Source organism: Chryseobacterium defluvii (genome assembly GCF_003634775.1).
GTDB lineage: Bacteria > Bacteroidota > Bacteroidia > Flavobacteriales > Weeksellaceae > Chryseobacterium > Chryseobacterium defluvii.
Map to the genome: position 1 here is coordinate 288357 of NZ_RBXB01000003.1, position 57671 is coordinate 346027.

The window sequence follows — 57671 nt, forward strand, 5'->3', positions numbered from 1 at the left end:
AGTTGGCATTACCAAAAGTAAATTAATAGAACTTGCCACCGGTGATATCTGTGGATTTGTGGATCCTGATGATGCCATCACACCGGATGCATTGCAATCAAGTATTGAAGTTTTCAAAAAAAATAAAGGGGTGGTACTTACGTATTCCAAATTCGTAAAGTGTGATGAAAACCTTAATCCGGTTGAAGTTTCTACCGCAGCGATGCAGGTTTTGAGCAATTCCCCTTATTTCTTCAACTGCCCTGTTCATATAGTCCATTTTGTTGCTTTCAGAAAAAACATTTATGAGCAAACCGCTAAAATGGATTCTTCCCTGCGGATTGCAGAAGATCAGGACCTGTATCTGAAAATGTATGAGAAAGGAAAAGTACAATTCATTAATGAAGCAAATTATCTCTATAGAATACATTCCGGCGGAATATCCCAACATGATAATAAGCCGAAATCACGTGAATATTTTGCGAAGGTGATTTTTAATGCCATGAAACGCAGAAATTTAAAAACAATCAATGGCAAGCCGGTTCCGGAAACCTATGATCACCCGAAGGAAATATATGACTTGTTGGAATACCAAAATAGCATTACCTTTAGAATAAAGAAAAAAATCCTGATCTCTTTTCAAAAACTTTTCGGATAATGGCAGGACTCAATAAAACAAAGGTTCTTTTCAGACATCGCTCCATGGAAATGGGCGGGGTGGAAAAGGTTATTTTAAGCATGCTCAATCATCTCAACAAAGATAAGTTTGATATGACGATATGCTTAAACATGAATCAGGGTGAACTTCGCAATGAGATTCCGGGATATGTAAGAAAGGTTTTCCTTACGGACGGAAGAGAAGATTTTTCCAAAAATCCAATCATTCAAAAAATTCAATTGGCCAAAAGAAGAATAGGACTTCAAAAAGCCCTGAAAAACCCTAAGATTACAGATAAACTGTTGAATGATGAGTATGATGTGGAAATAGCCCCTACTTATGCGGCATTTGATTCTGTTTTGAACTCTTCCAATAAAAAATCAAAGAAAATAGGGTGGTTTCACTCAGATATTACCTTACCTAAACTTCAACCTTTGGTTCCTGATATTTTAAAGCAAATCCCACAGTTCGACTATTTTATTTTCGGATCACAACAAACCAAAGACATTCTGATCGAAACCTATCCTGAACTCAAAATTCCGGAAAATCAGGTGGTCTTGAATGCCATTCCGATAGAAGAATTGAAACAGAAAGCCTTAGATTTCACTCCTGAATTCCCTCAGAAACCTGTCTTTGTATCTGTGGCCAGACTGCACAGCAGAAAAGGATTTCATAAGCTTATGGATGCACATGCCCGTTTACTCAAAGACGGATTTGATCATCATATCATGATTATCGGTGATGGAGAAGAAAAAGAAAATCTAAAAAAACAGGCGGAAACATTAGGTGTTACCGGCAGTTTCGAATTTCTGGGCTCTTTAATGAATCCTTATCCTTATGTGAAAAATGCTGACTTTTTTATTCTTCCTTCCGAATCTGAAAGCTGGCCCCTCATTATTGCGGATTCCCTCATTCTTCAAAAACCGATCATCTCTACCAATGTGGGTGGAATCCCGGAAATGATTACCCATGGCAAAACCGGTTACCTCATCAATTATGAAGTGGAGGAAATGTATGCCTCCATGAAAAAATTTTTAACCGATCCTGAACTGATCGCCGAGATAAAAAACAATCTGACGGATATTGAAAAACAATTCGACAATCAAAAGATATTTGATACTGTTGAAAATATCATCATTAACTTAGTAAAAAAATAACATGCTTTTCCTATACCGCGTTATCCTGAAAATTCATACCATATATCACCTCATGATCCAGAAGATCTACTTGAAAATTGCCCTGTCAAAAGGATTAAAAGTAGGTAAAAATGTACGTTTCGTAGAAGTTCCGCAATTCGGAACCGAACCTTTTTTAATTGAGATCGGAGACGAAACCACATTCTCTAATAATGTAAGATTCATCAATCATGACGGAGGACAAAATGCCTTGCACTTTTTTGAAAAGTATAAGGATGTAAGAACTTTCGGAAGAATAAAAATTGGTAACCAGTGCCTTATAGGAGCTGATACTATTATTATGCTGGGAGTAGAAATGGGTGATAATTGCATTTTGGGAGCAGGTTCCATATTAACCAGCTCTATGCCAAGCGGAACAGTTTATGCAGGTGTTCCGGCGAAATATATATGCACTATTGAAGAATATGGAGACAAGCTGCTAGCCAATAACGTAATGTATCCCCGTGAATTAGAGCCCGACCGTCCTAAGTTGGAGGCTTATATAAAGAAGCACCTACCCCACACCTATAAACCCGTGAAAAAATAAATGGCTGAAAAAAAGAAAATACTTATCCGTATCGGCTCCTTGCGACATGGAGGTGCTGAAAAAGTATTGGCAACTTTTTTGAAAAACATCCCTCCGCATCAATACGAAATTGACCTGCTCTTAAACTTGTATTCCGGGAAATACCTCTCCGAGATTCCGGATTGGATCAATATTATCTATCTCCATAAGGGAGAAATGATCACAACAAACCGCCCACAAGATATTCCCCGAAAGGCGGCAAGGGTAATTCATGAAAAAATATTGAAAAAATTCCCCGGTCTTCTTTATAAAGGTAAGTTGAAAAGTAAGCAATATGATATAGAGTTTGCCGCCATTCATGGGATGAGGGACGAGATTCTGGGATCTCCTCTCCATTCTTCTAAAAAAGCAGTATGGATTCACAATGATCTGTCTGAAGTGAAGGGCTATACTCATCAGGAAATCAGAAAATTTTTCGGTTTCGATAAAATAATGGTGATTTCCGAAAAGATTGAACAGCTATTTCAAAGCTTAGCTATTAATGATGCTGAAAAACAGAAAATCGTCAGAATTTATAATCCACTCGATACAGAAGAATTTTTGGACAAAGCCAAACAACCTGTAATCAAATATCAATTCGACTCATCTGTCCCCACTTTTGTTTCTGTTGGAACCGTGTTTCCGCAAAAAGGTTTCGACAGGCTTTTAAAAGTCCATAAAAGATTATTGAATGAAGGTTTAAGGCATAAAATTCTCATTATTGGTGACGGGTACGACTTCGAAAATATCAAAAAATTAAAAACGGAGTTGGGTGTTGATGAAACGGCAACCATGTTAGGATTTACGGACAATCCTTATCCCTACTTTAAAAATGCGGATTTTTATATATTAAGCTCCAGATATGAAGGTTTTCCGACTGTTTTATTTGAAGCAATTACCTTAAAAAAGAAAATTATTTCCACCGAAGTTTCCGGAGCACGGGAGATGCTTAATAACGGAGAGCTCGGACTTATCGTAGACAATTCGGAGGAAGGTATTTATCAGGGAATGAAACAGGCTCTCTCTGAGCCTGACACATTCATTACATATGAAAACAGATTAAAGGAATATGAAATGCCTTTCAATCTGAAAAATTCTGTGAACAAGATCACTTCTATTCTTGACGGTTTGTAATCTCAATATAAGATAGGTTTCAGCCTGACTCCGTCAGGCTGAAACCTATCTGTAAGAATATTTCCATTTTCAATAATCTTCTACCCAGGTCTACAAAGACCACGATAAGCGTCACACTTACTGTATCAACTTCTACACTTATTAAATCTGACTTTTTTTCCATCACCACATATCCCACATTTGTGAATAAATCACAAATTTTCTTTTCCTTATAAAATGGTTGGAATTAACCCAGAAAAGCAACCTTAAAAAGAAGTAAGGGATCACCAAAATCTAAAAGCTATGAGAAAAATTGTCTTATCATTAGTAACTGTCGGAGCCATTCTTTCTTCATGTCACAATGAATCCGGCCTACCTACAACAGAAGATCAGAAAACGAATCCATCTGCAATGATGAAAGCAGGCCTTTCCAGCATGCCTATTGAAGATAAAAGAATTTATCTGGAATCTATTATGATGAATTCAGCTAAATACATTGTTTTTGAAGCTCAAAGAAGCGCCGAATCGAGAAACACTATCTATTCTGAATTGGAAAAAAACATAGACGGTGATGATAATGCTTTAGTTGAGATTTTCTACAAAAATATACCTGCCTTATTCAATAATGTGGATTTTAAAAACAGTCTTGCCTCTTTTGATGACTTAGAGGGCAGTAAATATTTTCCTCAAATTTTCATTTACAATTATAAAAATTTAAAATCTGCAGGTCAGATCGGTACCTCAAACCCTATTTTAACTGTTTTTTATACAGGTGATGAAACACAGACATCTGCAAAAGCATATAAGCTTAATGCCTCAGGAAATTGGGAATTTGTAAAAATGGTAGATGAACAGACCCTTAATAATGAAGAAATATGGGTAGTTTCCTTAAATGAAACTTTTGTGAATGCTATTGATCTGTCTGTTCTTCCAAAAGATGCCGTCCCTCCGGTACTGAAAGGGCCTTCCGGTCCACCGCCGCCACCGGATGATCGTTGCGAGGATGGAACTAACTATTGGCCATACTTCGAGTATATGACCATAAGAAAGCATAATGAATCATTCTTTGCCGGGAAAAGTGATATTTGGACCAAAACGTATACCGCCTGGAATACTCCCAACAGTGTAAATCCGTGTAATTCCACTCTTCCCCGCATTATGTGGACCAATAATTCCAGTGGAGAAATTTTCATCAGAAAATTCATGAGATATATGATTCCTAATACATCTTTATATGTCGTATGCGGCTATGCGGGATCATGGGATCCGGGGCCATTCAATGCCGGAGGCTGGCAAGGGGATGCATTTAACTATGTTATTTTTGAAAAAGACTCATGGCCGACAGGTATAAGATTCACCGATATCAATAATAATGGATTCAATGGATCTTATCAATACCGTTCTGCTGACAATTACTATGACAAAGGTATTATTTTGCATTGGAGCAGTACCGGACCGCATATGAACGGCTATTCAAGAGACATCAGCGGACAGATTAAGTTTAATTCAAGATTGTAATCGTTTTATCCTATTCCAAGGCTGCTATAATGGCAGCCTTTTTTATTATGAATTAATCTTTTTGTTTCCTTCCGGAAAATGATACTCTACCTCTGCTTACATTTTAATTTTCTCTGATTACTTCTGAAGTTTTTTTTATAAATTGCCGTTTTAAAACAGGTCCAAACTTTGTGATATGTCAGAAAAACACTCCCTTATTCAGAAAGATTTTTATCGCGAAAGCGGAAAGTGGCTTTCCAAATTTGAGATCTGGGCTAAATGCATCAATCCGAATCTTCATTTCATTTATATTCTAAGAAAAAACCAGCAGTACAAAAAGAATTCCCTACTGGGTGCATTCTGGAGACTGGTTTTGAGGCATCATCAGATTAAATACGGGTTTCAGATATATCCTGAAACTGAAATTGGAGAGGGTTTTTATTTAGGACATTGGGGAGCATTGGTGATCAATCCTAAAGCTAAAATCGGTAAAAACTGCAATATTGCCCAAGGCGTTACTATCGGCCAGCAAAACCGTGGAAAATATGAAGGCTTCCCTACAATAGGTGATGAAGTCTGGATAGGAACCAATGCCGTTGTCGTAGGCGGGATCACAATAGGCAATAATGTTTTAATAGCTCCTAATGCGTATGTGAATTTTGACATCCCTTCCGACTCCATCGTAGTAGGCAATCCTGCCAAAGTGTATCCTAAAGAAAACGCAACAGAAGGATATATCAACCATAAAATCTAAATTTTGCGAAGGATTGAATTTAATAATATTTTAATGTCTCTTTCTTTTATTCTGATTTTTAGTTTGTAATTTTATCTTTTAAAGTGGCTTTGAGATATTTTTTAATAAAACTATTTTACAGTCAATATGATTTTACGCATATCCCCATATTAAACTTTGTTAAAAATGGTTGGTTTTTCAGCGAAAATTATATTTTTGCATGATTATTGATTTGGTCTATTGATTTTAAAAATAATTTTAACGAAATAAATAATTATAAACCCTAACATTTAAATTATGTCACAATCGTACAAGGTTATTTTTGAAAACAACAGAAAATGGGTAGAGTCTAAACTTGCACAAGATCCGGAATTCTTCCATGAATTAGCTAAAACCCAGCATCCTGATTATTTATATATCGGATGTTCAGACAGCAGAGCTACTGCGGAAGAACTTATGGGTGCTAAACCGGGGGAAGTTTTTGTCCACAGAAATATTGCTAATGTAGTCAATACTTTGGATATGAGTTCAACAGCCGTTATTCAGTATGCTGTAGAACACCTGAAAGTAAAGCACATTATTGTTTGCGGACATTACAACTGCGGTGGTGTAAAGGCAGCGATGACACCTCAGGATTTGGGATTATTGAACCCATGGTTGAGAAACATCCGTGATGTCTATAGATTACACCAGGCTGAATTAGACGCTATCGAAGATGAGGGTAAACGTTATGACAGGCTTGTAGAATTGAATGTTCAGGAGCAGTGCATCAACGTAATTAAAATGGCTTGTGTACAGGAAAGATATATTTTAGAAGAATTTCCTATTGTTCACGGCTGGGTGTTCGACCTTAGAACCGGAAAGATTATTGATCTGGAAATTGATTTCGAAAAATTATTGAAAGACATCCAGAAGATCTACAATCTTACGGAATCCGACTGGGTGATGAGCAAAAAGAAGTAATTCTTAACATGTGATTTGGAATGAAATTTTGGAGTATTATTACATTACTGATTTTTTTCAACTTTACGGCACTACCGAGTATTGCTGTAGTTGCGGGTTGGGATCTGCTTCAGACCAATGTGATAGTGAATGAAGAAGAGCCCCATTCCCACCCTACCTCTTTTACGGTTTATGAAAAGACACTTCCTAAAACTTTAAATGTTTATGACTATCTTAAGTTTTTCATGCCTGATTGGGAAGGCAGGTCTTTTATGCTGGTAGATGATTCCTTTCATCTTTCCCCATTACTCACTATATTTTCTCCGCCTCCGGAAGCTTAATTTTATTATTCTTTATTTACAACATTCATATCAAATCTGATATCGGATACTTGTGTTTTTAAAATTAAATTTCCAATCTTTTATAATTGATGATAAGGTTTCTTTATCCATCATTTATAATCATAGTATTTTTCAAAAAAATCATGAAAAAAACATCATTAATAGGAGGAATTAAAGAAAATTTCCCTTCAGGACTCGTTGTATTTTTAGTGGCACTTCCTTTATGTTTAGGAATTGCCTTAGCATCGGGAGCTCCGCCGTTATCCGGAATCATTGCGGGTATTGTAGGCGGTTTGGTAATAGGAACGATCAGTAATTCAAACATTTCAGTTTCAGGGCCTGCAGCAGGTTTAACGGCTATTGTTCTTACAGCTATTACAGACTTAGGTGCATTTGAATTATTCCTTTGTGCAGGGATCGTTGCAGGGCTGATTCAATTGGTTTTAGGCTTTATCAAAGCCGGAAGTATTTCTAATTACTTCCCCAATAATGTGATCGAAGGAATGCTTGCCGGAATTGGAATCATCATCATTCTAAAGCAAATTCCACATGCCCTGGGCTTCGATAAAGATTATGAAGGACATGAATCTATATTCGATAAAGGCTTAAATTTTAATTATTTTACAGAATTATTCGGAGCTATTCATCCGGGCGCTATTTTAGTGACTGTGGTTTCTATTGCCATACTTTTAGCCTGGGATAAAGTTCCTGTGCTAAAAAGACTGAAAATGCTTCCGGGAGCTTTGGTAGCTGTAGTCACCGGAATTATTTTAAATGAAATCTTTAAAATGACAGGGAGTAGTTTGGCGATAGGTTCTGAGCATCTTGTTCCTCTTCCTGTTCCCAAATCTGCAGATGACTTGAAAAACCTTATTACTTTTCCAGATTTTTCAGGGCTTGCCGACTATAAAATATGGTTAACTGGTGCAACTATAGCGATTGTGGCTTCAGTTGAAACCTTACTCTGTATCGAAGCTTCCGACAAGCTTGACAGACAAAGAAGAATAACAGATACCAATCTTGAGCTTAAAGCACAGGGAATCGGAAACCTGGTAAGTTCGTTTATCGGAGGACTGCCAATGACATCAGTAGTGGTACGAAGCTCAGCAAATGCAAATGCGGGAGCAACCTCTAAAATTTCCACGATCATTCACGGTTTACTTTTATTGATCTGTGTATTATCTATTCCCGCAATCTTAAATTTAATCCCTCTTGCAACGCTTGCTGCGGTATTAATTTTGGTAGGATATAAATTGGCAAAACCGGCAACATTCAAGCATTTCTGGCATTTAGGCAAATTCCAGTTTATTCCTTTCATTGCAACGGTAGTAGCTGTAGTTGCTACAGATTTACTGAAAGGAGTCGGAATTGGTTTGGCAATTTCCGTGTTCTATATTCTTCAGGGAAATATGAAGCGAGCTTATTATCTGAGCCGGGAAAACCTGGATGATGCGGATGAAATCAACATTAAACTTGCCGAAGAAGTTTCTTTCTTAAACAAGGCGGCCATCAAAAAAACACTGAAAAACATCAAACCCAATTCTACGGTAACCATTGATGCAAGAGGAACTTCCTATATTGCCACGGATGTATTGGAAATGATACAGGACTTTGCCAATATCCGGGCAAAAGAAGAAGACATTGAAGTAGAACTTTTAGGATTCAAAACTTCATACAGAGATTATGAAGAGGATGAAGATTCCCATATCCTGGTTACCCACAGAAGAGCCATGTAAACCATCGTTAAAAAACCTTATTTATTAAAAAATAAACAAATTATATGAAAGCCCATACACACGAAACTCAATTGACAATTACTCCTGAAAAAGCATTGAACTTTTTGAAGGAAGGAAACCAAAGATTTGTAAATAACTTAAAAGCCAACAGAGACCTTTTGGAACAGGTAAATGCTACCCGTGAAGGACAATGGCCTTTTGCTGTTATTTTGAGTTGTATAGACAGCCGTACTTCTGCAGAACTTATCTTTGATCAGGGACTGGGAGATATTTTCAGTATCAGAATTGCGGGAAATTTTGTCAATCAGGATATTTTAGGTTCAATGGAATTTGGCTGTAATGTTGCAGGTTCCAAACTTGTTGTCGTTTTAGGACACACGAAATGTGGCGCCCTAAAAGGCGGACTTGATGCAGCACAAATCGAAGGAATGGGAATGGATAACCTTAACCATCTTGTCAATCATTTTGATTCAACGATCAAAGAAATCATAGAAGAAGGGGAGGAACGTTCATCAAAAAACAGCTCGCTTTTAGAGAGGCTCAATCAGCAAAATATAAAAAAGGCCATTGAGGACATACGTAAAGAAAGCTCAACACTTAAAAAGCTTGAAGAAGAAGGTAAAATAAAAATAGTTGGTGCTAATTATGATGTTGAAACAGGCGTTGTAACCTGGTTGTAACAATCATCATTATATAGATCGGAAAATTAATTTTAGATACAACAGCAAAGACCACCAGATTTGGGTGGTCTTTTGTTTTATTTGAGGTATTCTATTGTTGTAAATTATCGATTATTTCCCGTTAAAAGCAGACATTGTATTCTGAATTCCTGCAAATACGAATGACAGGCATGCTTTAGAAAACTTATCAATTCTTTCCTGAAGCTTTTCTTTCTCTTCTTCACTCCAGGTTCCCAATACATAATCTACCTGTCTTCCTTCGGAAAAATCTGCCGAAATCCCGAACCGCAACCTTGCATAATTTTGGGTCTGCAAGACTTCCTGAATGTTTTTAAGACCATTATGACCGGCATCAGAACCTTTCATTTTCATTCTTAGAGTTCCGAAAGGAAGAGCGAGGTCATCTGTAATGATCATAACATTTTCCAACGGAATATTTTCTTTTTGCATCCAGTATTTCACTGCATTTCCGGAGAGGTTCATATACGTATCGGGTTTTAAAACCAATACTTTTCTTCCTTTGTATTTTCCTTCTGCCATCCAACCAAAATTAGTGGTCTGAAAAGGAGTTTCCAGTGTTTCTGCTATTTTCTCAGCTACTTTAAATCCTATATTGTGACGGGTATTTTCGTACTCAGCTCCTTTATTTCCCAGTCCGACAATTAAATATTTCATGTAGAAATTTTTTGTAAAATTAAGGCATAATAAATAAAAAAACTCAATCCTGAGAAGAATTGAGTTTATCTATTTTTAAAATTATTTTTACATTGGCTTATAGAAATAATATACTCCAAATCCTCTTGTCATATAAGTCTGAGGATCATAGTTAAAGTTTGTACTATACACAACAGGAGTTGGAATCGGTACCATAAGATCTGTTATTGTAAATCTCTTCGGGTTATTCGGAGATAAAATCAAGCTTCTCATATCATTTTCTTCTGTTGATAACAATACGGAAATCTTATATGCTGTTGGAAGCAAAGAATATGGGCTGATTCTGTTGTCGTAATTAAAATAGTCGTAAGAATACTTTTTAGTAACCGTTGTTGTGATTACTCCATTGTTCATAGGTCCGTATTCTCTTACCACTTTAGATACGTTGTCTCCTAAATAAGTATACACTGTTTTAGAATAATCGGTATAAACGAATGGCGTAGCCGGAGCTTCAGGACCATTAATCATCACAATAGATTCTAATTTATTTGTTGTTGCATTATAGCCAAGAGTATATAAAGATTTTGTTTTTCTGAAAAGTACCATTGGACCGACAGTAGCCGGTGGAACCGGAGGGTTTCTTCTATATACCCATCGGTTTTCTGAAATCGTGGTTAATCTTCCGTTATTTCCATAAGTGAATAACTGAGAATATGAAATACTGTCCTTATCTAAGGTTCCGTCATGATCCAGATCAAGAAAACCATTAAAATCAATTTTGCTTACTTTGTCACCGCTGTACATTACGTCAGTAACCGAAGCACTGTCTGTAATTACTTTAGATAAAAGAAGTCCGCTGTAATGATATTCCGCAATGGTATCAGCGTCCGTAACTTCTCTATATAATGCTCTAGCGCCAATCAGACCGCCATTTCCATTCAGATCAATAAGGGGATTGCCATCTTCATCCACCATATCTTTACAAGAATAGATAGAGGAAAAACCTGCTAATAATAAAATAAAGTAGAAAAGTCGTTTCATTTCCGGGTGATTGTTTATTTTTCCACAAATATAATTTTTTTTTGAATAAAAAGCATATTTTTATTTATATTCTCGAAAAACTAATAATTGTTTTTTTATTTATCAAGCTTCAAACATAAGCTTACTATATCTGAATACAGATGTATTATTTATCTTTAAAATCCCTACCATTAATATGGCTGCAAAACAGAAGTCGTTAAAACGGATTGTGACATTTCCGCATTCAGGTACGCGCCATTAGCTACTGCCCCAATTCCTAAAGTTCCGGAATTCAGGTTTCTCTTCGTACAGGCAACTTTTACGGTATAATTATTTTTAGGAATCAAATTAGTAAGCGTAGCATTAAGATTAAAAATTTTATTGGTCCCGTCTGTTCCCAATAAAACATCAGTCCGTACTGCTTTCAACTTATCATCAACAAAAATACCACATGCAAATCCTGATGAAGAATTTCCATTACCATTCTTCTGCGCAGTCGTTTGAAAAGTAAAAACCACTTTATTCGTCATGTTGGTAATGGAAAAAGTATCCATTGTTCCGGGAAGAACAGTCCATTCACTGCTGATTGCAGCATCCTCATTATAAGGTGAAGTAGAGCCATTGGTACCGCTGAAAGCAGCTCCCGCCTGATCCGAAACCGTATTAATGGAAAACAAAGACATGCTTCCCTGCCCATCTGCAATTTTTATACTCTTCCAGTCATTGGAAGTAAATTCTGAACTATTATGAAATATAGTTCCAGCAACTCCCGGAGAACCCTTTACGGTATTGGTTCCGCCCATTCTTATCTCCTTTCTCACATTCAAATCGGCATTGATATCCAGTGTATTCACAGGGGTTGTGGTCTTTATTCCTACTTGAGAGCTGTACAACACTACCGTAAACATTGATAGTATATAGAATATTTTTTTCATCGTTTTTAATTAATAATTGGGTTAAATACTTGGGGAACTTCGTAAACATCCACTTTAAGAGAAGACTGTGAGATAAAATCATTAATGTTTGTAGCGGCATTGATTCCTATAGCCAATGTAATCCCACTGGTCGTATTATAGGATTTTAACCTTGAGCACGCTACACTTACGGTATGCTGCCCTTTGGATAAATTCTGCGCCATTCCGATCTGATTATGGGTAATGAATGTATTGGACGCACTACTCGCCTTCAAATTTCTTTGTCTCAGATTCACCAGCTTATCGTCCACAAAAATTCCGCAGGCATAATCTATTGATGTATCCGTGCTTCCGTTTGCCGGAAAATTGGCCTGAACTACGGTTTCAAACTGAAAATAGGTTTTACTCTCCGTACTGTACACATGAATGGTTTGCGATAACCCTGATATTTTTTTGAATCCTGAAAAACCACTAAAGTCGTTGTTTTTTGTAAAGGTCGCTGATCTTGACACAATGGTAGATTCGTCGGAACTATTGAATGTAACCCCGGCCCTGTCAGAGAAAGAATTGTTGTATATAAGGTAAAATTTATTAGGCTCATATTCAGGAATCCTTAATGTTTTCCAGATTGGAGGATATCCTTCTCCCTGAGAAACCAGAACCTGGTCATGAGTTCCTTCTGATAGACTATTCTCGGTAGCATTCAATACGACTAATTTACCTCTTAGGTTATAATCTCCATTGACATCTAATCCGGCTTTAGGTTGCTGTGTATTTATTCCCATCTGGGCATAGAAAGGAAGCCCTGCTGTAACCAGCAGAGTAAGAAACATTTTTTTCATTCTTAATTCAGTTAGTTTTTATAGGTTACATATTCCACGACATCTATTTTGATCATAGACTCTAAAGTAAATGCATTGGAAATCGTATTTGCATTGGAAACATTACGCCCAATAGTGAACTCAGTGTTGGCATTGGAAGTATCAATTTTTCTGCACGCCACCTCAACTTTCTGATTTCCTACAGGAACATTTTGCTCTGTATAATTAAGAGTAAAAATGTAATCCTGGATTCCTGCCTTTTCAGAATTATTATTGGAAGAAATCTTATCGGGACGTACTGCTACAAGCTTCCCATTCCTGAAAACCCCGCAGGTAAAGCTGATGTTTTGAGAGGTTGTTGCGGAAGGAGCCTTCATTTCCACACCGGTCTGAAACTGGTAGGTAAGACGGTTTTTACCATTTTTGATCACAAAATTGTTTTCAAGTCCGGTAATCTTATTCCATGTTCCTTTGCTGGTATCTGAAATATTGTCGCCGACATTGTTTTTATAAACATTATCGCCGGCAGTTCCGCTTGAAAGTGTTGCAATACCTGTCTGATCAGATGACAGATAAGAATTAATCAGTTTGTATTGTCCTTCCTCCATGAAAGAAACATTCAGGGATTTCCATACAGGAGGAAGACCCTCTCCCTGAGAAACCAAAACCTGTCCGTTAAGGCCGGCATTCCCAGTCTGGGACGAAGTCCCTCCTACTCTAAGTTCTTTTCTTAAGGTGGTCTTTCCATTGACATCAAGGGTTGCATTTGGAGCATTTGTGCCAATACCCACCTGAGCGTGAGCATAGGCAGAGAATAGCCCAATCACGCAAAAGTGCATCGTGTTTTTCATATAAGGCTGCAAAGATAAATATTTTTTCAATCAAAAACCTTATTTACGATGATTAATTCAATAGAAATAAATGAATTATGTCATATAATTCATTTATAAAAAAAGTAGACTTATTCTAAAATTAAACAAGCTGTTTAGTGAGAAGCAAGAATAGACCGCAGTAAAATATTCACCTCATCTACATTTTTCACCTTCTCTTTTCTCATCATCAGCTGATTGCCTTCTTTACCAATTTTCTCCTTCAGCTGGGCTTCGGCAGGATTTTGAGTCAGATAATTGATGATATGCTTGAATTTTTCAGTCTGGTAAAACTTATCTTGTGGGTTACCCGGAAAATATCCCAGAAAAACTCCATTTTTCATTACAATTTTTTCAAATCCTATTTCCGCAGCCAGCCATTTTAACGAAACACTTTTTAATAAGTTAATAGCTTCTTTTGGCAGTTCTCCGAAACGGTCTATCAATTCCAGCTCAAACTTCTGTAAATCCTTTTCATTATCAATTTCTGCAATTTTCTGGTACAGAAGCAATCTTTCTTCCGTATTGGAAATGTAAGAATCCGGCAGCATGAGTTCCAGATCTGTATCGATATTCACTTCTTTTACGGATTTGAATAATTTTTGTCTTTCTTCTTCATTTTCAAACAAGTTTCCGAAGCTTTCATCATCTTTTAATTCTTCCAATGCTTCCTGCATTAATTTTTGATAGGTTTCAAAGCCCATTTCATTAATGAAGCCGCTCTGCTCCGCACCTAATAGATCTCCGGCTCCACGGATCTCCAAATCTTTCATCGCGATCTGGAAACCGCTTCCCAGATCCGAAAACTGCTCAATTGCCTCCAGTCTTTTTCTCGCATCGGAAGTCATCATATCAAACGGTGGAGTGATGAGATAACAAAAAGCTTTTCTGTTACTTCGTCCCACCCTTCCTCTCATCTGGTGAAGATCTGCCATTCCGAAACGCTGCGCATCATTAATGAATATAGTATTGGCGTTGGGAACATCCACTCCACTTTCAACAATTGTGGTAGAAACAAGAACATCATATTTCCCTTCCATAAAATCCAGGACATTTTTCTCCAGTTGCTTTCCATCCATTTGTCCGTGACCTGTAATTACCTTGGCATCAGGGACCAGTCTTTGAATAAGCCCGGCAATATCTTTCAGATTTTCAATCCTGTTATTGATAAAATAAACCTGCCCGTCTCTTTGCAGTTCATAAGAAACCGCATCCCGGATGATTTCTTCATTGAATCCGACAATCTGAGTATCTACAGGCTGTCTGTTTGGAGGCGGTGTTTTAATAACGGATAAATCTCTTGCTGCCATGAGCGAAAACTGTAAGGTCCTTGGAATAGGTGTAGCCGTTAAAGTAAGCGTATCCACATTACTTTTCAGTGTTTTCAATTTATCTTTTACCGAAACTCCGAACTTATGCTCTTCATCTATGATGAGCAATCCCAAATCTTTAAACTTAACGCCACTCCCCACCAACTGATGCGTTCCTATGATAATATCCAGTTGCCCATTTTTGAGGGCTTCAAGGGTTTCCGATTTTTGCTTAGCCGTTCTGAATCTGTTTAAGTATGAAACATTGACCGGAAAATCCTTCAGTCTTTCTTTAAAGCTTCTATAATGCTGGAAAGCCAGAATGGTTGTAGGAACCAAAACAGCTACCTGCTTGCCATCAGTCGCCGCTTTGAATGCAGCACGGATAGCCACTTCGGTTTTACCGAATCCTACATCTCCGCAAACCAACCTATCCATTACCGTAACAGCCTCCATATCTTTTTTCACATCAATAGTTGCTTTTTCCTGATCCGGAGTATCTTCATAGATAAAGCTGGCTTCCAGCTCATTTTGCAGATAAGAATCCGGAGAATATGCAAAACCTTGTGCCGTTTTTCTTTGCGCATAGAGCTTGATGAGATCAAAAGCAATCTGTTTTACCTTTGTTTTTGTTTTTTGCTTTAAAGACTTCCAGGCCGGAGACCCCAGTTTGCTAAGAACAATCTCTTTCCCATCCGGGCCATTATATTTTGAAATTTTATGAAGTGAGTGAATACTTACATATAATAAGTCCCCATTTTTATAAGTCAGTTTAAAACATTCCTGGATTTTCCCGTCATTATTCACCTTAACCAATCCCATGAATTTTCCGATTCCATGGTCTATATGGGCAATATAATCCCCTACTTTCAGGGACATCAGGTCTTTCAGGGTAAGCTGTTCAGATTTTGCAAAAGTATTTTTAGTCTTATATCTTTGATAACGGTCAAAAATCTGGTGATCCGTATACACTAAGATCTTATGGTTATTATCTACAAACCCTTCATGAAGCTCAGATTTAAAACTCTTAAACAGAACCTCATGTTCCAGCTCTTCAAAAATAGATTCCAGTCTCTCTTTTTGCTTTTCCGTTGAAAAGGAGATCCATGTTTCAAACCCCTCGTGTTGTTTTTCTTCCAGGTCTTCAATCAGCAGCTCAAAATTTTTATGGAAAGCAGGTTGTGCCGTCTGTTCAATTTTAATTTCAGCGGTTGAAAAACCTTCAATGGCAACACTACTAAAATCAATTGTTGTATATTTTTTGTAATCAAATAAAAATTCCTGGTCAGAAATAAATAGCTCCTGCGGTGATCTGTGGGCAATATCCTTATTCAGTCCTTCAAATTTCTCCAGGGATTTTTCATAAAATCCTTTAATCTTCTGAAGACCTACCATTGCATTCTTGAACACTACTATACTATCTTTTGGTAAAAGCTGTAGCAGGGATACTTTAGATCCTGTTACCGAAAAGTTCATATTGGAAACCAATTGGAATTCTTTCACCTTACCTACGGAAAGCTGAGTTTCAATATCAAAAGTCTTGATACTTTCAATTTCATTCCCAAAAAAAGTAATACGGTAGGGTTTTTCGTATGAATAGGAAAAAACGTCTACAATTCCCCCTCTTACCGAAAATTCCCCAGGTTCGGATACGAAATCTGCCTGCTGAAAGTTATAATGATGAAGCAACTCGTCTACGAAATCGAAATCAAGCTGATCGCCGACCTTTATATGATGGGAAATTGCTTTAAAATCTTCTTTCTTCAAGACTTTTTCTGATAAAGCTCCGGCATAGGCTACAATAACCTTCGGAGATTTCCCCGAATTGATTTTATTTAAAACTTCCGTTCTTAAAACCAGATTTGCGTTTTGTGTTTTCTCAACCTGATAAGGTTCCAGATGGGTAGCAGGAAAATAAAGAACTTTCTCTTTTCCCAGCAGGTCTTCCATTTCCGTGTTGATGTAGAGAGCATCTTCCTTATCATCTACCAGATACAGAATATTTTTCTTACGGGTTAAGAAAAGTTCGGCAACGAAAACTGAAACAGAAGAACCGGCACTTCCTTTTACAGAAATATGCTGACTGTTTTCCAACTGAGTAAAAATTTCTTTTCCAAATTCTTTCTGAAGTAATTCCGGAAGAAATTTTTCGGTAATGGTCTTTAACTGCATAAATAGTAATGATATCAACGACAAAAGCGATTTCGGGTATTTCCGAAACCGTTTGTTTTTACAAAGATACAAATAATAAATCAGGAAAATCCCCATCCCAAAAACAGGTAAAACCCTTACGTTGAGATATTTCATGTGCTGTACTTTTGTAAAAGAAATACGGCGGAATCCGAAAAGCCAAAGAGTAGGAAACAGAAAAACTAACCCCATGAAAAGAATAATTTTAGGTCTATTTTTCATTGGACTTACCTTAATGAGCTGTTGTAAACCAGAGATCATAGGTAACGTTTCCAATACGTTAAGACCACAAGAAACCAACAACTGGTGTTGGGCTGCAACCACTCAAATGTTAGCTCAGCATTTTCAGATCAATGTCACTCAATGTGCATTAGCCAACCACAGATTTGGAGTCAACAACTGCTGTACTCCCCAAACCGCAGGTACTCCTTGCCCCAAAAATGCAGACTGTAACCGTCCAGGTTGGCTGGAGCTGGATTTTGCAGGGCTAAAATTCAGTGAAAGTGCTACTGCTTTAACCTGGGAAAAACTACAGAAACAAATCTTTTGTTCTAAAAAAACCATGGGCTACGCATACGGAACCCCGGGAGTCGTAGGACATGTTGTAGTGGTAAAAGGCTATGTAACCGTAGGCGGAACAAGGTATGTTGTACTGAATGATCCCTGGAGCCCTTGTGTGGGACAGGAAAGATTAATTACATATGAAACCTATGCAGATCCTGCCGGAAGCAGCACGCATTGGAATACCTGGTATGATTTAGCAAAAAAATAATTTAAATTCAAAACAATGAAAAATCTAAAACATATATTCGCCGTTTTATTATTATCAGTTTTCCTAATTTCGTGTACAGATAAAAGCAATATGGGAAACTCCGGCCAGAATGAAATCAGAGAAAATAACTTTACAACATCGGATGATGCTGTGAATAAAGGAAAAGCTGACCTTATTTCGATTTTAAAAAACAATAAGGAATTCAATCTTACTATTGATGCAGCAGCACTGGAACGTTCAAAACCCGAAGCTCCAATTTCTGTTTTTGACGTAAATTTTGAAAAACTACTCCGTTCAGACTCTGTTACTTTAGCCACAATAGCTGAAGAGAGCAAAAAAAGCCAGACTCCTTTGGTTGATAATTCAAGAGTTATCACGGTAATCTCCACATCCAAAAATGAAAAAGGCTGGCAACTGGATGAAATTACCGATAATGTACGCTCTTCTGACCTTACAGAAATTAAAGGACAGTTCAATGCCATGAATGTGCCGATTTCAGTCTTTGAGGTCCCTAATATCAATGCGACCATTTATGAAGTAAATACAGACGGAAGAAAATTATATTATACGAAATATAATGGCGGCTCTTTAAGGCAGCCTTTATCTGAGGGAGAGCTTATAAAACAAATCCGTAATGATGCCCAGATATTCCAAAGACAATTTGGTGATGAGCTGAAAAAAGGAAAACTCGTTAAATAACCTTCAATAAACGGTTTTATCAACGCTTCTTTGTACAAAGAAGCGTTTTTCATAATATTTTACTAAAATCTCTAATTAAAAGTTAAAAAAAAACTGTTACTCCTACATGGCATAATGTTTGGAAATTTTAATAGTGAATAACAACTTTAAACGAATAATATTATGAAAAAAGTAATTAGAATCTTAGGTATTTTTCTATTGGTATTTTTTGCGGTCACGTCCTTCTCATCATGTAGCGACGATGATGATCCGGCGAACAATGACTTCTTTGCAGGAACATATCGTGGTAGCGTATCCTACAAAGATGGAAGTACAGATATCAGCACGAATGACGGAAGTGTATTTGTAACTAAAATAGCCAGTGGTACAAAATATAATTTTGCATTCTCGAACAGTATTCCGGATCTTAACGGAATTGAATTTGAAAAACAGGGCGACAACACCTTGGTAATGGTTGGTTCTACAGCCACTTCATACATCAGAATTGATAATGATGAATTGAAAATTTTATATAGCAAGGATGGCAAAACCTGGACGGCTAACTGTACACGTTAAACCAGCCTTTCATACATATGACAACCTGTTTCTATAGAGACAGGTTTTTTTATAAGATTAAGAGAAGTTTTAATATTTTTTTAAGCAGTAATAAACTTTAGTTAAGTTTCAGAAACTCTGATTTTTCAGTCCGTTTTTTGTATACCTTTATTCAACAAAAAAAGCTCTTATGAAAAAATTTTTATCTGCAATGTCACTAATTTTAGGATTAGGCCTTGCAACTGCTCAGCAAACTACCCCTGCGACCAGGACTACGGCCCATCAGGCTACCAAAACTGTAAAAGCTCCTGAAGCTAAGGCTACAAAACCGGCCGCAAAACTGAAGAAGGACGGAACGCCGGACAAAAGATATAAGGAAAACAAAAAGCTTAAAAAAGACGGAACTCCAGATAAAAGGTACAAAGAAAACAAGTAGACATATCTATCATATAGTTGTTATTTTCATAATCAAATTTCGAAGAACCGGTGAAGTAATTCATCGGTTTTTTTGGTGGTAGGAAAATAAAACTTCATCAGTTTCTTCAGTTATTTATAAATTTGAACCATGTTAAACTTTCTCAAGAAAAAAATAGCATTGATCTGGGCTAAAAAACATGTCCGGAACACTGAAGAATTTAAACAAAATCCTCAAAAAAAACAAGAAGAGCTACTGCTTTCTTTTATAGATACGGCTGGAAAAACTCTTTTTGGAAGAGAGCATGATTTTGAAAACATCCGTTCTATTGAAGATTTCCAGGCGAGAGTACCTATTTCCGATTATGAAGATCTGAAACCTTATATAGAGAGGATGAAAAAAGGGCAAGCCAATATTTTATGGACGGGAACTCCGGAATATTTTGCCAAAACATCGGGAACAACTTCAGGCTCAAAATATATTCCTATTTCAAAAGAAGGCATGCCTTATCAGATTGCAGGAGCTCAAAGCGCCCTGTTTCATTATATCGCCAGGAAAAACAATGCGGATTTCGTTGAGGGGAAAATGATTTTCCTTCAGGGAAGCCCTGAGCTGGAAGAAGTCTATGGAATAAAAACAGGCAGACTTTCCGGCATTGTCGCTCATCATATTCCTAACTATTTACAAAAAAACCGCTTACCAAGCTGGGAAACCAATATTATGGAAGATTGGGAAGCAAAGGTTGATAAAATTGTAGCGGAAACGGAAAAAGAAAACATGACGCTAATTTCAGGAATACCACCTTGGCTAATCATGTATTTTGAGAAGTTAATTGAACGACACGGAAAAAAGATCAAGCAGATATTTCCTAATCTTCAGCTGATCGTTACGGGAGGAGTGAACTATGAACCTTACCGGGATAAAATGGAAGACCTGTTGGGAGGAAAAGTTGATATTGTTCAGACATTTCCCGCTTCAGAAGGTTTTTTTGCCTTCCAGGATGATTACACCCGGGAAGGGCTTTTACTTTTGACCAATCATGGAATTTTTTATGAATTTGTTCCATTAGAAGAATATGGAAAACCTAATGCGGGAAGATTAACGTTAAAAGACATTGAGCTTCATAAAGACTACGCTTTAATTTTAACGACTAATTCCGGGTTATGGGCTTATTCTATAGGAGATGTGATACGATTTATTGATACAAAACCACATAGAATTTTAGTGAGCGGAAGAACAAAACATTTCACATCGGCTTTTGGAGAACACGTGATTGCCTTTGAAGTTGAAGAAGCGGTAAAAGCTACTTTGGAACAGTTTCCTGCCCAGATTACCGAATTTCATCTGGCTCCTCAGGTAAATCCCGGAGAAGGGCTTCCTTACCATGAATGGTTTATTGAATTTGAAAAGACTCCTCAGGATATGGAATCTTTTAGAAATGAACTCGATGAACAGCTCAGAAAACGTAATACATATTATGATGATCTGATTTCAGGAAACATTTTGCAACCACTCCAAATTACTCAGCTGAAAAAAAACGCATTCCAGGAGTATGCAAAATCACAGGGCAAACTAGGTGGCCAGAATAAAATCCCAAGACTTGCCAATGACAGAAAAATTGCCGATTTATTGAAAATCTATAAAATTTAGACACATTTTCTTCATTACAAAAACGTATATTCAAAAAAAATTATAAATTTGAAAAACTAAAAAATAATAATGAAAGCAGCTGTACTTTTAAAATCATCTTTATTAACGTCTTTATTTGTTATTTCATCTTGTGCTACTACAAAGTATTCCGAGGATATTTCAAAGAACGATTATTCTAATCTTGAAGCAGGAAGAACGTATATCGTTACTATGAAAGACGGTTCTAAAAAACAAAAAATGCTATTCCGTAATGTAGATGGTGACAATATTATCGGTACAGCAGGAAAGAAAGACAGTACGGAAGTGATTATTCCTAAATCTAATGTTGCCGCCGTAAAGGACAGATCTAAAGCACGTGTAGTAGCAGGTGCCACGGTAATCGGAGCTGCAGGTGTTGCTGCTCTTGTATTAAGTTCGACAAGAGCGGATTAAATAGATTTTATCTTTCAGTATCTATTTGATTTATCAGTTAAAAATGCATTATAACGCTAGCCTTAAATGAATATTTAGGGCTATTTTTGTGCATGATTTCATTTACTCCGCTGAAGACGTTGCAAAATGTTGAATTCAGGAATCTTCTTACGGGAAGATTTTTTATTGTATTAGCTTTTAGAATGCTTGCTACTTTACTGGGATGGTGGGTGTATCAATTAACAAAGGATCCCTTTTCAATCGGGCTTATCGGACTCTCGGAGGTAATTCCGGCTGTAAGTTGTGCTTTATACGCAGGTCATGTTATTGATATGAATGAAAAGAAGAAGCTCTTACTGATCTGCAATTATGCATATATCTTTTTAATCGGGCTTTTACTTATTCCTGCTTTCTTTGGAAGTAAAACGCATTTCACAGGGCATCAGATCACCTATTATATCTATGGTGTTATATTTTTCACGGGAATTGCAAGAGCATTTATAGGCCCTATTGTTCCATCAATGATTCCTAAGATCGTAAAGAAAGAAAATCTTCCTAATGCGGTAACATTAAATCAGGCTGCCTTTTTAGTCTCTTCCGTTTGTGGTCATGCGATAGGAGGATTCCTTATTGCCGGATTTGGAGTGAAATGGACTTTAGTATTTATTATTTTACTGATATTTATTGCGTCCCTGTTTTTCTGGCAGCTGAACAAGCAACATTCTGAATATAAAAAAGAACAGGTGAATGTAATGGAAAGCATGAGAGAAGGTGTTGACTATATACTCAAAACAAAAGAGATTTTAGGAGCATTATGTCTTGATATGTTTGCGGTCCTGTTCGGCGGGGCAGTTGCCATGATCCCTGTTTACGCGACAGATATTCTAAAGGTGGGAGCAGAAGGATTCGGGTTATTAAATGCCGCTTCGGACATTGGCTCTATGTGCATTATTACTATTTTATCCATCATTCCTTTGAGAAAAAATCAAGGGAAAATATTATTGGTGGTGGTTGCCGGATTTGGGCTTTGTATTATCGGTTTCGGTTTATCTCAGCTTTACTGGCTTTCATTTATGTTCTTGGTTCTCAGCGGAATGCTTGATGGAATCTCCGTAGTAATCCGTGGAACTATTGTCCAGTTGAAAACACCGGACCACATCCGTGGGCGTGTATTGAGTGTCAACTCCATATTTATCATGTCCAGCAATGAAATGGGGCAATTTGAAAGCGGGTTGGCTGCTAAGCTTATGGGCGTTGTGCGTTCTGTTGTATTTGGTGGGACAATGACGGTTCTTATCGCCTTGATTGTTGGGAGCACAAATCCCAAATTAAGAAAAATGCAATACTAAATTTATTTTACTTATAATTCTATTAAATATATTACATTTTTTTCAATTAACCATTAATAATTTTTATATTTGCTTTATAAAATTTCCCCTTTTATGAAAAAAATTCTATTATTTTTTCTGTTACTATCGTCGCAGATATTCTTTTCTCAATCAGATTGTCCTACGGCAATTGCCGTTTGTGGGAATGCCAACATTTCTTACACCCCTTCCGGACCCGGAAATATCCTGGAAGATTTAGGAGGATGTCTTATTGATGACGAAAACTTTTCTGTATGGTATACTTTCACGGTTGCTACTTCAGGAACATTAGCGTTTACGATTGATGCCAATGTTGACAATGATGATTACGACTTTGGGGTATACGGACCCAACAAGCAGTGTAGCAATTTAGGTGCTCCCATCAGATGTAATTTCGCAGGAGTTTCTCCTACAGGAAATACGGGTCTTTCCCTGACTCCACCTCCTAATGCATACTGGAGTCCGCATTTAAATGTAGTTGCAGGAGAAACCTATTATTTAATTATTGACAACTATAGTAATTCAGCTAATGGATTTTCTTTAATATGGTCGGGTACGGCAACGCTGGCTTCTCCGTTTAATGATCCTGCGATCACTCCTAATCCATTTATTGCACCAGGAATTCCTGCTGCCAACCCGGCAGATCCACCAGAAGTAATTGTATGTTCAAATCCTGCTATTTTTGATTTCAGTACATTATCTGCAGGTATTATCAATGGTAATCCTAATTTCTCCGTGAAATACCATACAAGTCAAAATGATGCTTTAACAGGAAATAATCCTATTACGGCTCCAATTGTGGTAACTGTAGGATCTACTTATTACTATAGCATCAACTATACGAACCCGGCTAACCCGAACGACCCGGTCAACAGGTGTAAACAGACAGGTAGTTTCAAATTCAAGGACGGAACAATTGAAGCCTATAATGACACATTAACCGAATGTAATAATAACAATGCAGGCACCGCTACTTATGACCTGACAACAGCAGATGTTATTGATCCTACTTTAACGGTTACTAAAAAATATTACCCCACTATTCATGACGTTAATGCGGGAACTAATGAGATTACCAATCCGTATTCTTATGTATCTGCAGAGGGAACAGTATATGTAAAAATAACTTCACAATACGGATGTACAGATATTGCTGAAATCAGCCTGAAATTCCATCCTGTAGTGATCGTAAATGAAGCTACTTTGAGGTCTTGTTTCATTGAAACTAATCCTTCAACAGCATTATTTAATCTTACGGTTGCTACGGTAACTTCTCAGGGAGGAACTAAGACTTATTATCCTTCTTTAACGGATGCGGTGAATGGAACCAACCAAATTTCAAACCCTTCCAATTATATTGCTCCAAGCGGGGTTGTATACATCAAAGTAACCAATGCAAACGGATGTTATGCTATTGCAAAAGTGACTCTTATAGTGCTTCCACCGGTATATTCTTCTGTACTGGCAGATAAAATTATCTGTATGGAAGATACAACAACATTAGATGCAGGGCCAGGTTTCGCATCTTATCTGTGGAGCAATGGAGCAACAACGCAAACTGTTTCAGGAATAGGCGTAGGTACTTACTGGGTAAAGTTAAAAACAGGTGACTGTATCACGACTCAAACGGTAAAAGTGTATCCGGCAGAACAACCTGTAGTTTCCAGTATCGATATTGCTACCAATACGGTAACCGTAAACGTAGTAGGGGGAATGGCTCCTTACAAATATTCAATGGATAATGTCAACTGGCAGGATTCCAATGTATTTACCAATGTACCGAGAGGTGATAACACCGTCTATGTGAAAGATGCTTACGATTGTGAGCCGATAGATGTTGAAATCATTGTTCCTAACCTCATCAACGTAATCACTCCGAACGGAGATGGTGTAAATGATATTATTGATTATTCCGCATTGGCTAATAAACAAAACCTGACATTAAGCATTTACGACAGATATGGTAGTAAAATCTATCAGGCAGATAAATCTAACGGCTATAAATGGGACGGAACAACCAACGGCAGCAAAAGAGTAACTACTGGTACTTACTGGTATTCTGTAACATGGAATGAAAATGATAAGCATAATACGCCGTTCAAATTCTCCAGCTGGATCATGGTGAAAAACAGAGAATAATATAAAAATCAGAGAACCGCCTAGGCGGTTCTTTTCTCAATCTCTCAGCCATATTTCTTTTGTTATTTTCGTTATTTTTGCATTATAAAATCATTTAAAAATGAGAAAACTATTATTATTTTTAACAATTTTACTCACTCAACTATATTATTCCCAATCAGATTGCCCTACTGCAATACCTGTGTGTGGAAACTCCAATATTTCTTATACGCCTTCCGGACCGGGAAACATTCTGGAAGATCTTGATACCTTAGGATGTCTTAATGATGATGAAAATTTTTCCGTTTGGTATTCTTTTACAATTGCCACCTCAGGAACATTAGCTTTTACGATCGATTCCAATGTAAACAGCGACGATTATGATTTTGCTGTTTACGGACCTAATGTACAGTGCAGTAATTTGGGAGCTCCTATACGATGTAACTTTGCAGGATCATCTCCTACCGGAAACACCGGACTTGAGCTTACCCCTACCGGCTCAGTATATTGGGGAGCTTATATGGATGTAGTAGCCGGACAGACGTATTATTTAATTATTGACAACTATAGTAACTCTGCTAATGGATTCTCATTAACATGGAGTGGTACGGCGACACTTACTTCTGCATTCTCCGATCCGGCTTTGGCTCCAAACCCTTTCATTACGCCTGGAAATCCGGCTGCCAATCCAAACGATCCCAGAGAAATCTTAAAATGTCAGCTACCGACTCAATTTGACTTTACCACATTAACACCTGGAATCTTGAATGGTAACCCGAACTTCTCGGTTACTTATCATAGTCTTCAGAATGATGCTATTACAGGAACAAGCCCACTTACAGTAACTACTGTCAATGGAACTACTGTATATTACTACAGAATTGTATATCAGGATCCGGCTAACCCGAATAACCCGGCGAACGGATGTTTCCAGCTTGGTAAATTCAAATTCAAGCAAGGAAATATTGAAGCTGCTGACGTTACCATTAATGCCTGCAACAATAACGGAGCCGGCACGGCAACATTTAACCTTACAACGGCACCTGTTTATTCAGGGCCATCCACTAAAAAATATTATCCTACTCTTGCTGACCTTAATGCAGGAACCAATGAAATAACGAATCCTGCAGCCTATACTTCAGCAGAAAAAGTAGTCTATGTGAAGGTGACTTCTAATGAAGGATGCTCCGATAATGCAGCGATCACTTTGGCTTTCCATCCTGTTGTTGTAGTAACCAATGCTTTATTAGAGTCTTGTTATATAGAAACTAATATTACGACCGCTTCTTTTGATCTAACGACTGCAGCCGTTAATTCACAGAGTGGTATGACCAAAAAATACTATAAAACATCTACAGATGCTTTAAATTTAACCAACGAAATCACCAACTTCAATGCTTACATAACAGCATCAACCGACGTTTACGTAAGAGTAACCAGTGCTAACGGATGCTTTGCCATTGCTAAAATCACCCTGAAAGTTCTCCCTCCTGTAAAATCGTCCGTGTTAAAAGACCAGACAATATGTATGGAAGACAGAACAACTCTGGATGCCGGTCCTGGATTCGACAGTTACGAATGGAACACGGGAGCAACCACGCAATCTATTTCCGGAGTAGGTGTTGGACAGTATTGGGTAAAACTTCAGACTGGAAAATGTTTTACACTACAAGAAGTAAAAGTATATTCTTCCCAGCAGCCTGTCATTTCAAGCATCGATATTTCAAATAATACGATTACCATAAGTGTGTCCGGTGGAAAAGCTCCTTACAAATACTCTTTAGATGGAGTTAACTGGCAGGATTCTAATATTTTCACAGGTCTTCCGAGAGGTGAAAATAAAATATATGTAAAAGATTCTTACGATTGTCTTCCAATAGATACGCAAATTACTGTTCCAAACCTTCTTAATGCCATCACACCAAACGGTGATAACGTGAATGATTATATCGATTATTCTGCATTAGCCTATAAGAAGAACCTTGTTTTTGTTATATTCGACAGATACGGAAACAAGCTTTATGAAGCAGATAAAACAAGAGGTTACAAATGGGACGGAACTGCTTTTGGCAAGAAAATTCTTACCGGAACATATTGGTACACCATCACTTGGAATGAGAATGATAAAAACAATACTCCGACACAATACAGCGGATGGGTATTGGTGAAAAACAGAGAATAATTCAGTTTTTATATATTGTAAAAAATCACCCTGGACCAGGGTGATTTTTTTATCAACACGGCACATCTTTTATTAATAGCATTTTAACGCAATTTGGCAGTAAATTGTTAGTTACTATTTTTTGATTCTTTTTCAAATCAATTATCTTTGCAATATGGCGCAGAAAGAAACACTATCATCTCTTACACACGGAAATTTCGCAAAGGAATTATCAATTTCTGATGGGAAAATGCCTCCTAATGCTGTAGATTTTGAAAGGTTGGTGATCGGGACTTTTTTGATTGATAAAAAGGGTCTTGATTATTCCATTGACCTTCTTACACCGGAAGTTTTCTATGATCCGAGACATCAGGTTATCTTTTCAACCATTTTAAAATTGTACGAAGGAAATCATCCGGTCGATTTAATGACTATTATTCAGGAGCTAAAAAAAGAAGAAAAACTAAGCCTGGCCGGAGGTGACCATTATATTATTGATCTTACCATGGGGGTTAGCTCTTCCGCCCATATCGAATACCATGTACGTGTTATTCTTGAAAAATATATTCTAAGAAGCCTTATTAATGTATCTGCCAATGTAATTGATTCTTCTTATAAGGAATCAACCGATGTATTTGAGCTGCTGGACAAAGCAGAGCAATCATTTTTCGAAATTACCAACGGAACTATTAAAAAAGGGTTTGATACGGCTAACTCCCTGGTGAAACAGGCTATTGACACCATCAAATCCTTAAAAGATAAAGAAGGCCTTTCCGGGGTTCCTTCAGGATTCAGAGACCTGGATAAAGAAACCGGAGGATGGCAGAATTCCGACCTTATTATTATTGCTGCCCGTCCCGCAATGGGGAAAACCGCATTTTTGCTTTCTATGGCAAGGAATATTGCGGTAGAGCATAAAATTCCTATGGCTCTTTTCTCTCTGGAGATGGCATCGGTGCAGTTGATCACGAGGATGATTGCTTCCGAAACAAGAATTTCCTCAGAGAAATTAAGAAAAGGAACCATGTCTGATGATGAATGGCAGAGACTGTTCTCTAATGTATCCCAGCTGGAAAACGCTCCGCTTTATATTGATGAGACCCCTTCTCTTTCTATATTTGACTTCCGTGCCAAATGCCGAAGACTGGTGATGCAACATGGTGTAAAAATTATCATGGTAGATTACCTTCAGCTAATGACCGCAAGCAGTGGCGGCAAAGGAGGCGGAAACCGTGAACAGGAAATCGCAATGATCTCGCGTTCATTAAAAGCTATCGCAAAAGAATTAAATGTTCCTGTAATTGCTCTTTCTCAGTTATCCAGAAGTGTGGAAAACCGTCCGGGAAAAAGACCTCAGCTTTCCGACTTAAGGGAATCCGGAGCGATTGAGCAGGACGCGGATATCGTATCGTTCATCTTTAGACCGGAGTATTATAAAATTGCGGTTTGGGACAATGACGAACCCGGGCAGGAAACCTCAACGGAAAACCAGGCTGAAATTATTATTGCAAAACACAGGAATGGTGCTACTGCCGATGTAAGGCTTTCGTTCATGAAAAATATTGCCAAATTCGGCGATTTGGATATGTTCGGAAATGATTACGGATATCCGTCACAAAGTTTCGGTCAACAGAATGAGCAGAGTGGGTTTGATAAAATAAAAACAACCATTCAGCCGGGTGCTGCTTTTGACCTGCCCGACAATTCTCAGCTTTCAGGGTCGTCTATGAATGATTTTGATGATGATGAAGATTTCCCATTCTAAGAGAAGTAAACCTTAAATCTTAATATTGAGAATCGAAATATACACGGACGGTGCTTGCAGCGGAAATCCCGGAAAAGGCGGATATGGAATTCTCATGCGCGTTCCTGAAAAAAGATATCAGAAAACTTTTTCAAAAGGATTCAGGAAAACCACCAATAACAGAATGGAGCTTCTGGCTGTAATTACAGCCTTGGAAAAATTAAAATCCACAGAAAATGACATTCATATTTTCACAGACAGCAAATATGTGTCTGATGCCATCAATCAGAATTGGATTGCAGGCTGGATCAGAAGAGGCTGGAAAAATGTGAAAAATCCAGACTTATGGCAACAATTTGTTCCCCTTTATCAGAAACATAATCCCAAAATGCATTGGATAAAAGGCCACGCCGGACATCCTGAAAATGAACTTTGCGACAGACTTGCTGTGGCCGCCGCTGCTTCTCCGGACTTGGAAGTAGACATTTATTTTGAAAATTTGGAGAACAATTCTCTTTTTTAAAAATTCCACACATCAATACTGCACTTTTATTTAAAATTCTTCTAATATTTTTGCATTTTATTATCAAATTTTGTCATTTTTAACACTATTAACATTAAATACATATTTATTAATTCGGAATTAATATCTTTACGTGTCTAATTAAAAAGTGTTATTAAATGAATAAAAAACTACTAGCTTATTTTACTTTTATTTTACTCTGCTTTTACGGAAACTTCTTTTCTCAAACCTATCAACTTACAGGAAACCCTGTAAATACAACGGGTTGGGATGTAGTGCCTGCAGCAGTTGTAAATACAGATTTTATACAACTTACCGGTGATCTTACGGGCCAAGTGGGTGGTATAAAACTTAACTCACCGATCAACCTGAAGTACTGTGATAAATGGAGAGTGGAATTTGATTTCAGAATTGACGGAAACGGAACTCCTGCTTATGGAAGAGGAGACGGCTTTGCTTTTTGGTATTTAGCCAACCCACCTGCGTCTTATGTAACCGGAGGAGGTCTCGGAATTCCTGCAAATGCCACAGGCCTGATGGTGGGATTTGATATTTTCAATAATACGACTGAGGGTCAGATGAGTAAAGTCCATCTTTTGTATGGAACCAATAATACCGCAGGATCCAATATTGAATTTAACAATACAGCAGGAAGCACCTTCCATTCTCCTGATCTTAATCCTACACAACCTTTTGTTGGAGCAACTTATAAACATGTGGAAGTATTGGGAGAAGTAGATCCCGCCAATGCAGCGAACTGGATTATTACCCTAAAAATTGACAATACAACCATTATAAATCAATCTTTTGCACCTTCAGGGACCGCTGTAGGAATGACGCAAGGATATTTTGGCTTTTCTGCTTCTACAGGAGCGGCAAGTGCCAGGCATTCTATAAAAAACGTAAAAGTTTATACGGATAAAGTGGCTATTCTTCAGAATTCGGTATCCCAGTCTTTCTGCCCTAATCCAACTACGGGATATGGAACTGCGAACCTGACATCGTTCAATTCTCAGTTTGTTGCAAATCCGGCTAACTACACTTTTACATACTATGTTTTAGGAAATCCTACTCCTATTGCCAACCCTGCCAATTATCAATTTAATACGAACACAACAATCTCCGTAAGGATTAAAGATAATTCCGGCCTTCTGTGTGACAACCCGGACGGAACCATTACGCTTTCTTTGGCACCATTCACAGCTAATGATGCTACTTTAACGGAATGCAATAATAACAATGCCGGAACTGCGACTTTCAATCTTACTTCTGCCGTGGTAACAGGTGTTCCCGGAGTAACGAAGAAGTATTATAAAACATTGAATGATCTTAATACCGGAACTAATGAAATTTTAAACCCGGCCAGCTATACATCTGCTCCGGGGACAGTATACGTAAAAGTAACGACACCACAAGGATGCTCCGGAAACGCAAAGATAACCCTTGCCTTTTATCCTCAGGTAGTGGTAACTGAAGCTACCCTACGTTCATGCTTCTTAGAAGCCAATCCGTCTACTGCCTCATTTAACCTGACAACGGCAAATGTGACCACTTTACCGGGAGTTATAAAAAAATACTACGTTACATTAGCGGATGCTTTAAGCGGAACCAATGAGATTGTAAGCCCTTCAATTCATATTTCTACGAGTTCGGTAGTCTATGTAAGAGTAACTGATACCAACGGTTGTTTTACAATCACAAAAATCAACCTTATTGTTCTTTCACCTGTGTTTTCTTCTGTATTAAAGGATAAAACAATTTGTATTGAAGATAAAACGACATTGGATGCTGGACCAGGTTTTGACAGCTATGAATGGAGTACCGGGGCAACCACACAGTCAATTTCCAATGTTCCTGTGGGATTATATTGGGTAAAATTAAAAACCGGGACGTGTATTACCACCCAGATTGTAAAAGTTAATCCTTCCAGTCAGCCTGTCATTTCAAGTATTGATGTGATGAACAGTTCGATTACCGTAAACGTAAAAGGAGGAACACCTGCTTATAAATATTCTTTGGATGGAATCACTTGGCAGGACTCTAATGTATTTAACAGCCTTTCAAGGGGTGATCATAAGGTATTTGTAAAAGACTCATATGATTGTGAACCTGTTCAGATAATCGTTACTGTTCCTAATTTAATTAATGCCATTACACCTAACGGAGATAATGTAAATGATTTTATTGATTATTCTGCTTTAGCTTATAAAAAGAATGTGGTACTGGTGATATATGACAGATATGGCAATAAACTTTACGAAGCAGATAAAATCAGAAACTTCAAATGGGACGGAACCGCTTTTGGTAAAAAAATACTGACCGGAACTTACTGGTACACTATTTCCTGGAATGAAAATGACAAAAACAATACTCCTACACAATATACTGGCTGGATACTGGTAAAAAACAGAGAATAATTATGTCTGAAAATCACTCCTTTCCTGGAGTGATTTTTAATTTATTATTGATAAACAACAGTTTAAAACATTAATAATAACCAATCTATACAATGAGAAAAGCTTTATACTTTTATTTTTTAATTATATTAATGGGTATATCCGGAAAAGGCTTCGCCCAAACGTATCAGCTTACAGGAAATCCAGTAAATACAACAGGCTGGGATTTGGTTTCAAGTGCGGCTGTTAATACGGATTTTATCCAGCTTACATCCGATGCAGGAAATTTATATGGTGCTATAAAATTAGCAACTCCAATCAACCTTAAGTATTGTGATAAATGGAAGGTAGAATTTGATTTCAGGATTGATGGAAACGGTACTACCCAATATGGAAGAGGAGACGGGTTTACTTTTTGGTATCTTGCCAATCCGCCTACAGGCTTTGTATCCGGTGGCGGTCTGGGAATACCTGCCAATGCATCCGGTTTAATGGTGGGTTTCGATATTTTCAACAATACCACTGAAGGCCAGATGAGCAAGATCCATGTTTTATATGGAACCAATAACTCCATCAATAATAATATCGAATACAATAATACTGCAGGAAGCACATTCCATTCTCCTGATCTTAATCCTACACAACCTTTTGTAGGGTCCAACTATAAGCATGTAGAGGTGAACGGAGAAACGGATCTTACCAATCCGAACAACTGGATTATCAGAATAAGAATCGATGGTGTCCTTATTGTAGATCAGTCTTTTGCTCCTTCAGGAGGTGCAATAGGCATGACACAAGGATATTTCGGTTTCTCTGCAGCTACGGGAGGCGCCAGCGCAAGACATTCCATCAAAAATGCTAAAATCTTCATCGATAAAGTTCCGATTCTACAGAATACTATTACTCCGTTTGTCTGTGTAAACCCGGCAACAGGAAATGGGACAGTGGATTTAACTTCATTTAATTCTCAGTTTGTAAACAATCCCGGAAATTATATTTTCACCTATTACGTCCTGGGAAATTCAACTCCTATTGCAAATCCTTCCAGTTTCCAATACTCCGGAAATACAACCATCAAAGTAGTGATCAAAGATCCTTCCTCAACGCTATGCGATAATGGAGATGGGGTTATCCAGCTCAACCCGACTCCGTTTGCCGCAGATGATGCAACCTTAACGGGATGTAATAACAATAATGCAGGTGTTGCCATATTTGACCTTACGAGTGCCGCAGTAACCAATGTTCCGGGAGTAACCAAAGAGTTCTATCCTACTTTATACGATCTTAATAACGGGGCCAATCAGATCGCAACCCCTACAGCTTATCCTTCTGCTGCCGGATCTGTTTTTGTGAAAGTGACAACTCCGCAAGGTTGTGTAGATGTGGCTCAGATCACTTTGAATATTTACCCTGTTGTTGTAGTGAATGAAGCGACCTTAAGGACATGTTTTATTGAGTCTAATCCTTCATTGGGATCTTTCAACCTTACAGTAGCTACAGTAACTTCTCAAGGAGGAATTAAAAAATATTATCCTTCTTTAACAGATGCAGTCAACGGGACCAATGAAATTACAACCCCAACTGCTTATATCGCTCCAAATGGAGTAGTTTATATAAAAGTTATAGACGCAAATGGCTGTTATGCCATAGCCAAAGTAACCCTTATAGTGCTTCCACCGGTAAAATCTTCGGTTCTGCAAGACAAGATCATTTGTATGGAAGATAAAACCACATTAGATGCCGGACCTGGTTTTGCATCTTATTTATGGAGTACGGGAGCTACTACCCAATCTGTTTCAGGTGTAGGCGTAGGTACCTACTGGGTAAAATTAAAAACAGGAGATTGTATTACCACACAGGCTGTAAAGGTTTATCCTGCCGAACAGCCAGTTGTTACTTATATAGATATTTCAAGCAGTACAATTACGGTTAACGTAATCGGGGGAACCCCTCCTTATCAATATTCATTGGATAATGTGAATTGGCAGGACTCCAATGTATTTAAAAACATTGCCAGAGGAGATCATACCGTATATGTAAAAGATGCTTACGACTGCGAACCTATAGATATAGGCATTACTGTTCCGAATCTGATCAATGTAATTACTCCGAATGGTGATGGAGTGAACGACGCTATTGATTATTCTTCGCTCGCGAATAAGCAAAATCTGGAATTCAGTATTTTTGACAGGTACGGATATAAAATCCATCAAGGTGATAAAAACAATAAATACAGATGGGACGGCACCACTGCTTCAGGCAGAAAAGTTCCTACAGGAAGTTATTGGTATTCCGTAACATGGAATGAAAATGACAAACACAATACTCCATTTAAATTTTCAGGCTGGATTATGGTGAAAAACAGAGAGTAACCTTAATAAGGATTCCGCATAAAAAATTGCCACTTCAAATTGAAGTGGCAATTTTTTGCTGCATTCCGTAGCATATATTTGTGATGAAAACCTATTTATTCGCATTCAATTCCTAAATTTGTCCTATGAATTATTTGGAAGCTTTAAGCAGAAGATATTCTGTAAAGAAATTTAACAAAGAAATTATTCCTCAGGAAACCCTTCACAATATTCTTGAGTCAGGAAAGCTTTCCGCAAGCTCACTGGGCCTTCAGCCTTATAAGATAATAGTGGTTGAAAGTGAGGAAATGAAGCAAAAACTAATTCCTGCATTTTACAATCCCTCCCAGATATCCACGTGCTCGCATCTCGTTGTGATCATTTCTAAAAAAATAATTGAAGAAAACTATATCCGGGGTTATTTTAATCACATCTCTGAGGTAAGAGAAATCCCTCTGGAGACACTCGATCTTTTTAAGAATAGCATTAATCAGCATATTAGTCAAAAAACAGGTGATGAGATTTTCAATTGGGCGGAAAAGCAATCTTATATTGTATTGGCTAATTTAATGTATGCAGCCGCCATTGAAAATATTGACACCTGCCCTATGGAAGGATTCCGGCAAGATGTCATAGAAGATATATTGAATATAAATCCTGAAACAGAAAAAGTAACCGTAACTCTTGCGTTAGGATACCGTTCTGAAGAAGACCATTTTCAACACATGAAAAAAGTGAGAAAACCAAATGAAAAATTGTTTAAATTTATTTAATTATTTTAGACAATTGTCTTAAAGCAAGCATATGATAAAAGCGGATGTATTGGTAATTGGTTCCGGAATCTCGGGACTATCTTATGCCATAAAAGTTTCTGAACAGTTTCCTGAAACCAAAATAATTATCGTAACCAAATCAGACGAGGACGAAAGCAATACGAAATATGCACAGGGAGGACTGGCTGTCGTTACGGATTTCAAAAAAGATAATTTCGATAAACATATTGATGATACCATGCGCGCCGGCGACGGTGAAAATAAACGCGATGTCGTAGAAATGGTGGTAAAGGAGGCCCCTGCAAGATTCAATGAAATCGTAGAATGGGGAGCGAACTTCGACATGAAAAACGGCCAATTTGCTCTGGGAAGAGAAGGCGGCCATACAGAAAACAGAATTGTTCATCATAAGGATATCACCGGATTTGAGATCGAAAGAGCCCTTTTAGAAACGGCCAATAACAGTCCGAATATTGAAATCCTGGACCATCATTATGTCATTGACATTATTACCCAACACCACGTTCCGGGAAAGGAATTAAATGAAGGTGACATCCATTGCTACGGTGCTTATATACTGGATGAAAAATCCAAAACCATTAAAAAAATTACCGCAAAAATAACATTGGTAGCTACCGGCGGCGCTGGTCATGTTTATAAAAACACCACCAATCCGACCATCGCTACCGGGGACGGAATTGCTTTTGTAGCCCGTGCCAAAGGTAAAGTTTCCAATATGCAGTATTACCAGTTCCACCCCACTGCATTATACAGCAAAATAGACGGTATGCTTTTTTTAATTTCAGAAGCTGTTCGTGGCGACGGCGCTAAATTACGAACCAAAAAAGGTGAAAAGTTCATGCATAAATATGATGAACGTGAAGAACTGGCCTCAAGAGATATTGTCGCAAGAGCAATTGACAACGAAATGAAAATTACCGGTGATGAATACGTTGGGTTGGATTGTCGCGAAATGAATCATGACCGGTTTTTAGAACATTTTCCCAATATTTATAAAAAGTGCAAGGATGAAGGTATTGATCCTTTCACGCAACTCATTCCTGTTGTTCCTGCCTGCCATTATTTAATGGGCGGGATTGAAATTGATAAAGACGGCCAGTCTTCCATCAGAAATCTTTTTGCAGTAGGAGAATGTACCAACTCCGGATTACACGGAGCCAACAGACTAGCTTCCAACTCTTTGCTTGAAGGATTGGTTTTCGGGCACAACGCTGCCATGAAAACTATTGAATTATTAAAAGAAAATAATTTCAACTTTGAAGATCTAAAAGCGGTTCCGGAGTGGGATGAAGAAGGCATGAAAATCATGGATGAAATGGTAATCATCAGCTATCTTAGAAAGCAGCTCCAGGAAATGATGAGCGACCTTGTAGGAATTGTAAGAAGCAACAGACGTTTAAAAATGGCTTTGCAGAAGCACCAGGAAATCGCAGCCGCTGTTGACGAAATTTATCACTACTCTATTCTTTCCCCTCAATTATCCGAATTGAGAAACCTGACTACCGTTGCTCACCTCATCATTACCCAATCTATGGAAATGAAAGAAAATAAGGGAGCATTTTATAATAAAGATTTAGCCTAAAGCATACCATATGAAAAGACCAAGCTACGTAACCGATAAAGCACTTAAAACTTTCATCAAATCAGCACTCGAAGAAGATATTCAGGATGGGGATCATTCTACCCTTTCTACTATTTCGGGTGATTTAAAGCAAAGCGCTAAACTTTTAGTAAAACAAAATTGTATTCTTGCCGGTGTGGAATTGGCAGAAATCATTTTCAAAACCTTTGATAAAAATCTTAAAGTCGAAACGTTCATTAAAGATGGTGAAACGGCAAAGGTTGGAGATATAGCATTCATTGTTACCGGAAGCGCAAGATCCATTCTCTCTACAGAAAGGCTGGTTCTTAACTGTATGCAAAGAATGAGCGGAATTGCAACCCTCACTCACGACTGGGATTCCAGATTGGTCGGAACAAAAACCAAATTACTGGATACCAGAAAGACCACCCCTAATTTCAGAATATGCGAAAAATGGGCTGTTGCGATAGGTGGTGGGACCAATCACAGATATGGGCTGTATGACATGATCATGCTGAAAGACAATCATATCGATTATAACGGAAGCATTACTAATGCCGTAAAAATGGCTAAAGATTACATTAAAAAGAACAAGAAAAAACTAAAAATAGAAGTCGAAACCAGAAACCTTGAGGAAGTTCAGGAAGCCATCAAAGCAAAAGTAGACAGGATTATGCTTGATAATATGGATGTGAAGACAATGAAATTAGCGGTAGATATGATCAAGGGCTCTTGTGAATCCGAGGCATCCGGAGGAATCACAAGAGATATGCTAAAGGAAATAGCATCTACAGGAGTTACCTATATCTCTGCCGGAGCCCTTACTCATTCAGCCGAAAATATCGATTTAAGCCTCAAAGCCGTGAAATAGCATTGTATTTTTAACAAAAACGAACCCCATTTGTTAAAAAATAAATAATATGATTTTTTTCATGAAAAACAAGGCTATTTTTGTAATATTTTGAAAATCAAATACTTAACCTTTATTAAGACTGAGTAAAAATTAACATTGAGTTAATAATGGTTAAAATTTATTTACCGAATTTTGCATAAAATTTAAATCTAACTATTATAACGATTATGAAATTAATCAACAAATCAATGCTAACTGTAGTTATTTCACTTTCTACAGCCAGCGTTTATTATGCTCAACAGGTTCAGGATACGGTTACAAAATCCAAGGACATTGAAGAGGTAGTATTAACAGGTGCTGCTGATATCGCTAAAGATAGGAAGACTCCTGTAGCAGTTTCAACAATTAAAGAAGCACAAATTGTTGAAAGATTAGGAAATCAGGAATTTCCTGAGATTTTAAAAACAACTCCGTCAATCTATTCAGCAAAAGGTGGTGGTGGTTTCGGAGACGGACGTTTAAATATCAGAGGGTTTGATACCAACAATACCGCTGTAATGATCAACGGGGTACCTGTGAACGATATGGAAGGAGGTACTGTATACTGGTCAAACTGGGCAGGTCTTTCCGATGTAACTTCTGCTATGCAGGTACAAAGAGGACTTGGTTCTTCAAAATTAGCTATCGCTTCTATTGGAGGAACAATCAATATTATTACAAGAGCTGCAGATAAAAAAAGAGAAGGTAATGTAATGGTAGGTGTTGGTAACAACGGGTACTTAAAAACTTTATTCTCATACAACACAGGAAAGAATGAAAAAGGATGGTCAACATCATTCTTAATGAGCAGAACTGCCGGAAATACATATATCGATGCCAGTGAATTTGAAGCATATAACTATTACTTTGCTTTAGGTTATCAGCCTAATGAAAAGCATGACTTCCAATTTACATTCACGGGTGCTCCGCAGTGGCACATGCAAAATTTCCAAAGCTCAATTGCTAACTTCATAAAATACGGAAATGGTGTAGATGAGCCAAACAGAAGATATAATTCTAACTGGGGGATGTTAAATGGTGAGGTAATGTCTCAGTCTATTAACTTCTACAGCAAACCAGTTGCATCTATCAACTGGGATTGGAAAATTTCTGAAAAATCTAAATTATCTACAGTAGGATATGCATCTTGGGGAAGAGGTGGAGGAACTGGTGTAATGGGAAATATAAATGGAACCAACATCAATAGTCTTCCAAAGACAGCAGAAGGTCTTATCAGATTCGATGATATCGTTGCATGGAATCAGGGACAAAATGTAATCTGGAACCCTAACGTAGCTAATAATACTGGTATTAATAAGGTAAACGCTACACCTGGTATTGCAACAAGATCTAACGGATTAACAAGAAGAGCAAGTATCAACTCTCACGACTGGTACGGAATCCTTACTAACTTCCAACACAAAATCAATGAAAATTGGAATTTCTCAGCCGGTTTTGACGGAAGATATTATTATGGTTATCACCCAGGAGTTTTAACAGATCTTTGGGGAAATAATAAATATATTGAAAGAGATAACATGAATATTCCTGGTGGATATGATGTTACTCTAGTTCAGGATCCAAAACCTTCTGCAAACCCATTTGCTAAAGCAGTAAAAGATAAAAACCAAATAGTTTACAGAAACTATAACGGAGAAGTTTTATGGGGTGGAATTTTCGGTCAGGTTGAATATACAAGTGATAAAATTTCAGCATTTGTGCAAGGTTCTGCATCAGAACAAGGATATAGCAGAATCGACAACTGGATTGTTGATGGTGTAACGATTCAACAGGGTCAAACAGTTAATACAAAAACTCCAATGAAATTCTTATTCGGATTTAATGCAAAAGGAGGTATTAATTATAACATTGATGGGCAGCATAACGTTTTTGCTAACGTAGGATATTACTCAAAACAACCTAATTTCTTTGCAGTATATAATTCACCACTTGCTGTAGCAGCTCCTTCTAACACGGCTTATAACTCTCCTGACGGAAGGGCTACGGGTAATCAGCAGATCGTAAACCCATTGTTAACAAATGAAAAAATTGCTTCTGCTGAATTAGGTTATGGATTCAGAAGCGGAATTTTCAATGCTAATGTTAACCTTTATTATACATCTTGGAAAGACAGATACCAAAGATTCTCCAACTTACCAAACATTCCTAACCCTGCAGGAGGAAATTATAACAGACCTTATGCAAACTTGCTAGGAATTCATGAAATCCACATGGGAGCTGAGTTTGAAGGGACTTTAAAAGTTACTGATTACCTTTCATTCACTGGAATGTTCTCAATTGGAGACTGGTATTATAAAGGAAACCCTACAGGAAATCTTTATGATGAAAACGGAACTCCTATCAGCTTCAACGGAAGCACGGATGTAACTTTCGCTTTGGATAATGTAAAAGTTTCTGATGCTGCACAGACTACAGCTTCATTAGGATTTACTTTGAAACCTGTAAAAGATTTAAGCATCTTCTCTACTTGGAATTATTACAACAATTACTATGGTTTAATTAATTTCAATGCTGATTATCTGGTTGCCGCTGACGGATCAATTTCAAGAAACGCCCAAAAAGGAGCTTTAAAATATCCAAGCTACAATTTGTTTGATCTGGGACTTTCTTATACATTCAATGTAGGAAACGGACAAAGACTAGTTCTTACAGGAAACGTTTATAACTTATTGGATACAACTTATATTTCTGATGGTAAGTCTTCTAACCATATTAAAGAATTGGCTGACTTCAAAACTCCGACTAATACGGATGCACAAGCGCAAGCAGCATATAATACATATATCAATAATCCATTAAACTTCTATAAAGGATTAGATACAAGTAATACTGTGTATTTCGGGTTCGGAAGAACTTGGTCTGCATCAATTGCTTTCAAATTCTAATAAATTAAAACATTAGATTTTATACATATCAATCCCGGCAAAAAGCCGGGATTTTTGTTATATTTGTGTACAAAAAAATTGAATATGGATTTTTACAACATTTTGCTTAATGCACACAAAGGATTCGGGTATCTGGAACTTCTTTTAGTGGCATTATTTATCATCGCTCTTTTGACGACAATGTTCGGATTCAGCGGAAAAGTGAATAAATTTTTAAAGAAGACTACCCTCTTCACGATGATCTTCTTCCACATCCAGTTTTTAATCGGGATCATCATGCTGATTACTAATTTCACTAAAGGAATGGATATGGGATCAGTAATGAAAAATGCCGATTTAAGATTTCAATATGTTGAACATCCGTTTTCCATGTTAATTGCAGCCGTGTTGATGACCATCATCAATAAAAAAGTAAAGTCCAATGATACTATTTCCTTAGGAATTGTCATTATGGGATTAATTGCAGTTGGCTTATTTGCATTCGCGTTTCCATGGACCAAAGTCTTTGGAGCATAAAAAAGATATAAGTTATAAATGATGAGTTTATAATTTTTTAATATTTTAATCTTTAAATTTTTTAATTAAATCAATGAAAGTAGCTGTAGTAGGTTCAACAGGAATGGTTGGACAAGTCATGCTTAAAGTTCTCGAAGAGAGAAACTTCCCTATAACAGAGTTAATTCCGGTAGCTTCGGAAAAATCTATTGGTAAAAAGGTGAAGTATAAACAGGAGGAATTTACCATTGTAAGCATGAAAGACGCTATAGCTGCTAAACCGGATATCGCTATCTTCTCTGCTGGTGGCGGAACGTCTCTTGAGTTTGCTCCACTTTTCGCTGAAGCCGGAACAACGGTAATTGATAATTCTTCCGCCTGGAGAATGGATCCTGATAAAAAATTAGTAGTTCCTGAAATCAATGCTGATGTTTTAACAAAAGAAGACAAAATTATTGCTAATCCGAATTGCTCAACAATTCAGTTGGTAATGGTTTTAGGGCCGCTGAATAAAAAATATGATTTAAAAAGAGTAATTGTTTCTACTTACCAGTCTGTAACCGGTACCGGAAAAGCTGCAGTGGACCAGCTGAATGCGGAAATCGCAGGAGATGATTCTATTGCTAAAGTATATCCTTATCAGATTTTCAAAAATGCTTTACCGCATTGTGATGTATTTGCTGATGATGATTACACGAAAGAAGAAATTAAATTGATGAAAGAGCCTAAGAAAATTTTAGGTGATGACACATTCAATTTAACCGCAACGGCTGTACGGGTTCCTGTACAAGGAGGACACTCTGAAAGTGTAAATATTGAATTTGAAAATGAATTTGATCTTGATGAAGTAAGAAAGATCTTATCTGAAACTCCGGGAGTAATCGTAATGGATGATGTGAAGAACAACCATTATCCAATGCCTTTATATTCTGAAGGAAAAGATGAAGTTTTCGTAGGAAGAATCAGGCGGGACCTTTCTCAGCCCAAAACACTGAATCTCTGGATTGTGGCAGACAACCTGCGAAAAGGAGCGGCAACCAATGCGGTACAAATTGCAGAATACCTTGTAGCCAACAACTTAGTATAACCTAACAAAATAAAAAGAGTCTCAAAATTGAGATTCTTTTTTTTATCAAACTATGAACATTCAAAAGAACATCAATAAAGACAAAATTGGTTTTCAAAAATTGATCGCAGCTTTCGGGATCATTCTCTTTATCGGAAAAATTATAGCATGGAAGCTTACCAGCTCCGATGCCGTCTTTTCCGATGCCATGGAGAGTATCGTTAATGTCATCAGTGCCTTTATGGGGCTTTATTCTTTACATCTTGCCGCCAAACCAAAAGACGAAGACCATCCTTACGGACATGGAAAAGTAGAATTCGTCACATCCGGAATAGAAGGTGCCCTGATTGCTATTGCCGGTATTATGATCATTTATGAGGGAATCAACAGCTTGGTTGTAGGAAAAACACTTAACAAGCTAGATACCGGAATATGGATTATTGCTGCAACAGCCCTTATCAATTATTTATTAGGCTATATCTCTGTTAAAAAAGGCGAAAAAGAGAATTCTTTGGTTCTTATTTCTTCTGGAAAACATCTGCAATCGGATACTATAACCACCATTGGTGTTGTCATGAGTTTAGTGGTGGTTTATTTTACAAAAATTTATTGGCTGGATTCTGTGGTCGCGTTAATTTTTGGATTTTATATCATTTTTGTAGGGTATAAAATTGTCCGAAAATCCTTAAGTGGGATCATGGATGAGCAGGATCCGGACCTTCTTAAAAACATTGTGGAAATCCTCGAAAACAACAGGAAAACAGAATGGATCGATATTCATAATATGAAAATCCAGCAATTCGGTTCATCTCTTCATATAGATGCCCATATTACTCTTCCATGGTATTATAGCCTTCGCGATGCCCATAAGGAAATGGAAAATGTTATCAAACTCCTGGCAAAACATACCAAACGCAGTGTCGAGTTTAATTTTCACATGGATGATTGTAAAACAATCTCCTGCCCTGTGTGTCAGATTAAAGAATGTCCCGTACGGGAAAAAGAGTTTGTAAAAAGAGTGCAATGGACGCAGGAAAATATAACCAGAGAAGATAAGCATACGGCTCATTAAGATTTCTTACCCCTTTTGCACAATCTGCTTCCGGTAATAAAACATCGGAACGATAAGCAATATAATCAGCGGTTGTATCACAAACCGCCTCATGTAAAAAGAGAAAAGATAACCTATTTCAAAACGGCCTTGTATACAATATAAATAGATCGGAAATGTAATGGCAAAAACAATCATGATCAACAACGCCCCCTGAATGGTCCATTCCTTATTCTTAAACAGGAAATGAATAATTACACACGAAAAAAATAAGTTAAGAATAAACCTGAAAAGATGACTGACAATAAGTTTTCCCCATTCGAAAGGAGGAAAAGGAATGCTTTTATCTGCTTCATGAAAATAATCCAGAAAAGGATCATAGAATATTTTATCTTCAAACATTCTCACGCCTATAAGCCCTGCAATTCCTATTGCAATAAAAAACCAGTTAAGAATTTTCATTTTTTAAAGCAAAAAATTTAATCCAGATCAGCCAAAGCAATACTACACTTCCATAAATAATGGCAGGGAAAATAAAATCATGGGAAATTTTACCATATTCCTTATAGTCTGTCATGACAATATTCAGTCCTGTTATCCTCAATACATTCATGATGTACAATAAAACAAGGCTTACAAATGCAAAGACAAACGTCTGGGAACCTTTATAGAACGCAAAGATAAAAGCAAGAAACAATATTATTACCGAGACTGCATTACAACCTTCCACCATTCTCGTGGCATATACATTCTTCACGTAGAACCAAAACTGCTCTTTGGGAATATCGTCATACAATTGCGTAGCATAGCCCAGAACGTTCTGAACATGTCTCACCTGTTCAGCAATCAATCGTGAAAAAGGATCAAGGCCACCTGCTTTAAAGCTGTTCAGATAAAACTGATACCCGGAAAGCAGCACCATATAAATGATGATGAATCTCAGTAAAATCTTTAAAACAGGCTTAAAATCCTTTAGCATGTTGCAAATATATAAATTTACTATATTTGTTTCCTACTATGAATTCCGAGAACGCAAAACGATTTTTTGAAAATTATACGGGTAAAAAATCTTCTGAGTTTATTACATTAGCTCAAAGTGGTTCCGCCAGGATGAATTTTCTGGCAAAAACTGAAAACGACTATATTATTACCTACAACGAAAATATTCTTGAAAACGAAAGCTTCTTCTACTTTTCTGAGGTATTTAAACAATTAGAGCTTCCTGCTCCTTTTATCTTTGCCATTTCTGATGACCGTAAGATGTATATTCAGGAATTTTTAGGAAAAAACACCCTTTCTGAAATCATCGCCAAGGAAGGATTATCGGACCGTGTAAAGAATCTGGTAAAACAAACGCTGCAAAAGCTCTATCAGCTGCAGATAGCAACAACCGGAAAGATCGACTACAGCAAGACTTTCGAGTATCAAAGTTATGATGAACTACCGGTGACTCATGACCTGTATTACTTTAAAAACTTTGTTGCAGATATTCTTGAACTGGAATATCACAAATCTGCCCTTCTTAAAGAATTCAAAAAAATAGTCAGCCTCATCGAAAATCTGGAGCCTAAAGGTTTAATGATCCGGGATTTTCAGTCCAGGAACATAATGGTGAATGACCGGGATGAAGTTTCATTCATTGATTATCAATCTGCCATGAACGGACCTTTGATGTATGACGTGATATCATTTCTCTTTCAGGCGAAGGCCAATTTTCCTGAAGATTTTCAAAATGAAATGCTCGAATTCTATATTCAAATGTTTGAAAATAAAGGCATACAGAATCAACTAAAAAACTCGGTAAAGCCAATCCAGATGATGAGATTTCTACAGGTGTTGGGGGCTTATGGCTTTCGAGGTCTTATCCAAAGAAAACAGCATTTTCTCGAAAGCCTCAAAAAAGGAATTGATAATATCACACAATTTGCCCAGTCATGGAATGACATGAAAGATTATCCGGAACTTGAAAAAGTAATACAGCAGTTGGCCCTGGAAAAAACAACATTAAAAATCGATACAATTTTAACAACTTAAAACCTTAATGGTCTAAATAAAAATAAAATGCTACACATAGACATACACAGTTTTTCATACAAAAAAAGGGGTATTCCGAAAGATGAATCCGGAAACGGGGGCGGCTTTACCTTTGACTGCAGAGGAATTCTTAATCCGGGAAGAATCGAGGAATACAAAAGCCAGACAGGCAATGATATCGGGGTACAGGAATTTCTGGAAACAAAAACTGAAATGCCTAAATTTTTAGAACTGATTAAAAATATTATCTCTATTAATATTGATAATTATATTGCAAGAGGATTTGAAAATCTTCAGATTAATTTCGGATGTACGGGCGGACAGCACAGGTCTGTCTATTGTGCTATAAAAATTGCTGAATTTATCCACGAAAAATATCCTGAAAGCACAGAAATCAGCCTTCATCATGATGAACAGCATCAGCTTAATTATAAATGATGATTGATAAGATATACATGATTTATCTTAACCCCGCCAAAATGAATTATCATTCACCACTTATCAATTCTATATAAATGAAAGCTTTAATTTTTGCAGCAGGAAAAGGAACGCGCCTTAAACCATTTACCGACCACCATCCAAAAGCGTTGGCAAAAGTGAATGAAATACCGTTACTGGAAAGGAATATTACTTACCTTAAAAGTTTCGGAATCAAAGATTTCGTCATCAATATTCATCATTTTGGAAATCAGATTGTTGATTTTCTTAAGAAAAATGATAATTTCAACTGTAACATAGAAATTTCCGATGAAACAGAAGAATTATTGGAAACCGGAGGTGGTTTGATTTTTGCTAGAAAATACCTTGATCATGGAGAGGACTTCTTAATCATGAATGCCGATATTCTAACCAATATTGATATTAATAATCTGGTTGCCTATCATAAGCAGATGAAGGATTTCGCTACTTTAGCGGTTTCAGACAGGGAAAGCTCAAGGAAACTGCTTTTCAATGATCATATGGTTTTAAGAGGGTGGCTGAATGTAGAAACCGGAGAGCAAAGGCTCGCAGAATTCAACAAAGGATTCAAGGCGTTAGCTTTCAGCGGAGTACATTGTATCAACCCTGTTATATTTGAAAAAATAAAAAGAACAGGCAAATTTTCTGTGATGGAAGAATATCTGGACCTTATGCATACGGAACATATTCATGGTTTTTTACATGATAGTATTCTGATAGATGTAGGAAGACCGGAATCCGTAACAGAAGCCGAAAAACATTTTAAATAATTGGATAATGGAAGTTGATGGAACCAGAGATGAAAGTTTAGTAAATCCGGAACTTGATATTAACGAAACAAAATTACACAACAGCTTCAGGCAAAAAACCTGGGACGAAACCATTACTAAAGACAGCTGGATGGTTTTCAAGGTGATGGCTGAGTTTGTGGATGGATATGAAAAACTAGCCAAAATAGGGCCCTGTGTCTCTATTTTCGGTTCGGCGCGTCTACAACCTGAAAGCAAATATTACCAGATGGCTGTGGAGATTGCCGAAAAAATAACGAAACTTGGTTTCGGAATTATTACAGGAGGCGGTCCCGGCATTATGGAAGCCGGAAATAAAGGAGCATTCAATGCAACGGGAAAATCTATCGGATTGAATATTGACCTGCCATTTGAACAACATTTCAACCCCTACATCAATAAAGTATACTCCATGAATTTTGATTACTTTTTTGTTCGAAAGGTAATGTTCGTAAAATATTCGCAAGGGTTTATTGTAATGCCCGGCGGATTTGGAACGTTAGATGAATTTACGGAAGCGTTAACTTTAATTCAGACGAATAAAATCGGAAGATTCCCTATTGTTTTGGTAGGTTCGGAATTTTGGAGCGGTCTATTGGATTGGTTCAAGGCAACTTTATTAAAAGATGGAATGATTTCAGAAAAAGATCTGGATCTTTACAGAGTGGTAGACACCTCTGATGAAGCCGTAGCTCATATTAAAGCGTTTTATGATAAGTATTCCGTGAACGTAAACTTTTAATTGGCATATTATTTGTGACCTTATAAACAACAAGCATGATTGTAAATCTATTAATTAAGATGAAAAAACTTTTATATATATCAGGGATTTTAACACTTTTTGTGTTAATGAGTTTCATGAATGCAGACTTTTTCTCCTCAATGACAAAAGTGGATTATATTGAAGGAAGTAAGACGTTGAAGTTTACCACAAAAATGAATACAAGTCATATTTCAGACGCTATTAAAATAAATCCTAATACAGCAGGATTTGAAGCGGAAGTAAAAAAATATGTAAATAATAATTTTGATGTATACGTCAATGGTTCTCCTAAAACGATAACTTTCACCGGAAGTCAGGTAAGCGGAGAAACTGTATGGGTGTATTTTGAAGCCGGAGGCGTTTCCGACATCAATACCCTAAAGATCAAAAATACGATACTTTTGAGTGCTTTTCCTAAGCAGATTAACCTGGTTAGTATTGCCTATAAAGGAAGTCAGAAAGTAATGAACTTCCAACGTGGAAAAGAAGTCAATGAAGTTTCTTTTTAATGAATTTAATTTGAATTATTAAACCACTGCATCAGCGGTGGTTTTTTATTGTATTTTGATTAGGAAATAGCTGATTTCCTTGAAATAAATTGTCTCCATACTCATATACAAAGAGACTCAATTTCATCAAAAAATAGTTCAGAGTCTTATAATTCACAACAAAAAATGCGGGCTGAAATCAGCCCGCATTCTTATTATTAAAAAGTCTATTATTGTGCTTTAATCTTAAAATCATCAACTTCCCACGTTGCCGCAGCAGAAGTTGTAGACGTATATTTAAATGCAATTCTTACGTTTTTACCTAAGAATGCATTTAAGTTTACATTTCCAGAGCTTACCCAGTCTCCGAATGCACCGGTGTTGGTATCAAGCGTTGCAGGAAGCAGAGTCCACGCAGTAGTGGCAGGGTTTCCTGTATAGTTCTCAGTGGCATATACCTGTAATGCATTACCTGCATACCTCACGTCTGTTGTGAAGCTTACCGCTGCTTTTGTTTTACCAACTAAGCTTACTGCTTTTGAAATCAGCCAATCTTCATTAGCATTATTTCCTGAAGCGAAACCATTCATTACAGCATAATAATTCGTTCCGTTTCCTTGGTTGGAAGTTCCCCAAACCTGGTTCCCCGTTACGCTTACAGTTGTCCAGTCTGAACCTGTAGGGAATCCTCCGGCTGCAAAGTTATCGCTATAAATTACCGGTAATGGGGTATAAACGGTTCCGTCACATCTAGGTTCATCTAAATCTGCACCCAGAATATCTGTAATCCATAACTGATAAGTTCCGTTGAAAACACTCAGGATCGCATATACGTCTCCTTTTCCTGCTTCTATAGTATTTCCTGCAAAAGTTGCAAAGTTACTTGTTCTTAAAAGGATCGTATTTCCTGCACAATCCTGAAGAGTTCTGTTCGTTACAGATGTTCCTGCGTAAGTTTTCTCTAAGTCTCCTTCAATGAACTGTAAATCCTTAATTTTAACCCATTTACCAACATCACCTGCAGTAAATTGAGTAATCATTTTTTCTGTTGGAATTACTGCTGTTGCAGGTTTATTAGAATCAAAGAAATACTTATATATGTCTGTTTCTGCTATTCTGCCTACAGCTCCGCTGAAAGGCGAACCTAACTGAAGCTCACCGTTTACAGCCCCTACATAGAGATTTTTAAGCTTGATATATACTTCTTTACCTACTGCAAATCTTGCATCGTTATACAAATTTGTTTTATCTATATTTACTCTGATCCCACCTGTTGCGTCTTCAACATACAGATATTTGAAAAGGTTTCCTGTTTTATCATTGGCTGTTACCTTAGCTTTCAGTACAAAATCTCCTGTAATTAAATTAAGCGGATTAGCCGTAGACAATTGTTTAACCTCAGCAACAGTTTTTGGCGTTAATCCGGCATCGCTATACTGGCAAGGATTAGCCGCAATACCATCCAGACGAGGGAAACTGTTCATTTCAAGATCAGTTACCTTATTGATGTACATTTGGTAGGTAGAGTTAAATTTGCTGTAAATTCCAACAAATTTACCGTTTCCGGCAGGCATCATCTGGTTCGCAAATGAAGCGAATCCACTGTTTCTTACAATCCTTGCAATAGTAGTACTTGCATCTCTGATCTGTCTGTCCACAGTTACTCCACTTGGAGCATAGTTTGTACATAATATTCTGCTATCGAACTCAGCATTATTTACCTGGATCAGACATCCTAAATACTGATCGTTAGCACTTATCATTTGAGCCAAAGTCATTACTTTAGGAACAATTTTTTCTCTGATAGAACAAGATCTGAAAACACGAGCCGGAACAAGCTTTTCAGGGATTCTTGCTACTGCATTGGTAGCCGTGGAAGTTGGATCTTTAACACCTAACTGAACTACACTTCCGTAAGTTCCTACCGCTAAACCAGCCAGCTTGATGTATATTTTTGATCCTTGAGGATATTGAGTATACGTACTTACCATATCCACACTGATTGTAAAACCTTGTGTTGGATTTTCCGGTTTATCCTGGATGTAAATTGTTTTGTAGATATTTCCTGTTTCATCCGTTGAAGAAACATATCCTTCAATAATATCCTGAGAATCATCAGGAAATACGTAGGTTGTATTATTGGTGAACTTTGCTTTTATCTGAGCAAGAGTCATGGTTGCTGTAAGATCCACACATTGAAAATTCTCAGCGCCCGGTTCATCATATTTATCATCATGCACACATCCCGTTATCATCAGAGAAGCGAAAACGATGAAAATATATTTGAAGATTGAATTATATTTTTTCATAAATCGTAGTTTAGAATCTTAAATAAACATTAGTAAAGAATGTAGTTCCTCTGTCATACCATAATTTTGGTCCAAAATAAGGTATAGCTCTTTGAGAATCTTCAAGTGCATCCGGGAAGTTTACATTTCTCCCTTGTTCGAATCCACCCGTAACATAATCTCTGTTATTAAGGATATTATTTACGGAAACACTGATCCCCATTCTGTATTTTCCTATTAAGAATGATTTTCCTGCATTCGCATTCAACATAAACTGATTATCAAATTTCTTCTGGGCAGTTAATTGCTGAATAAGTTCAGGAGTTGCTTCCGGATATGGATCACCTGTTGCCGGATTGGTGTACATATAAGGTGTCTTATTCAATGCTGAGAAATCCAGGTACTGATCCATTAAATAGTTAGCCGAAGCACCTACCCACCAATATTTAGGTGAATTGTATTTCAGACCGAAAGAGAATGCTTTCTGAGGAGTTCCTGCTACCTTATAATTTTTAATATTAGCCTGTCCCCAAACATCAGAACCTCTGAATTCGTTAAGGTCATCAAAAGTAGCTACATTAGGATTATTGGTATACTTGTACTCTCCCACACTTGCTACCCCTATGGCATTTAAAGTAGGTGTGATTTTTACATCAAATCCTAGCTCCGCTCCGATATATCTTTTATCTACACCCGTCATTGCTTCATTTACCAATGTACTTAATGAAGTACCTGTATCGCTGTTTACGTCTGCGTAGTATCTTGCAATTTCAGTAGCGTTGTTGATTGTTGTATAGTAACCTGATAATCTAAGCTTTAAGATTTGTCCTCTTAAAATATAGCTTAATTCGTTTGAATTGATCATCTGGTTTTTCACGCCGGGAGTTACGAAATCTACTACTCTCGGGTTGATATAGATTTCATTAAGAGTTGGCGCTAAGCTAAAGAAAGCTCCGTTATACACGATAAAGTTCTTCCCATTGATTTTATAAGTAACTCTTGCTTTGATCCCTGCATCCAGAGCATCATAAATCGCACTTTTCCCTTTAGAATTGTTCTGGAATCTGAAGCTTCTAAAATCTCCGTCTCTCTGAGCCTCGGAATAAGAAGAGAAAATAGATGCCATAACATTCCATTTGGTAAAGTCTATTTCAGATGAAATGTTTAATGCATAGCTATTTCTGGATAATTCATAAGAATATTGAGTTCTGTCTCCTTCTCTCACTTCTACATTCGGATTATCGATATTATATCTTACATCACTATCGAATGCATTTAAGTTATAAGCGAAATTAGCGCCTAGCAAATCCTTAATTCTTCTGAAGTTATCTGATTTTAAATTTTGATAATTGAAGTTGATATTCAATTTCCAGTTGTCTTTCAATCTTGTATCAAAATGAGAAGCAAAGTTGAAAGTTTTATCTTTATTTACGTCTTCCACTACGGTATAAACGGCTCCTCTTGGATTCCCGTTCATATCATTCAGATTCAGGTAGTTTGCCTGGTATAGAGAAGTCCAGTCGATCTGTGCATTTTCTCTGAATTCATCGGCAGTATAAATTCCGTAGCTTGGTAATTTTCTGTAATAAGTCGGGTTTGGATCTGCTGCATGGAACCAGTCTAATCTGCTTCTTGCATCGCTTCCGAATTGGTAAGAAACCGTATTTGTCCAGTTAGAGTTCTTACCTATTTTAAGATAATCCGTCAACATAAAGATCGGCTCAAATACATTTCTTATTCTTGAATTTCTTTTCTCACCGTCTTGCCATCCCCAATAAGAGTTATAGTTTTTACCCATAATGTCATACACTTCCTGTGTATTTGGAGAATTCGATGCCCTGTAAGTTGGAGATCCGAAACCGGTAAAGTTAATCGAGTGTCTGTCACTGAATTTCTTCTCAATAGACGCGAAATAAGCATATGCATCCTGATATACCCCGTCAAGAATTGCTCTGTCGCCCCATCTTCTGCTTGCAGAAAGAGTAACTGCCCAACCATTTTTCGTCAATCCTGAAGAATAGGTCGCCATTGCTCTGTGCAGGTAGCTTCTGTTCGTGAACGAATAGGCTAAAGAAGTTTGCTTTCTATAAGAAGAAGCTCTTGTATTATAATAAACCACACCTCCTAAATTACCAAATGTATATTCCGAAGGAGTAATGTTGTCTACATTTTCATAAGGATATCTCGTTACATCATTAAGACCTCCCCAGTTGCTGAAATCAATTCTTCCATCATCATTTTTAGACATTGGAACCCCATTGAAAACCACATCCTCAAATCTGTTGTCCACTCCTCTTGGTCTGAACCAGTAAGCACCTAATTCAAAAGCCGATACATTTTGAAAGGCATCTCTTCCGGAGCTTAATAGTCCTACCGTAGGCTGCATCGCAGAACCTCCGTCTTCAGTATCATTCGCAGAATCATCAATTACAACCACTCCGGCATCATTTCCCACACTGTAGTTCAGTGTGATAACACCAAGGTCTTTTCTTTTTTCGTCCGCCGTTACATCAAACTCTAAAATCTTAGATTCAAAGCTTGGTTTTGTAACTGTGATCAGATAATGGCCAGGCTGTAAATCCACAAATTGGAAGTATCCAATTTTATCCGCGGTTACATCATTGCTGGATTGTGCAAGATCTACTTCTGCTCTTTCCAAAGGCTTACCATCCTGATCTTTAACATACGCATATACTGTAGTTTGCGCAAAATAATAAGATGCAGGCAGTAATGTAAACAAAGAGATTAGGGATAGTTTTTTAATCATAATAAACTTATTTTTAACTCCTTCTTTAATTAAGGGGCAACAAATTTAGAACTATTTTCATTAACACAAACATTTTTAGTCATTTATTCTATTAATTTTTCTTAACGTGTGGTACTTCTTTTAAAAATATCCCCTATTTATCATTAATAGTGAAAAAAATATTTGTTAAATAATTTTAATCTCAATTCTTATATAAAATTAGTAATTTTACCCCCTCATTTTTATTTTGAATACTAAGAATATGAAAAAATATTTAATCATTGCTGCAGTATTTTGCTTTGGATTTACTTTTTCTCAGCAAAAACAGGTAAGAAGAGCCGCTGTAGCTTTTCTCAATGTGGAAAACCTTTGGGACACTATTCCTTCAGCCGACTATATAGATGGAACCCTTCCCGTTTCTCATCCAAAATTTCACAGAAGCGTACCTGTGGATTCTCTAAAATACCTTCAGACTACTGAAGAATATAAAGGTGAATGGAGCGATGAGCTCTTAACCGGTAAAAAGGTGATCCGTCATCAGGTTTTAGCAGATGATTTCACGGCAAACAGCCCTAAGAGATGGGGAACTAAATATTACAATCAGAAATTAGCTAATGAAGCTAAAGTAATTTCAGAGCTGGGAAGACAATATACTAATGACAATCCTGCCATCTGCGGGCTTATAGAAGTAGAAAACAGACAGGTCATCGAAGATCTGATCAAACAGCCGGCATTAGCAAAAAGCAATTACGGAATTGTTCATTTCAACTCTTATGACGCGAGAGGTATTGATGTGGCTATTATTTATCAAAAAAGCAGATTCTCAGTTTTAAATTCATATAAAAAAGAAATTAAGATTTTCGATGAGGACGGAAAAAGAGAATATACCAGAGATATTGTTGTGGCAATAGGATTATTAGATGGTGAAAAGGTGGCTATATTTATGAATCACTGGCCTTCAAGAAGAGGAGGCGAGGCTGTTTCACAAGCTAAAAGAAATGCTGCGGCAACAGTTTTAAAGAAAGAAATGGATAAAATAATTGCAGAAAATCCGGGAATCAAAACTTTCGCTATGGGTGACTACAATGATGACCCGGTAAGTCCGAGCCTGAAGAAACATTTAAGCGCTGTTGGAGACCCGGGTGAATTATCAGATCAATATCCATATTACAATCTGATGTATAAGTTATATAAAGCAGGAGTTGCTTCGTTGGCATACAGAGATGCTCCTAACTTATTCGACCAGATCATCGTATCAAAAAATTTATATTCTCCGGAAAAGCTTACTCCTACTTACACAATTTATAAGGCTGAAATTTATGCGCCTTCCTATTTAGTGAATAAAGAAGGACAATGGAAAGGGTATCCTTTCCGTTCCTGGGATGGCGACAGGTTTACAGGTGGGTATAGCGACCACTTTCCTGCGGTTTCTGTAATTCAGAAAGAATATGTAAAAAAATAAAAAAAGGCACTCTTCTTGGAGTGCTTTTTTAATATATAATAATCCAGGATATGAAAAATTTAATCGTAATACTATCCCTTGTGTTCATCTCTTTTAGCTGTCAGCCTCAGACCAACCCTAAAAGCGAGCAAGAGAAATCCGAAATCAAGCCGTCAAAAAATGAAGACGGAGAATGGGATATCACCGTATTGGATTCCCAGTATGATTATTTTCTGAACGCCATTGCAAAACCTATGAATCAATATTCCGAATCTTATTTAAAAAGTAAAAATGCACTACTCGTCAGCGAATGGAATTCTTATTATTTTTCAGGAAGATATCGAAATATTGTAGAATCCTCCATTGACTATAATCCTAAAGAAAACTATGGATTGAAGTTTGAGTATAAACTATATCAGGTTTTTGTCTATGTAAACTGGAAGTATAAGCTTCGTCTGAACGGTCTCTCGGGAAGCGATGCTTTCGTAAGGTAATTAAAAAGGTTCAGAAAATATTCTGAACCTTTTATATTGTAAATCCCAAACATTTCTAAGATTTAATATATTTCATGATCGCTTTAGAGGCCGAAACCATAACCAGTAAAGCAAAACAGCTTATTGCGGTAACCGAAAAAATAAACTCAAAATTTCCGTTAAGATTTGAAAACTTGAAAAACAGAAAAAGAAATAAGGATAGCAGCGCTACAATTCTCAACATTTGAATATATACTTTCATGGTAATAGTATTTATTTCACAAATATATAAAATTCAACAAAAAAAAGGTTCAGAATATTTCCTGAACCTTTTATTTTTTTATATAGCTTACAATTATTTGTTAAATAATTCCTCAACTTTATCCCAGTTTACCACATCAAAAAATGCAGCCACATAATCCGGTCTTCTGTTTTGGTAATTTAAATAATAAGCATGCTCCCAAACATCCAGCCCTAAAACAGGAGTTCCTTTCACATCCGCAACCGGCATCAATGGATTATCCTGGTTTGGCGTAGAAGAAACCGATACAGATCCGTCCTCATTCTTTATCAACCAAGCCCATCCTGATCCGAATCTTGTTTTAGCAGCTTCAGAAAAATCCGTTTTGAATTTTTCCAATCCACCATAATTTTCAATAGCGGCTTTTACATTTCCTACCGGTTCTTTGCTTCCGCCAGGAGTTAAAATTTCCCAGAATAAAGAGTGGTTGAAATGTCCTCCTCCATTATTTCTTACTGCAGGCTTATCTGTTCCTGTTTTGCAGATTTCTTCTATAGTTTTCCCAGCTAGGTCTGTGCCTTCAATGGCTTTGTTTAAATTATCTATATAAGCCTGGTGGTGCTTGGTATGGTGGATTTCCATAGTTCTTGCATCAATAGTAGGCTCTAATGCATCATAAGCGTATCCTAGTTTTGGTAATTCAAATGACATAATGTTGAAGTTTTTAATGTTAATATTCAAATTTAGCCATTATTTAAGCTATTATCAAAAACTGAAGATTACTTTAATAAATCTTTAACATTGATATTTTGATTAAGAATGGATTTAAAATACAATTATGGGTACGGATAAAGAATAAACAAAAAAAGCACGGAATAATCATCCCATGCTTTCATTAACAAAGTTAAATTATTTATTTGTTCATAGACATCAGGAATTCCTCATTATTAAGGGTCCCTTTGATGTTTTTATCTACAAATTCCATCGCTTCCACAGGATTCATTTCAGAAAGATACTTTCTTAAGATCCACATTCTTTGGGAAGTCACCTCATCAAGAAGTAAATCGTCTCTGCGGGTACTTGAGGAAACCAGATCAATGGCCGGATAAATCCTCCTGTTGGCAATTTTCCTGTCTAATTGAAGCTCCATATTCCCTGTTCCTTTGAATTCCTCAAAGATTACCTCATCCATTTTAGAACCTGTATCAATAAGAGCTGTCGCAATAATGGTTAATGAACCTCCACCTTCAATTTTTCTTGCCGCTCCGAAGAATCTTTTTGGCTTGTGAAGAGCATTCGCATCAACACCTCCGGAAAGCACCTTTCCTGAAGCCGGTGTTACGGTATTGTAGGCTCTCGCCAATCTTGTAATGGAATCAAGCAAAATAACCACATCATGTCCGCATTCAACCATTCTTTGAGCTTTTGCTAAAACAAGGTTGGCTACTTTCACATGTTTTTCTGCTGCTTCATCAAATGTAGAAGCAATCACTTCCGCGTTGACGCTTCTTTCCATATCGGTAACCTCTTCCGGACGTTCGTCAATCAGAAGAACCATCATATAAACTTCAGGGTGATTGGCTGCAATAGAATTCGCAATATCTTTCAGCAACATCGTTTTACCGGTTTTAGGCTGGGCAACGATCATTGCTCTTTGTCCTTTTCCGATAGGGGCGAAAAGATCCACAACTCTGGTAGAAACCGTGGAACCTTTTCCTGCGAGATTAAATTTCTCTTCAGGGAAAAGAGGGGTTAAATATTCAAAAGCCACACGATCTTTGATAAATGCCAAATCACGGCCATTAACTTCTGTTGGCTTTAATAATGAAAAATATTTCTCTCCTTCTTTGGGTAATCGTACGATTCCTTTTACCGTATCTCCGGTTTTCAGACCGAAATTCCTGATCTGAGCCGTAGAAACATATACATCATCAGGAGACGAGATGTAGCTGAAATCTGATGAACGCAAGAACCCGTAATTATCCGGTAGTATTTCCAGAACCCCTTCAATACTAACCATCCCATCGAAATTGAACTCTTTCCTGTGGTCAGTTTCTTCCTGCCTTTCGGACTGTCTGTTCTGATTTTGGTTTTGGTTTTGATTAGGGTTTTGGCTTTGATTCTGGTTCTGATTAGGATTCTTATTGGGATTTCCACTGTTATGCGGATGATTTTGTCCTTTTTGAGATCTGGCCTGAGGTTGAGAGTGGGCCGGTTTTTCTTCTGCCGGAGCAGATTCCTTAGGTTCTGTGTTTTTTGGAGCTTCTGTTTTTTCCTGAATGACTTCAGTATTGCTTGAATTGGCAGTAACTCTTTTTCTTTTTTTCTTTGAGGAAGAAGAATTTGTTGATCCCTCCTCTGAGCTTTCCGGTTTTATTTCTTCCGGTTTTGCATTCGCAGAAACTGTTTCTTTTTCTATAACTGTATCTTCAGTTTTAGGTTGTATTTGTGGTGAAACTTCCGCCTCTGTCCTTTGTTTGGGCGCCGCTTTCTTTGGAGCAGCTTTTCTAACAGGTGCTTTTTTCTCCGTCGGTTTGTCTTCCTCCACTCCTTTGGTTTCGGTAGTGTTGAAATAATCTTTAGCAACTTTAGGGTTAGAAGCCTGGAAATCAAGAATTGCAAAGATTTTATCATTCTCATTGCTGTTCCTTGCAACTTTAACGCCCAAATCCTTTAAGATTTTAGCCAGTTCCGTTACGGATTTTGACCTTAACGTTTCAATGTTAAACATATGTATGTAAAAATGTAATTAATTGTGAATAAGAAAAGTAAGTCCGGTGACTTTTGTTTTCAAGTACATTGTATAATGCAAATCTACACTTATTT

General features: G+C 37.2%; 49 protein-coding genes (1 of these 49 only partly in view). 37 read left to right on the top strand and 12 right to left on the bottom strand.

What is annotated here, in order from left to right:
• The 10 genes from BCF58_RS13255 to BCF58_RS13300 form a co-directional block, all read left to right on the top strand.
• Nucleotides 1-637, top strand: partial view of a glycosyltransferase family 2 protein gene (locus BCF58_RS13255; protein ID WP_228434805.1) — the 3' portion only. It extends 206 nt beyond the left edge of the window; 637 of the gene's 843 nt are visible here — the last part of the coding sequence; its start codon lies beyond the left edge, outside the window; it ends in the stop codon at nt 635-637.
• The gene (locus BCF58_RS13260) at nt 637-1794 is read left to right on the top strand and encodes a glycosyltransferase (protein WP_121462293.1); all 1158 of its coding nucleotides are present in this window, start codon (nt 637-639) and stop codon (nt 1792-1794) included. The genes BCF58_RS13255 and BCF58_RS13260 overlap by 1 nt, the downstream gene beginning before the upstream one ends.
• A gap of 1 nt (nt 1795) precedes the next feature.
• Nucleotides 1796-2359, top strand: coding sequence for an acyltransferase (locus tag BCF58_RS13265; RefSeq protein ID WP_121462294.1), 564 nt, complete (start codon nt 1796-1798; stop codon nt 2357-2359).
• The gene (locus tag BCF58_RS13270) at nt 2360-3511 is read left to right on the top strand and encodes a glycosyltransferase (RefSeq protein ID WP_121462295.1); all 1152 of its coding nucleotides are present in this window, start codon (nt 2360-2362) and stop codon (nt 3509-3511) included.
• Nucleotides 3512-3793: 282 nt separating this feature from the next.
• The gene (locus tag BCF58_RS13275) at nt 3794-5008 is read left to right on the top strand and encodes a hypothetical protein (RefSeq protein ID WP_121462296.1); all 1215 of its coding nucleotides are present in this window, start codon (nt 3794-3796) and stop codon (nt 5006-5008) included.
• A gap of 175 nt (nt 5009-5183) precedes the next feature.
• Entirely contained in the window at nt 5184-5741 is a 558-nt protein-coding gene (locus tag BCF58_RS13280) for a serine acetyltransferase (protein ID WP_121462297.1), read from the top strand.
• A gap of 276 nt (nt 5742-6017) precedes the next feature.
• On the top strand, nt 6018-6683 hold the full coding sequence (locus BCF58_RS13285) for a carbonic anhydrase (RefSeq protein ID WP_121462298.1): 666 nt from the start codon (nt 6018-6020) through the stop codon (nt 6681-6683).
• Between the two features lie 20 nt (nt 6684-6703).
• A complete protein-coding gene (locus tag BCF58_RS13290; RefSeq protein ID WP_121462299.1) occupies nt 6704-7003 on the top strand; it encodes a hypothetical protein in 300 nt (99 codons plus the stop codon).
• Between the two features lie 143 nt (nt 7004-7146).
• Nucleotides 7147-8739: a SulP family inorganic anion transporter gene (locus tag BCF58_RS13295; protein WP_121462900.1), complete on the top strand. Its 1593-nt coding sequence runs from the start codon at nt 7147-7149 to the stop codon at nt 8737-8739.
• Nucleotides 8740-8783: 44 nt separating this feature from the next.
• The gene (locus BCF58_RS13300; RefSeq protein WP_121462300.1) at nt 8784-9419 is read left to right on the top strand and encodes a carbonic anhydrase; all 636 of its coding nucleotides are present in this window, start codon (nt 8784-8786) and stop codon (nt 9417-9419) included.
• 111 nt (nt 9420-9530) lie between these two features.
• On the opposite strand, the gene pth is transcribed toward BCF58_RS13300, so the two are convergent.
• The 6 genes from pth to mfd form a co-directional block, all read right to left on the bottom strand.
• The gene (gene pth, locus BCF58_RS13305) at nt 9531-10094 is read right to left on the bottom strand and encodes an aminoacyl-tRNA hydrolase (protein WP_121462301.1); all 564 of its coding nucleotides are present in this window, start codon (nt 10092-10094) and stop codon (nt 9531-9533) included.
• A gap of 87 nt (nt 10095-10181) precedes the next feature.
• Nucleotides 10182-11114, bottom strand: coding sequence for a hypothetical protein (locus BCF58_RS13310; protein WP_121462302.1), 933 nt, complete (start codon nt 11112-11114; stop codon nt 10182-10184).
• A gap of 170 nt (nt 11115-11284) precedes the next feature.
• A complete protein-coding gene (locus BCF58_RS13315) occupies nt 11285-12028 on the bottom strand; it encodes a hypothetical protein (protein ID WP_121462303.1) in 744 nt (247 codons plus the stop codon).
• Nucleotides 12029-12033: 5 nt separating this feature from the next.
• Nucleotides 12034-12849 carry a hypothetical protein gene (locus BCF58_RS13320; protein ID WP_121462304.1) on the bottom strand — a complete coding sequence of 272 codons (816 nt, stop codon included), beginning with the start codon at nt 12847-12849 and terminating at the stop codon, nt 12034-12036.
• Nucleotides 12850-12860: 11 nt separating this feature from the next.
• Entirely contained in the window at nt 12861-13709 is an 849-nt protein-coding gene (locus BCF58_RS13325) for a hypothetical protein (RefSeq protein WP_228434806.1), read from the bottom strand.
• Nucleotides 13710-13813: 104 nt separating this feature from the next.
• A complete protein-coding gene (gene mfd, locus BCF58_RS13330; protein ID WP_121462306.1) occupies nt 13814-17179 on the bottom strand; it encodes a transcription-repair coupling factor in 3366 nt (1121 codons plus the stop codon).
• 208 nt (nt 17180-17387) lie between these two features.
• On the opposite strand from mfd, the gene BCF58_RS13335 reads away from it, so the two are divergent.
• From BCF58_RS13335 to BCF58_RS13430, 20 genes are all read left to right on the top strand, one after another.
• The gene (locus BCF58_RS13335; protein WP_170149028.1) at nt 17388-17969 is read left to right on the top strand and encodes a papain-like cysteine protease family protein; all 582 of its coding nucleotides are present in this window, start codon (nt 17388-17390) and stop codon (nt 17967-17969) included.
• 15 nt (nt 17970-17984) lie between these two features.
• Nucleotides 17985-18668: a hypothetical protein gene (locus tag BCF58_RS13340; RefSeq protein ID WP_147462061.1), complete on the top strand. Its 684-nt coding sequence runs from the start codon at nt 17985-17987 to the stop codon at nt 18666-18668.
• Between the two features lie 162 nt (nt 18669-18830).
• Nucleotides 18831-19223: a hypothetical protein gene (locus BCF58_RS13345; protein WP_121462309.1), complete on the top strand. Its 393-nt coding sequence runs from the start codon at nt 18831-18833 to the stop codon at nt 19221-19223.
• A gap of 169 nt (nt 19224-19392) precedes the next feature.
• On the top strand, nt 19393-19638 hold the full coding sequence (locus tag BCF58_RS13350; RefSeq protein ID WP_121462310.1) for a hypothetical protein: 246 nt from the start codon (nt 19393-19395) through the stop codon (nt 19636-19638).
• Nucleotides 19639-19767: 129 nt separating this feature from the next.
• Entirely contained in the window at nt 19768-21267 is a 1500-nt protein-coding gene (locus BCF58_RS13355; protein ID WP_121462311.1) for a GH3 auxin-responsive promoter family protein, read from the top strand.
• Between the two features lie 69 nt (nt 21268-21336).
• Nucleotides 21337-21699 (top strand): hypothetical protein, encoded by a 363-nt coding sequence (locus BCF58_RS13360; RefSeq protein WP_121462312.1) that lies wholly within the window; start codon nt 21337-21339, stop codon nt 21697-21699.
• A 92-nt stretch (nt 21700-21791) separates the two neighbouring features.
• Nucleotides 21792-23027, top strand: coding sequence for an MFS transporter (locus BCF58_RS13365; protein ID WP_121462313.1), 1236 nt, complete (start codon nt 21792-21794; stop codon nt 23025-23027).
• A gap of 93 nt (nt 23028-23120) precedes the next feature.
• A complete protein-coding gene (locus BCF58_RS13370) occupies nt 23121-25184 on the top strand; it encodes a T9SS type B sorting domain-containing protein (protein ID WP_121462314.1) in 2064 nt (687 codons plus the stop codon).
• 100 nt (nt 25185-25284) lie between these two features.
• Nucleotides 25285-27345: a T9SS type B sorting domain-containing protein gene (locus BCF58_RS13375; RefSeq protein ID WP_121462315.1), complete on the top strand. Its 2061-nt coding sequence runs from the start codon at nt 25285-25287 to the stop codon at nt 27343-27345.
• 154 nt (nt 27346-27499) lie between these two features.
• Nucleotides 27500-29089, top strand: a complete 1590-nt coding sequence (gene dnaB / locus BCF58_RS13380) for a replicative DNA helicase (RefSeq protein ID WP_121462316.1) — start codon at nt 27500-27502, stop codon at nt 29087-29089.
• Nucleotides 29090-29114: 25 nt separating this feature from the next.
• Entirely contained in the window at nt 29115-29591 is a 477-nt protein-coding gene (gene rnhA / locus BCF58_RS13385; protein WP_121462317.1) for a ribonuclease HI, read from the top strand.
• Nucleotides 29592-29749: 158 nt separating this feature from the next.
• A complete protein-coding gene (locus BCF58_RS13390) occupies nt 29750-32008 on the top strand; it encodes a T9SS type B sorting domain-containing protein (RefSeq protein ID WP_121462318.1) in 2259 nt (752 codons plus the stop codon).
• 92 nt (nt 32009-32100) lie between these two features.
• Nucleotides 32101-34359, top strand: a complete 2259-nt coding sequence (locus BCF58_RS13395; protein ID WP_121462319.1) for a T9SS type B sorting domain-containing protein — start codon at nt 32101-32103, stop codon at nt 34357-34359.
• Nucleotides 34360-34484: 125 nt separating this feature from the next.
• Nucleotides 34485-35111 (top strand): NAD(P)H-dependent oxidoreductase, encoded by a 627-nt coding sequence (locus tag BCF58_RS13400; RefSeq protein ID WP_121462320.1) that lies wholly within the window; start codon nt 34485-34487, stop codon nt 35109-35111.
• Between the two features lie 31 nt (nt 35112-35142).
• Nucleotides 35143-36714, top strand: a complete 1572-nt coding sequence (gene nadB / locus BCF58_RS13405; RefSeq protein ID WP_121462321.1) for an L-aspartate oxidase — start codon at nt 35143-35145, stop codon at nt 36712-36714.
• A gap of 10 nt (nt 36715-36724) precedes the next feature.
• Nucleotides 36725-37585: a carboxylating nicotinate-nucleotide diphosphorylase gene (gene nadC / locus BCF58_RS13410; protein WP_121462322.1), complete on the top strand. Its 861-nt coding sequence runs from the start codon at nt 36725-36727 to the stop codon at nt 37583-37585.
• 209 nt (nt 37586-37794) lie between these two features.
• The gene (locus BCF58_RS13415) at nt 37795-40512 is read left to right on the top strand and encodes a TonB-dependent receptor (protein ID WP_121462323.1); all 2718 of its coding nucleotides are present in this window, start codon (nt 37795-37797) and stop codon (nt 40510-40512) included.
• Between the two features lie 84 nt (nt 40513-40596).
• Entirely contained in the window at nt 40597-41028 is a 432-nt protein-coding gene (locus tag BCF58_RS13420; protein ID WP_121462324.1) for a hypothetical protein, read from the top strand.
• 73 nt (nt 41029-41101) lie between these two features.
• A complete protein-coding gene (locus tag BCF58_RS13425) occupies nt 41102-42094 on the top strand; it encodes an aspartate-semialdehyde dehydrogenase (RefSeq protein WP_121462325.1) in 993 nt (330 codons plus the stop codon).
• 52 nt (nt 42095-42146) lie between these two features.
• Complete coding sequence (locus BCF58_RS13430; protein ID WP_121462326.1) at nt 42147-43145, top strand: cation diffusion facilitator family transporter; 999 nt, start codon at nt 42147-42149, stop codon at nt 43143-43145.
• Between the two features lie 6 nt (nt 43146-43151).
• Here BCF58_RS13430 and BCF58_RS13435 read toward each other — a convergent pair whose 3' ends face one another.
• The gene (locus tag BCF58_RS13435; protein WP_121462327.1) at nt 43152-43586 is read right to left on the bottom strand and encodes an exosortase F system-associated membrane protein; all 435 of its coding nucleotides are present in this window, start codon (nt 43584-43586) and stop codon (nt 43152-43154) included.
• A complete protein-coding gene (gene xrtF, locus BCF58_RS13440; protein WP_121462328.1) occupies nt 43573-44103 on the bottom strand; it encodes an exosortase family protein XrtF in 531 nt (176 codons plus the stop codon). Before xrtF ends, BCF58_RS13435 begins: the two co-directional genes overlap by 14 nt.
• Before the next feature lie 38 nt (nt 44104-44141).
• On the opposite strand from xrtF, the gene BCF58_RS13445 reads away from it, so the two are divergent.
• From BCF58_RS13445 to BCF58_RS13465, 5 genes are all read left to right on the top strand, one after another.
• Nucleotides 44142-45158 (top strand): aminoglycoside phosphotransferase family protein, encoded by a 1017-nt coding sequence (locus BCF58_RS13445; protein WP_121462329.1) that lies wholly within the window; start codon nt 44142-44144, stop codon nt 45156-45158.
• Nucleotides 45159-45185: 27 nt separating this feature from the next.
• Entirely contained in the window at nt 45186-45596 is a 411-nt protein-coding gene (locus BCF58_RS13450; protein ID WP_121462330.1) for a RapZ C-terminal domain-containing protein, read from the top strand.
• Between the two features lie 77 nt (nt 45597-45673).
• Entirely contained in the window at nt 45674-46387 is a 714-nt protein-coding gene (locus tag BCF58_RS13455) for a nucleotidyltransferase family protein (RefSeq protein WP_121462331.1), read from the top strand.
• Nucleotides 46388-46394: 7 nt separating this feature from the next.
• Complete coding sequence (locus BCF58_RS13460) at nt 46395-47147, top strand: LOG family protein (RefSeq protein WP_185144844.1); 753 nt, start codon at nt 46395-46397, stop codon at nt 47145-47147.
• Nucleotides 47148-47206: 59 nt separating this feature from the next.
• The gene (locus tag BCF58_RS13465) at nt 47207-47677 is read left to right on the top strand and encodes a DUF6702 family protein (protein WP_185144845.1); all 471 of its coding nucleotides are present in this window, start codon (nt 47207-47209) and stop codon (nt 47675-47677) included.
• 209 nt (nt 47678-47886) lie between these two features.
• On the opposite strand, the gene BCF58_RS13470 is transcribed toward BCF58_RS13465, so the two are convergent.
• Entirely contained in the window at nt 47887-49965 is a 2079-nt protein-coding gene (locus BCF58_RS13470; protein ID WP_121462333.1) for a DUF5689 domain-containing protein, read from the bottom strand.
• Between the two features lie 10 nt (nt 49966-49975).
• On the bottom strand, nt 49976-52711 hold the full coding sequence (locus BCF58_RS13475) for a TonB-dependent receptor (protein WP_121462334.1): 2736 nt from the start codon (nt 52709-52711) through the stop codon (nt 49976-49978).
• Between the two features lie 241 nt (nt 52712-52952).
• Between BCF58_RS13475 and BCF58_RS13480 the strand changes: the two genes are divergently transcribed.
• Entirely contained in the window at nt 52953-54152 is a 1200-nt protein-coding gene (locus BCF58_RS13480; RefSeq protein WP_121462335.1) for an endonuclease/exonuclease/phosphatase family protein, read from the top strand.
• Nucleotides 54153-54202: 50 nt separating this feature from the next.
• Nucleotides 54203-54625, top strand: a complete 423-nt coding sequence (locus BCF58_RS13485; protein WP_121462336.1) for a DUF6146 family protein — start codon at nt 54203-54205, stop codon at nt 54623-54625.
• Nucleotides 54626-54959: 334 nt separating this feature from the next.
• On the opposite strand, the gene BCF58_RS13490 is transcribed toward BCF58_RS13485, so the two are convergent.
• On the bottom strand, nt 54960-55556 hold the full coding sequence (locus tag BCF58_RS13490; protein ID WP_121462337.1) for a superoxide dismutase: 597 nt from the start codon (nt 55554-55556) through the stop codon (nt 54960-54962).
• 202 nt (nt 55557-55758) lie between these two features.
• A complete protein-coding gene (gene rho, locus BCF58_RS13495) occupies nt 55759-57576 on the bottom strand; it encodes a transcription termination factor Rho (RefSeq protein WP_121462338.1) in 1818 nt (605 codons plus the stop codon).
• Nucleotides 57577-57671 lie beyond the last annotated feature (95 nt).

Excerpts from the sequence above, each read along its gene's own strand:
- BCF58_RS13260 (WP_121462293.1), top strand. The coding sequence starts at position 637 with ATGGCAGGACTCAATAAAACAAAGGTTCTTTTCAGACATCGCTCCATG.
- BCF58_RS13265 (WP_121462294.1), top strand. The coding sequence starts at position 1,796 with ATGCTTTTCCTATACCGCGTTATCCTGAAAATTCATACCATATATCAC.
- BCF58_RS13270 (WP_121462295.1), top strand. The coding sequence starts at position 2,360 with ATGGCTGAAAAAAAGAAAATACTTATCCGTATCGGCTCCTTGCGACAT.
- BCF58_RS13275 (WP_121462296.1), top strand. The coding sequence starts at position 3,794 with ATGAGAAAAATTGTCTTATCATTAGTAACTGTCGGAGCCATTCTTTCT.
- BCF58_RS13280 (WP_121462297.1), top strand. The coding sequence starts at position 5,184 with ATGTCAGAAAAACACTCCCTTATTCAGAAAGATTTTTATCGCGAAAGC.
- BCF58_RS13285 (WP_121462298.1), top strand. The coding sequence starts at position 6,018 with ATGTCACAATCGTACAAGGTTATTTTTGAAAACAACAGAAAATGGGTA.
- BCF58_RS13290 (WP_121462299.1), top strand. The coding sequence starts at position 6,704 with ATGAAATTTTGGAGTATTATTACATTACTGATTTTTTTCAACTTTACG.
- BCF58_RS13295 (WP_121462900.1), top strand. The coding sequence starts at position 7,147 with ATGAAAAAAACATCATTAATAGGAGGAATTAAAGAAAATTTCCCTTCA.
- BCF58_RS13300 (WP_121462300.1), top strand. The coding sequence starts at position 8,784 with ATGAAAGCCCATACACACGAAACTCAATTGACAATTACTCCTGAAAAA.
- pth (WP_121462301.1), bottom strand. The coding sequence starts at position 10,094 with ATGAAATATTTAATTGTCGGACTGGGAAATAAAGGAGCTGAGTACGAA.
- BCF58_RS13310 (WP_121462302.1), bottom strand. The coding sequence starts at position 11,114 with ATGAAACGACTTTTCTACTTTATTTTATTATTAGCAGGTTTTTCCTCT.
- BCF58_RS13315 (WP_121462303.1), bottom strand. The coding sequence starts at position 12,028 with ATGAAAAAAATATTCTATATACTATCAATGTTTACGGTAGTGTTGTAC.
- BCF58_RS13320 (WP_121462304.1), bottom strand. The coding sequence starts at position 12,849 with ATGAAAAAAATGTTTCTTACTCTGCTGGTTACAGCAGGGCTTCCTTTC.
- mfd (WP_121462306.1), bottom strand. The coding sequence starts at position 17,179 with ATGCAGTTAAAGACCATTACCGAAAAATTTCTTCCGGAATTACTTCAG.
- BCF58_RS13335 (WP_170149028.1), top strand. The coding sequence starts at position 17,388 with ATGAAAAGAATAATTTTAGGTCTATTTTTCATTGGACTTACCTTAATG.
- BCF58_RS13340 (WP_147462061.1), top strand. The coding sequence starts at position 17,985 with ATGAAAAATCTAAAACATATATTCGCCGTTTTATTATTATCAGTTTTC.
- BCF58_RS13345 (WP_121462309.1), top strand. The coding sequence starts at position 18,831 with ATGAAAAAAGTAATTAGAATCTTAGGTATTTTTCTATTGGTATTTTTT.
- BCF58_RS13350 (WP_121462310.1), top strand. The coding sequence starts at position 19,393 with ATGAAAAAATTTTTATCTGCAATGTCACTAATTTTAGGATTAGGCCTT.
- BCF58_RS13355 (WP_121462311.1), top strand. The coding sequence starts at position 19,768 with ATGTTAAACTTTCTCAAGAAAAAAATAGCATTGATCTGGGCTAAAAAA.
- BCF58_RS13360 (WP_121462312.1), top strand. The coding sequence starts at position 21,337 with ATGAAAGCAGCTGTACTTTTAAAATCATCTTTATTAACGTCTTTATTT.
- BCF58_RS13365 (WP_121462313.1), top strand. The coding sequence starts at position 21,792 with ATGATTTCATTTACTCCGCTGAAGACGTTGCAAAATGTTGAATTCAGG.
- BCF58_RS13370 (WP_121462314.1), top strand. The coding sequence starts at position 23,121 with ATGAAAAAAATTCTATTATTTTTTCTGTTACTATCGTCGCAGATATTC.
- BCF58_RS13375 (WP_121462315.1), top strand. The coding sequence starts at position 25,285 with ATGAGAAAACTATTATTATTTTTAACAATTTTACTCACTCAACTATAT.
- dnaB (WP_121462316.1), top strand. The coding sequence starts at position 27,500 with ATGGCGCAGAAAGAAACACTATCATCTCTTACACACGGAAATTTCGCA.
- BCF58_RS13390 (WP_121462318.1), top strand. The coding sequence starts at position 29,750 with ATGAATAAAAAACTACTAGCTTATTTTACTTTTATTTTACTCTGCTTT.
- BCF58_RS13395 (WP_121462319.1), top strand. The coding sequence starts at position 32,101 with ATGAGAAAAGCTTTATACTTTTATTTTTTAATTATATTAATGGGTATA.
- BCF58_RS13400 (WP_121462320.1), top strand. The coding sequence starts at position 34,485 with ATGAATTATTTGGAAGCTTTAAGCAGAAGATATTCTGTAAAGAAATTT.
- nadB (WP_121462321.1), top strand. The coding sequence starts at position 35,143 with ATGATAAAAGCGGATGTATTGGTAATTGGTTCCGGAATCTCGGGACTA.
- nadC (WP_121462322.1), top strand. The coding sequence starts at position 36,725 with ATGAAAAGACCAAGCTACGTAACCGATAAAGCACTTAAAACTTTCATC.
- BCF58_RS13415 (WP_121462323.1), top strand. The coding sequence starts at position 37,795 with ATGAAATTAATCAACAAATCAATGCTAACTGTAGTTATTTCACTTTCT.
- BCF58_RS13420 (WP_121462324.1), top strand. The coding sequence starts at position 40,597 with ATGGATTTTTACAACATTTTGCTTAATGCACACAAAGGATTCGGGTAT.
- BCF58_RS13425 (WP_121462325.1), top strand. The coding sequence starts at position 41,102 with ATGAAAGTAGCTGTAGTAGGTTCAACAGGAATGGTTGGACAAGTCATG.
- BCF58_RS13430 (WP_121462326.1), top strand. The coding sequence starts at position 42,147 with ATGAACATTCAAAAGAACATCAATAAAGACAAAATTGGTTTTCAAAAA.
- BCF58_RS13435 (WP_121462327.1), bottom strand. The coding sequence starts at position 43,586 with ATGAAAATTCTTAACTGGTTTTTTATTGCAATAGGAATTGCAGGGCTT.
- xrtF (WP_121462328.1), bottom strand. The coding sequence starts at position 44,103 with ATGCTAAAGGATTTTAAGCCTGTTTTAAAGATTTTACTGAGATTCATC.
- BCF58_RS13445 (WP_121462329.1), top strand. The coding sequence starts at position 44,142 with ATGAATTCCGAGAACGCAAAACGATTTTTTGAAAATTATACGGGTAAA.
- BCF58_RS13450 (WP_121462330.1), top strand. The coding sequence starts at position 45,186 with ATGCTACACATAGACATACACAGTTTTTCATACAAAAAAAGGGGTATT.
- BCF58_RS13455 (WP_121462331.1), top strand. The coding sequence starts at position 45,674 with ATGAAAGCTTTAATTTTTGCAGCAGGAAAAGGAACGCGCCTTAAACCA.
- BCF58_RS13460 (WP_185144844.1), top strand. The coding sequence starts at position 46,395 with ATGGAAGTTGATGGAACCAGAGATGAAAGTTTAGTAAATCCGGAACTT.
- BCF58_RS13465 (WP_185144845.1), top strand. The coding sequence starts at position 47,207 with ATGAAAAAACTTTTATATATATCAGGGATTTTAACACTTTTTGTGTTA.
- BCF58_RS13470 (WP_121462333.1), bottom strand. The coding sequence starts at position 49,965 with ATGAAAAAATATAATTCAATCTTCAAATATATTTTCATCGTTTTCGCT.
- BCF58_RS13475 (WP_121462334.1), bottom strand. The coding sequence starts at position 52,711 with ATGATTAAAAAACTATCCCTAATCTCTTTGTTTACATTACTGCCTGCA.
- BCF58_RS13480 (WP_121462335.1), top strand. The coding sequence starts at position 52,953 with ATGAAAAAATATTTAATCATTGCTGCAGTATTTTGCTTTGGATTTACT.
- BCF58_RS13485 (WP_121462336.1), top strand. The coding sequence starts at position 54,203 with ATGAAAAATTTAATCGTAATACTATCCCTTGTGTTCATCTCTTTTAGC.
- BCF58_RS13490 (WP_121462337.1), bottom strand. The coding sequence starts at position 55,556 with ATGTCATTTGAATTACCAAAACTAGGATACGCTTATGATGCATTAGAG.
- rho (WP_121462338.1), bottom strand. The coding sequence starts at position 57,576 with ATGTTTAACATTGAAACGTTAAGGTCAAAATCCGTAACGGAACTGGCT.